This window comes from Streptomyces sp. NPDC047108 (assembly GCF_040643575.1).
GTDB lineage: Bacteria > Actinomycetota > Actinomycetes > Streptomycetales > Streptomycetaceae > Streptomyces.
The window spans coordinates 1-56438 of the sequence record NZ_JBEYUP010000008.1 but is presented as its reverse complement, the minus strand read 5'-3'; the positions used below and the strand labels follow the sequence as shown (position 1 = coordinate 56438).

50 protein-coding genes, 1 pseudogene and 1 riboswitch (1 of these 52 running past the window's edge) are annotated in these 56438 nt (G+C 72.2%); of the genes and pseudogenes, 15 read left to right on the top strand and 36 right to left on the bottom strand.

Going from position 1 to position 56438, the window contains the following annotated elements:
- A protein-coding gene (locus tag ABZ822_RS18135) for a biotin/lipoyl-containing protein (protein WP_360854393.1) crosses the window boundary here: on the top strand, positions 1 to 210 show its 3' portion. The gene continues 429 nt to the left of window position 1, outside the view; the window shows 210 of its 639 coding nt (coding positions 430-639); the start codon falls outside the window, past its left edge; the stop codon is at positions 208 to 210.
- A 4-nt stretch (positions 211 to 214) separates the two neighbouring features.
- A complete protein-coding gene (accC, locus tag ABZ822_RS18130; protein ID WP_360854390.1) occupies positions 215 to 1618 on the top strand; it encodes an acetyl-CoA carboxylase biotin carboxylase subunit in 1404 nt (467 codons plus the stop codon).
- A gap of 83 nt (positions 1619 to 1701) precedes the next feature.
- Here the strand turns inward: accC and ABZ822_RS18125 are convergent, their stop codons facing one another.
- From ABZ822_RS18125 to ABZ822_RS18110, 4 genes are all read right to left on the bottom strand, one after another.
- A complete protein-coding gene (locus tag ABZ822_RS18125; RefSeq protein WP_360854386.1) occupies positions 1702 to 2733 on the bottom strand; it encodes a methyltransferase in 1032 nt (343 codons plus the stop codon).
- 42 nt (positions 2734 to 2775) lie between these two features.
- A complete protein-coding gene (locus ABZ822_RS18120) occupies positions 2776 to 3828 on the bottom strand; it encodes a right-handed parallel beta-helix repeat-containing protein (protein WP_360854383.1) in 1053 nt (350 codons plus the stop codon).
- A gap of 547 nt (positions 3829 to 4375) precedes the next feature.
- Positions 4376 to 5191, bottom strand: a complete 816-nt coding sequence (locus ABZ822_RS18115; protein ID WP_360854380.1) for an SAM-dependent methyltransferase — start codon at positions 5189 to 5191, stop codon at positions 4376 to 4378.
- Positions 5192 to 5299: 108 nt separating this feature from the next.
- On the bottom strand, positions 5300 to 7444 hold the full coding sequence (locus tag ABZ822_RS18110; protein ID WP_360854377.1) for a SpoIIE family protein phosphatase: 2145 nt from the start codon (positions 7442 to 7444) through the stop codon (positions 5300 to 5302).
- A gap of 488 nt (positions 7445 to 7932) precedes the next feature.
- Between ABZ822_RS18110 and ABZ822_RS18105 the strand changes: the two genes are divergently transcribed.
- Entirely contained in the window at positions 7933 to 8784 is an 852-nt protein-coding gene (locus tag ABZ822_RS18105) for a serine hydrolase (protein WP_360854374.1), read from the top strand.
- A gap of 145 nt (positions 8785 to 8929) precedes the next feature.
- On the opposite strand, the gene ABZ822_RS18100 is transcribed toward ABZ822_RS18105, so the two are convergent.
- The gene (locus ABZ822_RS18100) at positions 8930 to 10819 is read right to left on the bottom strand and encodes a penicillin-binding transpeptidase domain-containing protein (RefSeq protein WP_360854371.1); all 1890 of its coding nucleotides are present in this window, start codon (positions 10817 to 10819) and stop codon (positions 8930 to 8932) included.
- 291 nt (positions 10820 to 11110) lie between these two features.
- On the opposite strand from ABZ822_RS18100, the gene ABZ822_RS18095 reads away from it, so the two are divergent.
- The gene (locus ABZ822_RS18095) at positions 11111 to 11890 is read left to right on the top strand and encodes a DUF2071 domain-containing protein (RefSeq protein ID WP_360854368.1); all 780 of its coding nucleotides are present in this window, start codon (positions 11111 to 11113) and stop codon (positions 11888 to 11890) included.
- Between the two features lie 105 nt (positions 11891 to 11995).
- The gene (locus tag ABZ822_RS18090) at positions 11996 to 12820 is read left to right on the top strand and encodes an SAM-dependent methyltransferase (RefSeq protein WP_360854365.1); all 825 of its coding nucleotides are present in this window, start codon (positions 11996 to 11998) and stop codon (positions 12818 to 12820) included.
- 78 nt (positions 12821 to 12898) lie between these two features.
- Here the strand turns inward: ABZ822_RS18090 and ABZ822_RS18085 are convergent, their stop codons facing one another.
- Positions 12899 to 13765, bottom strand: a complete 867-nt coding sequence (locus ABZ822_RS18085) for an SAM-dependent methyltransferase (protein ID WP_360854362.1) — start codon at positions 13763 to 13765, stop codon at positions 12899 to 12901.
- 239 nt (positions 13766 to 14004) lie between these two features.
- Here ABZ822_RS18085 and ABZ822_RS18080 point away from each other — a divergent pair, with 239 nt between their 5' ends.
- The 3 genes from ABZ822_RS18080 (at position 14005) to ABZ822_RS18070 (ending at position 16812) form a co-directional block, all read left to right on the top strand.
- The gene (locus ABZ822_RS18080) at positions 14005 to 14760 is read left to right on the top strand and encodes an SRPBCC domain-containing protein (protein WP_360854359.1); all 756 of its coding nucleotides are present in this window, start codon (positions 14005 to 14007) and stop codon (positions 14758 to 14760) included.
- 172 nt (positions 14761 to 14932) lie between these two features.
- Positions 14933 to 16054 carry a sulfite oxidase gene (locus tag ABZ822_RS18075; RefSeq protein ID WP_360854356.1) on the top strand — a complete coding sequence of 374 codons (1122 nt, stop codon included), beginning with the start codon at positions 14933 to 14935 and terminating at the stop codon, positions 16052 to 16054.
- 407 nt (positions 16055 to 16461) lie between these two features.
- A complete protein-coding gene (locus ABZ822_RS18070) occupies positions 16462 to 16812 on the top strand; it encodes a PRC-barrel domain containing protein (protein ID WP_360854353.1) in 351 nt (116 codons plus the stop codon).
- 96 nt (positions 16813 to 16908) lie between these two features.
- Here ABZ822_RS18070 and gdhA read toward each other — a convergent pair whose 3' ends face one another.
- Together gdhA and ABZ822_RS18060 are read right to left on the bottom strand one after the other, a co-directional pair.
- Positions 16909 to 18252 carry an NADP-specific glutamate dehydrogenase gene (gene gdhA / locus ABZ822_RS18065; RefSeq protein ID WP_360854350.1) on the bottom strand — a complete coding sequence of 448 codons (1344 nt, stop codon included), beginning with the start codon at positions 18250 to 18252 and terminating at the stop codon, positions 16909 to 16911.
- A 401-nt stretch (positions 18253 to 18653) separates the two neighbouring features.
- The gene (locus tag ABZ822_RS18060) at positions 18654 to 19076 is read right to left on the bottom strand and encodes a TOBE domain-containing protein (protein ID WP_360854347.1); all 423 of its coding nucleotides are present in this window, start codon (positions 19074 to 19076) and stop codon (positions 18654 to 18656) included.
- A gap of 216 nt (positions 19077 to 19292) precedes the next feature.
- Here ABZ822_RS18060 and ABZ822_RS18055 point away from each other — a divergent pair, with 216 nt between their 5' ends.
- The 3 genes from ABZ822_RS18055 to ABZ822_RS18045 all read left to right on the top strand — a co-directional run bounded on the left by ABZ822_RS18055 (position 19293) and on the right by ABZ822_RS18045 (position 22760).
- Positions 19293 to 19688 carry a helix-turn-helix transcriptional regulator gene (locus tag ABZ822_RS18055; RefSeq protein WP_360854344.1) on the top strand — a complete coding sequence of 132 codons (396 nt, stop codon included), beginning with the start codon at positions 19293 to 19295 and terminating at the stop codon, positions 19686 to 19688.
- Between the two features lie 148 nt (positions 19689 to 19836).
- Positions 19837 to 20640, top strand: a complete 804-nt coding sequence (modA, locus tag ABZ822_RS18050) for a molybdate ABC transporter substrate-binding protein (protein WP_360854341.1) — start codon at positions 19837 to 19839, stop codon at positions 20638 to 20640.
- 92 nt (positions 20641 to 20732) lie between these two features.
- Entirely contained in the window at positions 20733 to 22760 is a 2028-nt protein-coding gene (locus tag ABZ822_RS18045; protein WP_360854338.1) for an ABC transporter permease, read from the top strand.
- A 57-nt stretch (positions 22761 to 22817) separates the two neighbouring features.
- Here the strand turns inward: ABZ822_RS18045 and ABZ822_RS18040 are convergent, their stop codons facing one another.
- The 5 genes from ABZ822_RS18040 to ABZ822_RS18020 form a co-directional block, all read right to left on the bottom strand.
- A complete protein-coding gene (locus ABZ822_RS18040; protein ID WP_360854335.1) occupies positions 22818 to 23576 on the bottom strand; it encodes an SDR family NAD(P)-dependent oxidoreductase in 759 nt (252 codons plus the stop codon).
- Entirely contained in the window at positions 23576 to 24757 is a 1182-nt protein-coding gene (locus tag ABZ822_RS18035) for an acyl-CoA dehydrogenase family protein (RefSeq protein ID WP_360854332.1), read from the bottom strand. The genes ABZ822_RS18040 and ABZ822_RS18035 overlap by 1 nt, the downstream gene beginning before the upstream one ends.
- A 295-nt stretch (positions 24758 to 25052) precedes the next feature.
- Positions 25053 to 25625, bottom strand: a complete 573-nt coding sequence (locus ABZ822_RS18030) for a TetR/AcrR family transcriptional regulator (RefSeq protein ID WP_360854329.1) — start codon at positions 25623 to 25625, stop codon at positions 25053 to 25055.
- 77 nt (positions 25626 to 25702) lie between these two features.
- Entirely contained in the window at positions 25703 to 26533 is an 831-nt protein-coding gene (locus ABZ822_RS18025; protein WP_360854326.1) for a SigB/SigF/SigG family RNA polymerase sigma factor, read from the bottom strand.
- A gap of 393 nt (positions 26534 to 26926) precedes the next feature.
- On the bottom strand, positions 26927 to 28339 hold the full coding sequence (locus ABZ822_RS18020) for a peptidase C39 family protein (RefSeq protein WP_360854323.1): 1413 nt from the start codon (positions 28337 to 28339) through the stop codon (positions 26927 to 26929).
- 185 nt (positions 28340 to 28524) lie between these two features.
- On the opposite strand from ABZ822_RS18020, the gene ABZ822_RS18015 reads away from it, so the two are divergent.
- Both ABZ822_RS18015 and ABZ822_RS18010 read left to right on the top strand, forming a co-directional pair.
- A complete protein-coding gene (locus ABZ822_RS18015; RefSeq protein ID WP_360854320.1) occupies positions 28525 to 29154 on the top strand; it encodes a hypothetical protein in 630 nt (209 codons plus the stop codon).
- 492 nt (positions 29155 to 29646) lie between these two features.
- Positions 29647 to 31551, top strand: a complete 1905-nt coding sequence (locus ABZ822_RS18010) for an AAA family ATPase (RefSeq protein WP_360854317.1) — start codon at positions 29647 to 29649, stop codon at positions 31549 to 31551.
- Positions 31552 to 31705: 154 nt separating this feature from the next.
- Here the strand turns inward: ABZ822_RS18010 and ABZ822_RS18005 are convergent, their stop codons facing one another.
- The 11 genes from ABZ822_RS18005 to ABZ822_RS17955 form a co-directional block, all read right to left on the bottom strand.
- The gene (locus ABZ822_RS18005) at positions 31706 to 32830 is read right to left on the bottom strand and encodes a hemolysin family protein (RefSeq protein WP_360854314.1); all 1125 of its coding nucleotides are present in this window, start codon (positions 32828 to 32830) and stop codon (positions 31706 to 31708) included.
- A complete protein-coding gene (locus tag ABZ822_RS18000; RefSeq protein ID WP_360854311.1) occupies positions 32827 to 34290 on the bottom strand; it encodes a hemolysin family protein in 1464 nt (487 codons plus the stop codon). The genes ABZ822_RS18005 and ABZ822_RS18000 overlap by 4 nt, the downstream gene beginning before the upstream one ends.
- A gap of 234 nt (positions 34291 to 34524) precedes the next feature.
- Positions 34525 to 34998, bottom strand: a complete 474-nt coding sequence (locus tag ABZ822_RS17995) for a PH domain-containing protein (RefSeq protein ID WP_360854308.1) — start codon at positions 34996 to 34998, stop codon at positions 34525 to 34527.
- A gap of 43 nt (positions 34999 to 35041) precedes the next feature.
- Entirely contained in the window at positions 35042 to 35890 is an 849-nt protein-coding gene (hisG, locus tag ABZ822_RS17990; RefSeq protein WP_360854305.1) for an ATP phosphoribosyltransferase, read from the bottom strand.
- 77 nt (positions 35891 to 35967) lie between these two features.
- Positions 35968 to 36240 carry a phosphoribosyl-ATP diphosphatase gene (locus tag ABZ822_RS17985; RefSeq protein WP_360854301.1) on the bottom strand — a complete coding sequence of 91 codons (273 nt, stop codon included), beginning with the start codon at positions 36238 to 36240 and terminating at the stop codon, positions 35968 to 35970.
- A 107-nt stretch (positions 36241 to 36347) separates the two neighbouring features.
- Positions 36348 to 36833, bottom strand: coding sequence for a 6,7-dimethyl-8-ribityllumazine synthase (gene ribH / locus ABZ822_RS17980; RefSeq protein WP_360854298.1), 486 nt, complete (start codon positions 36831 to 36833; stop codon positions 36348 to 36350).
- 116 nt (positions 36834 to 36949) lie between these two features.
- Entirely contained in the window at positions 36950 to 38332 is a 1383-nt protein-coding gene (gene ribA / locus ABZ822_RS17975) for a GTP cyclohydrolase II (protein WP_360854295.1), read from the bottom strand.
- Entirely contained in the window at positions 38329 to 38976 is a 648-nt protein-coding gene (locus tag ABZ822_RS17970; RefSeq protein WP_360854292.1) for a nicotinamide mononucleotide transporter family protein, read from the bottom strand. The genes ribA and ABZ822_RS17970 overlap by 4 nt, the downstream gene beginning before the upstream one ends.
- A complete protein-coding gene (locus ABZ822_RS17965; protein ID WP_360854289.1) occupies positions 38973 to 39653 on the bottom strand; it encodes a riboflavin synthase in 681 nt (226 codons plus the stop codon). The genes ABZ822_RS17970 and ABZ822_RS17965 overlap by 4 nt, the downstream gene beginning before the upstream one ends.
- A 1-nt stretch (position 39654) precedes the next feature.
- Positions 39655 to 40794, bottom strand: coding sequence for a bifunctional diaminohydroxyphosphoribosylaminopyrimidine deaminase/5-amino-6-(5-phosphoribosylamino)uracil reductase RibD (gene ribD / locus ABZ822_RS17960; RefSeq protein WP_360854286.1), 1140 nt, complete (start codon positions 40792 to 40794; stop codon positions 39655 to 39657).
- 150 nt (positions 40795 to 40944) lie between these two features.
- A riboswitch (FMN riboswitch) is annotated at positions 40945 to 41075 on the bottom strand.
- A gap of 329 nt (positions 41076 to 41404) precedes the next feature.
- Positions 41405 to 42703: an ROK family transcriptional regulator gene (locus ABZ822_RS17955; protein ID WP_360854283.1), complete on the bottom strand. Its 1299-nt coding sequence runs from the start codon at positions 42701 to 42703 to the stop codon at positions 41405 to 41407.
- Between the two features lie 98 nt (positions 42704 to 42801).
- On the opposite strand from ABZ822_RS17955, the gene ABZ822_RS17950 reads away from it, so the two are divergent.
- Entirely contained in the window at positions 42802 to 44073 is a 1272-nt protein-coding gene (locus ABZ822_RS17950) for an MFS transporter (RefSeq protein WP_360854280.1), read from the top strand.
- Between the two features lie 26 nt (positions 44074 to 44099).
- On the opposite strand, the gene ABZ822_RS17945 is transcribed toward ABZ822_RS17950, so the two are convergent.
- A complete protein-coding gene (locus ABZ822_RS17945) occupies positions 44100 to 44399 on the bottom strand; it encodes a hypothetical protein (protein WP_360854277.1) in 300 nt (99 codons plus the stop codon).
- A 147-nt stretch (positions 44400 to 44546) separates the two neighbouring features.
- Here ABZ822_RS17945 and ABZ822_RS17940 point away from each other — a divergent pair, with 147 nt between their 5' ends.
- Positions 44547 to 45239 carry a DUF5995 family protein gene (locus ABZ822_RS17940; RefSeq protein ID WP_360854275.1) on the top strand — a complete coding sequence of 231 codons (693 nt, stop codon included), beginning with the start codon at positions 44547 to 44549 and terminating at the stop codon, positions 45237 to 45239.
- Here ABZ822_RS17940 and ABZ822_RS17935 read toward each other — a convergent pair whose 3' ends face one another.
- The 11 genes and pseudogenes from ABZ822_RS17935 to ABZ822_RS17885 all read right to left on the bottom strand — a co-directional run.
- A complete protein-coding gene (locus ABZ822_RS17935; RefSeq protein ID WP_360854272.1) occupies positions 45240 to 45725 on the bottom strand; it encodes a phospholipase in 486 nt (161 codons plus the stop codon).
- Positions 45726 to 45957: 232 nt separating this feature from the next.
- On the bottom strand, positions 45958 to 47661 hold the full coding sequence (locus tag ABZ822_RS17930) for an NAD(P)/FAD-dependent oxidoreductase (protein ID WP_360854269.1): 1704 nt from the start codon (positions 47659 to 47661) through the stop codon (positions 45958 to 45960).
- A gap of 97 nt (positions 47662 to 47758) precedes the next feature.
- A complete protein-coding gene (locus ABZ822_RS17925; RefSeq protein WP_360854266.1) occupies positions 47759 to 48565 on the bottom strand; it encodes a carbon-nitrogen hydrolase family protein in 807 nt (268 codons plus the stop codon).
- 303 nt (positions 48566 to 48868) lie between these two features.
- On the bottom strand, positions 48869 to 49267 hold the full coding sequence (locus ABZ822_RS17920) for a DUF742 domain-containing protein (protein WP_360854263.1): 399 nt from the start codon (positions 49265 to 49267) through the stop codon (positions 48869 to 48871).
- Complete coding sequence (locus tag ABZ822_RS17915) at positions 49264 to 49695, bottom strand: roadblock/LC7 domain-containing protein (protein ID WP_360854260.1); 432 nt, start codon at positions 49693 to 49695, stop codon at positions 49264 to 49266. The genes ABZ822_RS17920 and ABZ822_RS17915 overlap by 4 nt, the downstream gene beginning before the upstream one ends.
- Complete coding sequence (locus ABZ822_RS17910) at positions 49670 to 52243, bottom strand: ATP-binding protein (RefSeq protein ID WP_360854257.1); 2574 nt, start codon at positions 52241 to 52243, stop codon at positions 49670 to 49672. The genes ABZ822_RS17915 and ABZ822_RS17910 overlap by 26 nt, the downstream gene beginning before the upstream one ends.
- A gap of 39 nt (positions 52244 to 52282) precedes the next feature.
- Positions 52283 to 52966 carry a VTT domain-containing protein gene (locus ABZ822_RS17905; RefSeq protein WP_360854254.1) on the bottom strand — a complete coding sequence of 228 codons (684 nt, stop codon included), beginning with the start codon at positions 52964 to 52966 and terminating at the stop codon, positions 52283 to 52285.
- A 221-nt stretch (positions 52967 to 53187) separates the two neighbouring features.
- Complete coding sequence (locus tag ABZ822_RS17900) at positions 53188 to 53643, bottom strand: Lrp/AsnC family transcriptional regulator (protein WP_360854252.1); 456 nt, start codon at positions 53641 to 53643, stop codon at positions 53188 to 53190.
- A 10-nt stretch (positions 53644 to 53653) separates the two neighbouring features.
- On the bottom strand, positions 53654 to 55150 hold the full coding sequence (locus ABZ822_RS17895; RefSeq protein ID WP_360854250.1) for an amino acid permease: 1497 nt from the start codon (positions 55148 to 55150) through the stop codon (positions 53654 to 53656).
- A 380-nt stretch (positions 55151 to 55530) separates the two neighbouring features.
- The gene (locus ABZ822_RS17890) at positions 55531 to 56076 is read right to left on the bottom strand and encodes a hypothetical protein (RefSeq protein ID WP_360854247.1); all 546 of its coding nucleotides are present in this window, start codon (positions 56074 to 56076) and stop codon (positions 55531 to 55533) included.
- A 100-nt stretch (positions 56077 to 56176) separates the two neighbouring features.
- A pseudogene (locus ABZ822_RS17885) lies at positions 56177 to 56438 on the bottom strand (cyclase); the annotation flags it as partial.

The following is a 56438-nucleotide window of genomic DNA, read 5'->3' as shown; positions in this document are numbered from 1 at the left end:
CCCGAGCCCGGCGCCCCGCCGTTCGTCGCGGTCGGCGACATGGTCAGGCCCGGCCAGCCGATCGGGATCCTCGAGGTCATGAAGATGATGAGCACCATCGAGGCCGAAGCGGCAGGACGGGTCAAGGAGCTGTTGGTGCAGGACGGTTGCCCGGTGGAGTTCCAGCAGCGGCTGGTCTCCCTGGAACCGCTCTCCGACGCGGAGGCCTGATCCCATGTTCAGTACCGTACTCGTCGCCAACCGGGGCGAGATCGCTCTGCGGATCGCCCGCGCCTGCCGTGAACTCGGGATCAGAACGGTGGCTGTGTACTCCACCGCGGACCTCGACTCGTCCGTGGTGCGCTTCGCGGACGAGGCGGTGCACATCGGCCACTCGCCCTCGAAGGCCAGCTATCTCAACGCGCCCGCGATCATCGAGGCGGCCAAGCTGTCCGGCGCCCAGGCCATCCACCCCGGCTACGGATTCCTGTCCGAGGACCCCGACTTCGCCGAGATCTGCGAGGCCAACGGCATCACCTTCATCGGACCGTCCCCGGAAGTCATCCAGCGGCTGGGCGACAAGGCCGAGGCCCGCGCCGCGATGGCGGAGGCGGGCCTGCCGGTCCTGCCGGGCAGCACCGGTGCCGTGGCCACGGCCGCGGACGCCAAGGAGATCGCCCAGCAGACCGGATATCCCGTGATCATCAAGGCCGTTGCGGGCGGCGGGGGCCGGGGCATGGCGGTCGTGCGCGACCCCGACGACCTGCTCGCCGCATACCGGGAGACCCGCGCGCACGCACGGGCGGTCTTCGGTGACGACCGGGTCTACCTGGAGCGCTACATCGAGGACGCGCGCCATGTCGAGGTGCAGATCCTCTGCGACCGGCACGGCGCCGCCGTCCACCTGGGCGAGCGGGACTGCTCGGTCCAGCGCCGGCACCAGAAGCTCGTCGAGGAGGCACCGGCGCCGAACCTGCCGGAGGAACTGCGGGCGGCGATGTGCGAGTCGGCCGTACGGGGCGCCGTCGCCGCCGGATATGTGGGCGCCGGCACGTTCGAGTTCGTCGTGACGCCGTCCCGCGAGTTCTATCTCATGGAGATCAACTGCCGTCTGCAGGTGGAGCATCCGGTCACCGAGATGCTCACCGGGATCGACATCGTCCGGGAACAGATCCTCATCGCCGCCGGCCTGCCGCTCGGTATGAGCCAGGAGGACGTCGTACGGCGCGGGGTGGCGATGGAGTGCCGCGTCAACGCGGAGGACCCGGCCCGCGGCTTCGCGCCCACGCCCGGCCGCCTGACCGAATTCGTCCCGCCGGGCGGGCCGTTCGTACGGGTGGACACCCACAGCTACCCGGACTGGCTGATCGGCCCGGACTACGACTCGCTGCTGGCGAAGACCGTCGTCTGGGCGCCGGACCGCGAACAGGCCATCGCCCGCATGGACCGTGCCCTGGAGGAGTTCCGCGTGGACGGCCACGGCGTACGGACCACGATCGGCTTCCTGCGGCGCACGCTGGCGCGCGCCGAGTTCCGTGCCGCGCAGCACACGACGGGACTGGTGGGGAAGATGCTCGACTCCGAGGAGGACGAGAGCGGGAACGCGCGCTGCACGGCGGAGGAGCCGACCGCCGTGTAACGGCTGCACGGAACACATAGGCCGGGTGCCGGAGAGAACTCTCCGGCACCCGGCCTCTTCGCTGCGTCCTCCGCCGCCCGGCTTCAGCCGCCGGGCACGGTGCTCTCGAGCGCGTGCAGATACGCGTTGACCGGGTGGACCGCGCCGACCTGCAGGCCGGCGTCCGTCATCCGGCTGACCAGGCTTTCCCGGGTGTGCTTCGCACCGCCCACGTTGAGCAGCAGAAGCAGGTCCATGGCAGTCGTGAACCGCATCGACGGGGTGTCGTCGACGAGGTTCTCGATGACCACGACGCGGGCCCCGGGGGGCGCGGCCTCGACGACGTTGCGCAGGGTCCTGCACGTGCTGTCGTCGTCCCACTCGAGGATGTTCTTGATGATGTACATGTCCGCCTGGACCGGGACCTCCCGGCGGCAGTCGCCGGGAACGATCCGGGCGCGGGAAGCGAGAGGGCCACCGTCCTTGAGCCGGGGGTCCGCGTTCTCCACCACTCCGGGCAGATCGAGCAGCGTCCCGCGCAGCTGCGGATGCTTCTCCAGCAGACTGGCGAGGACGTGTCCCTGGCCGCCGCCGATGTCGACGACCGAGGACACCCCGGTGAGATCGAGGAGTTCGGCGACGTCCTCCGCGGACTGCCTGCTGGAGGTCGTCATGGCCCGGTTGAACACCTGGGCCGACTCCGGCGCGTCCTGGTGGAGGTAGGTGAAGAACTCCTTGCCGTACAGGTCCGAGAAGACACTCTTCCCGGACCGCACCGCCTCGTCCAGCCGCGGCCAGGCGTCCCAGGTCCACGGCTCCGTGCACCACAGGGCGATGTAGCGGAGGCTGTTCGGCGCATCGTCCCGCAGCATCCTGGACATCTCCGTGTGGACGAACCGCCCGTCCCCGGTCTCCTCGAAGATCCCGTAGCAGGACAGCGTGCGCAGGAGCCGTCGCAGCGGCTGCGGTTCGGCCTTGATCGCCGCCGCCAGCTCCTCGGCCTCCGCGGGCGTCTCGTCCAGGGCATCAGCGACGCCCAGTCGCGCCGCGGCGCGTACGGCCGCGGCACACGCCGCCCCGAACACCAGCTCGCGCAGGCGCATCGCCGGTACGGGGGTGGGACTTACGGTGGTCATTCCGCTTCCATTCTTCCGGTGAAGCCCGCTACGGGAGACCCGTTACGGGAGTCGGCACAGGCCGGAGGGCTTGGAGACCTGGCAGACGTTGTTGATGAACCGGTTGTCGTTCCCGGGCTGCTGGTCGACCAGGTCCGCGGGACGGTTGCCCAACGCCACGTTGTCGCTGATGACATTGCGCTCGTTCGTGGCACCCACGAAGCTCTTGAACAGGACGATGCCGCCGGACAGCGGAGATTCGCCGCGGTTGTTGCGGACGACGTTCCGCGTCACCAGGGTCTGCTCGGTGCCGGTGAGCACGATGCCGGAGCCCTGGATGTAGGGGAGGCGGCTGTTGCCGGGGCAGTACCGGTTGTTCCGCTCGACGACGTTGTGGCGGATGGTCATGTCACCGGCCGGCGGGTTGCCCTCGTCGCCGACGACGAACACGCCGCCGCAGTTCCCGCTGATGCTGTTGGCCTGCACGGTGAGGTTCCTGACGCGGCGCAGGGTCACGCCGATCCGGTTGCCCACCAGGCGGTTCGCGGTCACCGAAGCGCCCCGGGTGTCGAGGCCCCCGCCTTCACGGTCGACGGTGTTGGCGATGAAGATGCCCGACTCCTTGTTGTCCCGGGCGACGTTGGCCCGGAACCGGCCGCGGGTCGACCACTGCTGGGCCATGCCCCACTGGCCGTTGGTCCGGGCGTTGACCCGGTGCACACTCAGCCGGTCGGTCCAGGAGGCCCACAGACCGTTCTTCCGGAAGTCGGTGACGGTCAGATCGCCGATGCTGACGCCCTCGACCGGACGGTTGGACCTGCCGATGACGCAGATGCCGTTGCCGTCCGTGGCGCAGGTGTGGGCGGACCGGGTGGACGTGCTGCGGGGCGCGCCCGTGAGCACCGTGTCCCGGCCCGAACCGCGGATCGTCAGATGCGACGTCGTGATGAGCACGCTCTCGCGGAACGTGCCGGGCCTGATGAGGATCGTGTCCCCGGGCCGGGCGCGGTCGACGGCGCGCTGGATCGATTCGCCGGGGCGCACGATGTGCGTGTCGTGGCGTGTCTTGGGCGCCGGGCTCGCGTCCGCGGGCGCTGCTGCGCCCAGACCCGTCACTATGACGGCAGTGGTCCAACCGAGGCACTTAATGCGGCGTTTAGTCATGCAAGCGAAGCTATGACCGATTTGAACCGCTCGCCACATTTCGTGATCGAACGGGTGCGCACCGTACGCGCCCCGCGACCGTTCCGCATCCACGGCGAGAGCCCGGTCCACCACCAGGCGGAATTCGCGGCGAGGGAGCCGTCTACGACGCGGGCGGCCTGCCCGGCTCGTCTCCGCCGGGCTCGTCGGCCGCTCGCGGAGCGACGGGCCGCGGGTCGCGGACCGGATCCGCGTACGGCTCGGGAGCGGTCGGCCCGCCCGGCATCTCTGCCGTGAGCCACGCCGCGAGACTGGGCGGCAGGAACCAGGGTCGAACACCGGGGACGGTCACATGAGGCCAACGGTGTGACACTCCTTCGCGACACCCGTCGGCGGCCACGAGACGCCCAATGCCACCCGAACGGCTCTTCAGGGTGCGGCGCCTGCCGGCCGGTCAGGGGCCGGGCTCGGCGCGGGATCAGGCTCGGCGTGGAGCCGGGGCGGGCGCCGTACCGGGGTGTCAGGGCTTGCGGCCCACGACCCCGTACTGGGCCACCTCGCCTGTCCCCTCGGCCGCATCCGGGTCCGGCCGCCAGCGGGCGCAGGAGACGATCCCCGGATCCAGGATCTCCAGTTGCCGGAAGAAGCGCGCCAGGTCCTCCCTGCCGCGGGCGACGATCGGCGGCGTGGCGTTGTCGTTCCAGAACCGCATGGCCTCGGCGTTCCCCTCGCCTCCGAGCTCCAGCGTCGGGTGGGTGACCACGAGGTGGCTGCCCGGAGGTACGGCGTCGAGCAGCCGGTCGACGACGGCCTGCGCCTCGGCGGTGTCGAGGACGAAGTTGAGGATGCCCAGCATCATCACGGCCACCGGCCGGCCGAAGTCGAGGGTCCGTGCGGCGGCGCGGAGGATCGAGTCCGGGTCGTGGGCGTCCGCGTCGACGTAGTCCGTGGCGCCGTCGGCGGAGCCGGTGAGCAGGCGGCGGGCGTGGGCGAGGACGATCGGGTCGTTGTCGACGTAGACGATCCGGGACTCGGGGGCGATCCGCTGGGCGACCTCATGGGTGTTGTCGGCGGTGGGCAGGCCGGTGCCGATGTCGAGGAACTGCCGGATCCCGGCCTCACCCGCCAGATGGCGCACGGCCCGGCGGAGGAACGCCCGGTCGGCCCGCGCGACCTCGCCGATGCTGGGGTACAGGGACGTCACCCGGTCACCGACCTCGCGGTCCACGAGGTGGTAGTCCGTGCCGCCGAGCCAGTAGTTCCACACCCGGGCGTTGTGCGCGAGACCGCCCGCGCCCCTGGCCGGCTCCCCCGGTCCCCCGCCGCTCTCCGTCACGTTCCGCCTCCCCGCGTCGTCGGCTGCCATCATGCCGTTCCGGGCAACGGCCTTTCCATGAGGCGCAGTTGTATCGGCGCGCCGCCGCCGATCGCCCAGGCGGCGCGGTCAGTCGCTGACCTCGAACCACACCGACTTCCCTCGCCCACTGGGTGACTTGCCCCAGGCGGAGGCCATGGTCTCGACGATGACGAGGCCGCGGCCGTGCTCGGAGTCGGTGTCCGCCTCGTCCGTGAGCGTGATGGGCGCGGGCATGGGGGGCCGGGGGTCGGAATCGCGTACCTCCACCCGTATCCGGTCGGGGTACTCGCGGAGCCGTACGTCCACGTCACTGTCGGCGTGTATCAGGGCGTTGGTCACCAACTCCGTGGTCAGCAGCTCGGTTTCCCCGCAGAGATCGTCCCGCCCCCAGTGCATCAGCGCCCTGTTGACGAAGCGCCGGACCTCCTTGACGGCCTTCAGGTCGTGGCGCTGGACGGACATCCGGGTCACGCGCCGCTGCGTGCCCGGCAGCGCGCCGTCGTAGCGCGCCAGCAGCAGCGCGACGTCGTCGTCCCGCCGCCTGGCCTCGCCACCGGTGATGGCGGTGAGGCGGTCGGCCAGATCCTCCAGGCGCCGGCCGCCGTCGTCGTGCAGGACGTCCCCGACGCGCCGCATGCCGGACGCGAGGTCCAGCGTGTGGGAGTGCACCAGGCCGTCGGTGTAGAGCGCCATGACGGTGCCGGGCGGGAGCACCAACTCGCCCGAGCGGTACGGGATGTCCGGTGTGACACCGAGGGGGACGCCCGTCGGGACGTCCGGTGTCACGGCCTGTCCGCCGGGGCTGCAGATCACCGGGGCGGGGTGCCCCGCACAGGACACCTCGGCGGTGCCCGCGGCGGTGTCGATCCACACGCAGCAGCAGGTGGCGAACAGGTCGGTACCCAGCTCCGCGAGCAGCCGACTGGTCCGCCCCAGGACGTCGGCGGGGCCGTGGCCCTCGGCGGCGTAGGCCCGTACGCCGCTGCGGATCTGGCCCATGACGGCGGCGCCGGTGGGGCTGTGGCCCTCGACGTCGCCGACGACGAGCCCGACCTTGCGGTCCGGCAGGGTCAGGACGTCGTACCAGTCGCCGCCGACCGATCCCCCGGCCGCGGCGGGGAAATAGCGGGCGGCGGTGTCCAGTTCGGCGATGTGCGGGAGCTTGTGCGGGAGCAGACCCTGCTGGAGGCCCTGGGCCAGGGCGTGTTCGGCCTCGAAGAGGCGGGCGCGCTCCAGCGACTGGGCCAGCAGCCCGGCCATGGTGACGAGCGCCGACCGTTCCTCCGCGCCGAAGCGTCGGGGGTAGGCGAAGCCCAGGACGAGTGTCCCGATCCGCTGGCCCCCGCTGACCAGCGGCAGCAGCGCGCTCGCCTCCATGTCCTGCGCGAACGGGCCGAGCCGGTCGCGGGCCGGTGCGCTCTCGTCCTCGAGGAAGAGCGGCTCCTCGGGCGCCAGCACGTGCTGGTCGAGTTCGTCACCGCCGGGGGACACACGGGCCAGGGGGCGGATGGTGTCGGGCGGATACCCGGCGTACCCGACCACATGAGGGCGGCCCGCGTCGAAGGTGAGGACGGCCGTGCACTGGGCGCCGACGGGCTCCATGATGCGGTTGACCACGGCCTCGATCACATCGGTCAGCCGGGACGCCTCGGCGAGCGCGGACGCCAGCTTGTACACGTGGTAGAGGAGCGAGACCCCCGACGCCTCCGCATCCGCGTACTCCCCCCGGTCGGAGGTCTGCCGGTTCTCCGGCAGGAGGAAAACGGGGGCCGAGGACCCGCGCACCGCGACGTAGTGTTCCCCGATCCTCTCCAATTCGCGTGCGAGATCCGCCGCCACCCCCAAGCAATAGGACAATTCCTCGTATGGAATGTCGCGCGGTCCCCGCGGCGGCACCCAGAGCATGGTGAGCACCGCGGAAATACGGCCGAATACCCGGACCGGCGTGGAGACCACGGTGTAGGAGAAAGGCATGGTCACGTCGAGCCGGGAAGGGAAATTCAGCGATTCCGGGTGGGAGAGAACGGCCTGTTTTCCGGTGCGTTTCGCCTGCGCCGCCGTGTACCTCTCGTCCTCGACGGACATCCGCTCCACGGTCGTGAAGATGGACAGCGGGCCGCCGACGACGACGGCCGCGGAGAGCGCCCTGCCGCTGTCGACAGGGACGTAGGTGATGGCGCTGCTCGCCCGGAGACGGTCAACGGCCGGGCGCAGAACCGCGGCCAGAGCCACGTCCGGGCGCTGCGCAACGGTCTGCGGCCCGGGCGATCGCTGTCTGCGGCCGGCGTGCACTGACCGCCGGTGACCGTGATCCATCATGAAGATGCTCCGCACACACATTGGCGGACGGCCTCGCGTACATCGTCTCACAGGGCCACTCACCGCACCTTTGATCCATTTCACAGGGCTTTGCCCCTGTGAGGCGTGCCACATCAAGCCCCGGACCGCGTCGTGAAGCGGTGATGGGGCAGCAGGCTGAGGCAGTCACCGGAATCCGCCGGTCCGCTCCAGGGAGCACCGCGCACCGCACACCGTGCACGTCCAGCCGTCGTACGTCGCAGCCCTGCGGCGGCCACGGGGCGCCGCGGTCCGAGGTCGGGGCGTGCGGAGGTCGGGGGCCGGGCAAGGAGCCCGGGCACCAGCACCCAGCCCTGGCACCGTGCCGGATTCCGCCGCGGATCGCTCCCGGCGGACCGCAAGGCAGAAAGGCGCGACAGACCATGGGCCCCTTCGGACGAGCCGCGGCATTCTCCGCCCTGTGCGCCGCCCTTCTCCCGCTGACGATGTCCGGGCCGGGAACTCCGTCCGCGATGGCCGGTGGCCGCAATGCGGCGGAGCGCCCCGACGCGGGGATGTCCCCGGCGATGTCCACGGCGCTGCAGAAGGCGGGAGCATTGTCGTCAGGACATCTCTCGGTCGCCGTTCTGGATCTGGACAGCGGGGCGTCGGACCAGTACGCGCCGTCGGACCGTGTTTTCGCCACCGCCAGCATTGTCAAAGCCGATATTCTCTCCGCCCTTCTGCTCAAAGCCCAGGACGAAGGCCGTACGCTCACCGCCCCCGAGCGCGCCGACGCCGATCGCATGATCCGCGTCAGCGACAACGACGCGGCCAACCGCCTCTGGAACCGGATCGGCGGAGGCGACGGTCTGACGCGGGCCAACCAGCGGCTCGGGCTCCTCGCCACCACCCCCGGCCCGACCTGGGGCGTGACGACCACGACCGCATCCGACCAGCTCGAACTGCTGCGGGCCATCACCACGGACGACTCCCCGCTCACCCCCGAGAACCGCGCCCGTCTCCACGACCTGATGACCCGCGTGCAGACCGACCAGGCGTGGGGCGTCTCGGCCGCCGCCGACCCCGGTTCCGTCACGGCGCTCAAGAACGGCTGGCTGCCGCGGACCGCGACAGGGCTGTGGGTGGTGAACAGCATCGGCGAGGTGCGCCACGACGGCCACCGGCTGCTGGTCGCCGTCGTCTCCGACGGGCACCGCACGATGGACGTCGGTGTGCAGCAGGTGGAGGCCGCCGCCCGGGCGGCCACCGACGTGGTGACCGACTCGGCCTGACCGCCCGCCCGTTGGGCCGGCCCCGCGGCCGGACGGCTCGCCACCCTGCCGCGGGGTGAGAACCCTCAGCCCGCGCCTGCGCGACTGAGCCCCGCCCGGGTCCGGCCCGCGCCTCAGCGGTACGGAGCCGCACCCGCCGTAACCGTCAGTCCAGAGCCCGCAGGAACGCCGCCGCCACCGGCCCCGCGTCCTTGCCGCCCGAGCCGCCGTCCTCCACCAGGACGGCGAAGGCCAGATCGCCCCGGTAGCCGATCATCCAGGCATGGGTCCGCGGCGGGTTCCTGGTGCCGAACTCCGCGGTCCCGGTCTTCGCGGCCGGACGGCCGGAGATCCCGCGGAGCGCCGAGCCCGAGCCCTCGGTCACCACGGCACCCATCAGCGACCTCAACTGCCGTACGACGGCCGGGTCCAGGGCCTTCGTGGTCCGGTGCCGGGTCTTCACCGCATCGGGCACCAGCACCGGCTGCGCGAACGAGCCCGACCGTACGGTGGCCGCGACGGACGCCATGACGAGGGGACTCGCCTCCACCCTCCCCTGGCCGATCATGCTCGCGGCCTTCTCCTCGTCGGTCGTGGCCTCGGGCACGCTGCCGTCGAACGTCGCCGCCCCGACGTCCCAGGTGCCGCCGATGCCGAACTGCCCGGCGGTCTCGGCCAGTCCACCGTCCCCGAGCCGGTCCGCCAGTCCGATGAACGCCGTGTTGCAGGACTGCGCGAAGTCCTTGCGGAAGGTGGTGCCCGAGGGCAGGCCGAACTCGTCCTGGTTCTGGAACGCCCGGCCGCCCGCCGTGACCGTACGCGGGCAGGGCACCGTACTGGTCGGCTTCACCCCGGACCGCAGCAGCGCCGCCGTCGTGACGACCTTGAACGTGGAGCCCGGGGCGTAGCGGCCGCCGAAGGCCCGGTTCTCCGCGGAGTCGGGGGTGTTGGCGACGGCCAGGATCTCGCCGTTCGCCGGGCGCAGCGCCACCAGGGCCGCCTTCTTCCTCACCTTGGCGAGGGCCTTCTCGGCAGCCGCCTGGGTGTCCGGGTCGATCGTGGTCCGGACGGGCTTCCCGGGTTTCGCGGGGCTGCGGTAGAGCGGGCGCCCGGCTTCCTCCACCTCGTTGACGGCGCGGACGACGACGGACGGGCGGCCGGCGAGCTGCCTCTGGTAGCGGTACTGGAGTCCTGACGTGCCCACCTCGTCGGTGCCTTCGGCGTACGGTCCCGCGTGGGTGAGCGTACGGTCGGTGGCGGGCTGGACCGTGCCGATCAGCGGCCGGGCCGTGGTGGCGACGGCGCGCGGGTGCTCGTAGAACTGGAACCCGGGGATGGGCAGCAGGTCCTCTCTCACCTTGCGGTACACGTCGTCCCGGAGAGTGATCACCGGAACCGCCTGGTCCGGCTTCGCCGCTTTCACTCGCGACTTCAGGGCGCCGGTGTCGATCTCGGTGCCGAGGTCGGGGTTCTTCAGTGCCCGGTAGGCACGGTCGGGATCGCTGAGCTTGGCCGGCCAGATGCGGATGTTCCACACGCTGCCCTCTGGCGCCAGGTTCTTCCCGTCGGCGGCCAGGATCCCGGCGCGGCGCGGCAGCTCGCGCTCGCGCACCAGCCGCATGAAGGGCTCGTCGAGCGCCGGGTGCAGGACCGAGGGGGCGAAGTGCACCTTCCACTCGTCGCCGGACTTCCGTACCTCGGCACCGGACCCGTACGCCCAGGTGCCCGCTCCGCCGAGGGTGAGCCGGACGCGGAAGGGCACGCGCGCGGTCCCCTCCTTGCTCCCGTCCTTCTTCTGCCCGGGCGTGAACTGCGCCTTCTTCAGCCCGAGTTCGCGCCACAGCCGGGTCAGTTCGGCTTCGGCCGTGCTCGGGTCGTCGGTGTACGAGGCCGCCTTCTTCGTGTCGCCGTCGGCCCAGGCGGCGAGGAAGGACGCCGCAGCCTTCGTGGCCGGATCCTGGTCGGCGTCGCAGCCGGCTGCCAGGCTCGCGATCGCGGCCACCGCGAGGGCCGCCGCTCCGGCGCGTACGGCGGGAGCGGTGCGGGGGTGTCGCATGAGCGCTCTTCTCCTGGGTCGGGCCGGCGGGAGACCGGGACTGGGCGGAGGACGGGGACGGCCTACGAGGACAGGTGCCCCGCGCGCCGCCGTATGCCGCCGCTCTCCCCCGGATTTCACCCGACGCCGGGAGACCGGCGGAAGGGGTCGGAGGGATGCGGGGCGGCAGCCGGAAGGGCCCCCGCCGGGACAGAACGGAGGAACGGACCGGGGCTCGGGGAGCGACCACCCCCCGGGATACGGTGGGGCCGCCGGACAACATCCCACAGCTGAACCGGAGTCCGTCTCACCATGGATGAACCCGTGACCGCGACGGCCCCGCACACCGTCCGGCGTCCGATCACCTCGCAGTGGTGGACCGATGTGACCTTTCTGCACTGGCCCGCCGACCCCGCCGCCGTGGCCCCGCTGCTCCCCCGCGGCACCCGCCCCGACCTCTTCGAGGGCAGGACGTATGTGGGGCTCGTGCCCTTCCGCATGGAGCGCGTCGCGATCGGCCGCCGCCCGGCGCTCCCCTATCTGGGCACGTTCGCGGAGACGAACGTCCGGCTCTACAGCGTCGACGCGCACGGACGGCGAGGCGTGGTCTTCCTGAGCCTGGACGCGGCCCGGCTGCTGCCGGCCCTCGCGGGGCGGGCCGGATTCCGGCTGCCGTACCGCTGGTCGTCGATGCGGATATCCCGGGACGGGAACCGCATCACGTACACCGGGACACGGCGTCGGATCCCCGGGGCGCGGCCGGGGACTCAGGATCGGCGGACCGGCGGCGAGAGGGCCGCGTCGTACCACGTGCAGGTCGAGGTGGGCGCACCGCTCGACGAACCGACCGATCTGGAGACGTTCCTCACCGCTCGCTGGGCCCTCCACGTCGACTGGTACGGCCGTACCCTCCGCCTGCCGAACGCGCACCCCGCATGGCCGCTGCACCGGGCCACCGTCCTCCGCCTCGACGAGGATCTGATCGTCTCGGGCGGTCTTCCGGCGCCGGTCGGCCCGCCGTGCAGTGTGCTCCACGCCCCGGGCGTGCCCACGCTGTTCGGCACACCGGCTGCCGTGGAGCCCGCGGGCTAGCAGCCGCGCACCCTCAGACACGGCATCCCCAACACGCCGAGGCACGGGGGGAATTCGTCAGCGTTCCGGTGACCGCCGGGGACGGGATCCGGCAGATTGGGCGCCATGACGAATGATCAGGTTCCCCCGCCGAGCATCGACACCAGCCTGCCCCACTCCGCCCGCATGTACGACTACTGGCTCGGCGGGAGCAGCAACTTCGCCGCCGACCGGGCGCTCGGCCAGGCCTTCGAGCAGGCGATCCCCAGCATCAGGACCATGGCGCGGGAGAACCGCCGGTTCCTCGGACGGGCCGTGCGCCACATGGTCGAAGAGGCCGGGACAACCCAGTTCCTCGACATCGGCACCGGCATCCCCGCGCCGGGCGACACCCACTCGGTCACCGAGATCGTCGCGCCGGACAGCCGTGTCGTCTGCGTGGACAACGACCCGATCGTCAACGCTCACGCCCAGGCTCACGCCCGTAGGACGGCGGCCGAGGGCACACCCTCCCGGACGGTCTACGTGCAGGCCGACCTGCGGCGGCCCGAGGAACTCCTCCGGGCCCCGGAGCTCACCGCCGCGCTCGATCTCGACCGGCCCGTGGGGCTGTTGCTCATCGCGGTGCTGATGCTCCTCGACGACCGGGACGACCCCTGGGCGAGCACGGCCACACTGCTCGACGCCCTCCCGCCCGGCAGTCAGGTCGCCATCACGCACCCGACCCAGGACTTCGACCCGGCGGCGATGGGCGAGGTCGTCAAGGCCGCGGAGCAAGGCCACATGACGCTGGTGCCCCGTGAACGGAGCCAGGTCGAGCGGTTCTTCGGCGACTGGGAACTCGTCGAGCCGGGTGTGGTGCCGGTGATGGGCTGGCGGCCGGACGGCGACCTCCCGGACGACCCCAACGCGGCGTACTACTGGGCGGGCGTGGCACGCAAGCCGTCCTGACCCGCGCGGGGCGGGGCGTCACGGCGTGACGTGCGCGCGGCGGCGCGGCGTCCGAGGGCCTGGTACGCGCGTCGCGCCTCAGGGCTTGATGCCCACGCCCGCCCACAGGCTGACCTCGGCGTCCGTCAGGTCGCTCGTCGCCACCGCGTCGGCACCGCCCTCCGCCGGATGCCAGCGGTGCGGCACCTCGACGCCGGGGTCGAGCAGGTCCAGCCCCGTGAAGAAGGTCTCCACCTCCGCCTTGTTGCGCACCTGCGCCGGGGTGCCGCCGCTGCGGTAGATCTCCGTGACCTTCGCCCAGGTGGGCGGGTCGAAGTCCGGGGTGCAGTGGGTCAGGGCGAGCGCGGAGCCGGACGGCAGCGCGGACATGAGCCGCTCGACGATCCCGTAGGCGTTCTGCTCGTCGGGGATGAAGTGCAGCAGGGCGTTGAGGCTGAGCGCGACCGGCTCGGTCAGGTCCAGGGTCCGGGCGAGCTGAGGGGAGGAGAGGATCGCCTCGGGGTCCCGGGCGTCGGCCTCGATGTACTCCGTGCGGCCGTCGGGCGCGCTGACCAGCAGGGCTTCGGCGTGGGCGAGGACGATCGGGTCGTTGTCGACGTAGACGACGCGGGCGTCCGGTACGACGGACTGGGCGACCTCGTGCAGGTTCGGGCTCGTGGGGATGCCCGTACCGATGTCGAGCCACTGGCGGATGCCGCGCCCAGCGAGGAGGCGGGTCGCCCGGTGCATGAACTCCCGGTTGGTGCGGGCGCACGCCATGATGCCCGGATACACCGTGACGACCTTGGCGGCGGCCGCGCGGTCGGCCGCGTAGTTGTCCTTGCCGCCGAGGTAGAAGTCGTACATCCGGGCGCTGTGCGGCCGGTCCACGCGCAGGTCACGCTGGGGACGCGGGCCCGGGGCTCCGCTCTCCGTCTCCGGGCCGCCGGATCCGTGCGCTGCCATGCACTCTCCTCGGAAGTGGGGGGCGATCATCAGATCGTAGGCCGGTTCCGGGCTGCCGTCCGCGGGTTTCCTCGGAGTGCCCGCCCCCAACACGGCCTGGGCGAAGGGGTGTTGAGCTTCCCGGTGGGTTCCGGGCGGGTTCCGGTCGGGTCGCGCGCGGGTTCCGGGCGAGCCCCCGCGCCTGCCGGGCGGCGCGAGACCCTTGATAGGTGACCAAATGGTCACCTATCATCGGCGGCATGGACGACGTGTTCCGGGCACTCGCCGATCCGACCCGCCGGAACCTGCTCGACGAGCTGTTCCGCGAGGACGGACAGACCCTCAACGCGCTCGCGGAACGCTTCGGGTCGATGACGCGCTTCGGCGTGATGAAGCACCTGAAGCAGCTCGAAGAAGCGGGACTCGTGGTCACCCGGCGCCGCGGCCGCGAAAAGCTCCACTTCCTCAATCCGGTCCCGATACGGCTCGTCCACGACCGGTGGGTGAGCAAATACGCCGAGCCCTGGGCGGCGGCGCTCAGCGGTCTCAAGAGCAGACTGGAGAGACCCATGGAGAAGGTTTTCGAGATCTACATCCGCACGACTCCGGAGCGCCTCTGGGAGGCGATCACCGACCCGGCGATCCGGAGCACGTACCAGTTCGGCGTCCGGGTCTCCTCGGACTGGACGCCGGGGTCCCGGTTCGAGATGGCCCACCCGGGCTCCGAGGGCCTGCTGGGCGAGGGCGAGAACCTCGAGGTCGATCCGCCGCGGCGGCTGGTCCAGAGCATGGTCGCGCTCTGGAGCGACGACGTGAAGAGCGAGGGCACCTCGAGAGTCACCTGGGAGATCGAGCCGGTCGGCGACTCCTGCCGGCTGACCGTGACCCACGACCAGCTCCGCGAGGGCGCGAACGACGAGCTGTACGGCGGCTGGCCGATGATCCTCTCCGGCCTCAAGACCTGGCTGGAGACGGGCGAACGGCTCACGACGCCCGGATCGCTGATGTACGGCTGAGCACCGCGGCGCAGGCAGCGAGGCGGTCGCGAGAGACCGAAGGAGATCGGGGGAGATCAGGGGAGATCAGGGAGATCGAAGGTGCCCGGCACCCACGACCGGCCTCCCGCCTCTCCCCCGTCCCGACCCCCGCCCCGCTGCCCCTGCGGCGCCGCGGACGGACAATGGCCGTATGACGCCGCCCCTCGATGACGTCAGTGCATCGGCGCGGATCGCCGGGCCCGGAGAAGGGATCGGCCCGGAGGAACTCGCGCTGGCCGCCCGCAACCACGGGCTGCCGCTGGAGGCCCTGCGCTACGACGTGACCCCGCCCGGCCTGCACTACGTGCTGACCCACTACGACATCCCGGTCGCCGACGCCTCGTCCTGGCAGCTCACGGTGCGCGGGGACGTGCGCCGCCCGCTGACGGTCACGATGGACGACCTCCGGTCACTGCCCTCGGCGACGGTGCGCGTCACGATGGAGTGCGCCGGGAACGGCAGGGCCGGGCTGGCGCCGCGGCCGGTGAGCCAGCCCTGGCTGGTCGAGGCCGTGGGCACCGCGGAGTGGACCGGGGTGCCGCTGCGCACGCTCCTCGCCGACGCCGTACCCGGCCCCGGCGCGGTCGAGGCGGTCTTCACCGGCGCCGATCACGGCGTCGAGCGCGGCGTCGAGCAGGACTACGCGCGCAGCCTCCCGCTCTCCGTGGCGGCCGGGAAGGAGTCGGAGGTGCTGCTGGCGTACGCCATGAACGGCGAGCCACTGCCGCCGCAGCACGGCCACCCCCTGCGGCTGGTGGTCCCCGGCTGGTACGGCATGGCGCATGTGAAGTGGCTGCGCGACATCGCCGTCACGGATACGCCTTTCACCGGCTTCCAGCAGTCCGAGGCGTACCGGTTGCGGCAGGAGGCGGGCGAGGAGGGCGAGCCGGTGACACGGATCGCGCCCCGCTCGCTTCTGGTCCCGCCCGGGTTCCCCGACTTCATGTCGCGGACGCGTGTGGTGCGGCCCGGCACCGTACGGGTGGAGGGACGCGCCTGGTCGGGCCGCGCACCCGTGACGGCGGTGGAGGTCAGTACGGACGGCTGCCGCACCTGGGACACCGCCGGCCTCACGCCCGTCCACGACGCTCCCTGGGCCTGGCGGCGGTGGGAGTACGCCTGGACGGCCGTCCCGGGTCGCCATGTGCTGAGCACGCGCGCCCACGACGCCGAGGGGAACGTTCAGCCCGTCGACCCGCCCTGGAACCGCGGAGGGTTCGCCAACAACGCCGTGCAGCGGGTCGACGTCCTCTGCCTGCGCGATACGGAGTGAAAGCCACACGCTCCCGGGAGCATTCGCCCGGCGAGCACGAGAACGGCCTACCGAAAGGCCCTCGGATACCCCGTACGCGATGCAACAAACAGCAATTCAGGGCGGTTTGAACAGCGCTGCCCGGGCACCCGCATGAATGGAGGCCAGGAGGTGTTCGAAAGCCCATTACGGTGGGCGACCACAGGGGGAACCGCTATCTGCTGGTGAGTGCATCACCAGTGCAGAACGAAGGGTGGTCCGGCCGGTGTCGTCACCGGCCGCACCACCTTTCCCCAATTCCGGCCGGATGAACGGGGAATTGCGCGGCGCGGTCCGGGTAGCCGACGTCACGGAAAAAGATGACGGCGACAAGGAGCCGGCGGTTCGGTGACTTCTCGCCGCACCGTGGAAACCCGGGGAGGAATACCATGGCCGATAATCTGTGGAACTACACGACGGCGTCGAATCACCGTTCCGGGACGGATCTGATCGGATACCGGGTCGAGGCGACCGACGGAGGCATCGGCAAGGTCGACCGGCATTCCGACGACGTCGGGTCCTCGTATCTGGTCGTGGACACCGGGCCCTGGATCTTCGGCAAGCGCGTCCTGCTGCCCGCCGGGCTGGTCACGACCGTCGACATCCCGTCCGAGATGATCTTCGTGGCCTGCACCAGGGACGAGATCAAGAACGCCCCCGAGTTCGAGCAGGACCGGCACGCCGAGGACACCGGCTACCGCGATCAACTCGGCCTGTACTACGGGCCGTTCCTGGGCTGAGCGGCCACCGGCAAACGGCCGGGCCCGGCGGTGTCAACCGCCGGGCCCGGCCGTCTCGCGCTCCTCGGACACCTCGGAGCCGGCCCGAGCGACGCCTCAGACCAGCCCGAGCGTGGTCATGGCGTCGGCGACGGTCAGGAAGCCCGTGATGTTGGCCCCGCTGATGTAGTCACCCGGCTGCTCGTACGCCTCCGCCGTGGCCAGGCACGTGTCGTGAATGGCGCGCATCGTCTCGCCCAGGCGCTTGTCGGTCTCGGCGAACGACCAGCGGTCCCGGGAGGCGTTCTGCTGCATCTCCAGTGCGGAGGTGGCGACTCCGCCCGCGTTGGCGGCCTTGCCCGGCGCGAACGCGACATCGGCTTCCTGGAAGATGCGGATGGCCTCCGGGGTGCAGGGCATGTTGGCCCCTTCGGCCACGGCCAGCAGCCCGTTCTTGGTGAGCGAGATCGCGTCGGACTCCCCCAGTTCGTTCTGGGTGGCGGCGGGGAGGGCGATGTCGCAGGGAACGTCCCACGGAACCCTGCCGCGCACGAACGTCGCCGACGGCACCTGCTCCGCGTACGCGTCGAGCTTGCGGCGCTGCACGGTCTTCACCTCGTGCAGCACGTCGAGGCGGAGTCCCTCGGGGTCGTGGACGTAACCGCTGGAGTCGGAGCAGGCGACGGCCGTGGCGCCCAACTCATGCAGTTTGGCGATGGCGTGGTAAGCGACATTGCCGGAGCCGGACAGGACGGCGGTCCTGCCCTCCAGCGAGTGGCCGCGGGCGGCGAGCATCGCGTCGAGGAAGTAGACGGTGCCGAAACCGGTGGCCTCGGGGCGGACGAGGCTGCCGCCGATGAGCAGGTCCTTGCCGGTGAGCGTGCCGGCGTCGAAACGGTTGGTGAGGCGCTTGTACTGGCCGAACAGATAGCCGATCTCACGCGAGCCGACGCCGATGTCCCCGGCGGGCACATCGGTCTGCGGGCCGATGTGCCGGTGCAGTTCGGTCATGTACGCCTGGCAGAAGCGCATGACTTCGCCGTCCGAGCGCCCGGCGGGGTTGAAGTCCGATCCGCCCTTTCCCGCCCCGATACCGAGCCCCGTGAGCGCATTCTTGAAAATCTGCTCGAATGCCAGGAATTTGACGACTCCGAGGTTGACGCTCGGGTGGAAGCGCAGCCCTCCCTTGTACGGCCCGAGAGCGGAGCTGAATCCCACCCGGAAACCGCGGTTGACGTGCGCCCTGCCGCTGTCGTCGGTCCACACGACCCGGAACATGACCTGGCGCTCGGGTTCGCAGAGCCGCTCGAGGAGTGCCGCCTCGCGGAGTTCGGGACGCCTGTCGAGGGCGGGCTGAATGCTCTGCAGCACCTCGGCAACGGCCTGGTGGAACTCCGCTTCCGCGGGGTTGCGCCCCACGACGCTCTCGTAGAGCGCTTCGGTGGCAGGGTTGAGCCTCATCACCGTGACGGTCCTTTCTCGTGGTTGTGCTGAGCGCGATACTGCCGCATGCGCGACCGCGATGTTCCCGCCTCGCCGAAAGGCCCGTCGTATCAGCCGGTTCGGGAAATCGGTCCGGTCACCGCGTGAGACGGGTTCCCGGCGCAGACACAGGGCGAACCCGCGGAGAATCCCCCCTGGTTCGGGCCGGTCACGAAGCCTCCTCACGGCGGGTTCCGACCGGCCGGCGCGGACCGTGCGCGCCGGCGGGGCCCGGATCGATCTCGACGATAGCCAGGGGCAGGCTAGGTGAACGCTCAGTCTCGGGCACCGTCCTCGCCTCCACCGACGGGCAGCAGCGGGTGCCCGGATCGCGTGTGGGCACAGGGCAGCGCATGGACCGACTCGGCCCGCGGGCCCGATCAGGCCGTGGCGAGGGAGACTTCGGTCGACTTGATGAGCGCGGCAACGGAACTGCCCACCGTCAGGCCGAGATCGGCGACCGCGTCATGCGTGATGGCGGCGGTCAGCGTCGCACCGCCCTCCACGTCCACTTTCACCGCCGCCATGGCGCCGCCCGCGGTGACACCGGTGACCGTGCCGGGGAGCTGGTTGCGGATGCTGATGCCGGGGACGGGCCCGGTGGCGAGGGCGACTTCGGTCGACTTCACGAGCGCCTGCACGGAGGAGCCGTCCGCGATGCCCAGGTCCCGTACCGCCTCGACGGTGATCGCCGCCGTGATGTCCCGCCCTCCTGCGAGGCGGACCTTGACGACGGCCATGGCCTCCCCCGAGGTCACGGAGACGACGGTGCCGGCCATCTGATTGCGGATGCTCAAACCCATCGTGGAACGCCCCATCTTCTCAGTGCATGTCACATTTCACCCGAGATCTTCGCATTCCCGTCACGGATCGGACGCCACCACGGCCCGCGGGCGGCCCGACCCCCGCACCGGCCGACCGCGCCCCGCTCGGCCGTTCCTCCAAGCGGGCTCGCAATTGCTACAAGAATCGCCGTGACTCATTGCAGATGCGAGTCTCCCCGCTCTACGGTGGCGCATATGCAGTCCTACACCATCGGCCAGGCGGCCCGTCTCCTCGGTGTCAGCCCCGACACCGCGCGCCGCTGGGCCGACGCAGGCCGCGTCGCCACCCATCGCGACGACAGCGGGCGCCGCCTCATCGACGGCCGCGATCTGGCCGCGTTCTCGATCGAACTCGCGCAGGGCGGCACCGGCGAGGAGGAGTTCTCGTACACCTCGGTCCGCAACGCGTTCCCCGGCATCGTCACCGCGGTCAAACTCGGCGACGTCGCGGCCCAGGTCGAGATCCAGGCAGGACCGCACCGGCTGGTCTCGCTGCTGACCCGGGAGGCCGTCGAGGAGCTGGGGCTGGAGGTCGGCATGCAGGCCACCGCCCGTGTGAAGTCCACCAGCGTGCACATCGACCGCGCCTGAGCCCGGGTCACGTCCGGGCGTCCCGGGCAGCGGCGACGACGCCGCACGCACCCGGCCCGTCCTGCGTCCCTGTCCCACCCCGTCCCCGGCTTCGTCCCTCGCCCCGGCTGCCGCCGGCCCGCGACACCTCACCCAGGAGGCACGTCCCATGCCCCTCGTCGTCACCCGGCACCGCGCCGCCGCCACCGTCCTCGCCGCCGCGCTCGCCCTGCCGCTCACCGCCTGCGGCAGCGGCGACGCACAGAAGGACACCGGTTCCGGGGCCGGCGACGGCACGTCCCCGCCCGCGGCCGACCTGACGGTGCTGGCCGCGTCGTCGCTCACCGACGTGTTCGAGAAGGCCGCGGACACCTACGAGAAGCGGCACCCGGGCACCAAGATCACGTTCTCGTTCGCGGGCTCGCAGGAGCTGGCCGCCCAGGTGAAGCAGGGCGCCCCCGCCGACGCCCTGGTCACGGCCGACACCAAGACCATGGACGGGCTGAAGGGCGAGACCGGGAAGCCCACGGTCATCGCCAGGAACCGCCTGGTGATCGCCACCGGCGAGGGCAACCCCGAGAAGATCGACGACCTGAAGGACCTCGCCGACCCGAAGCTCAAGGTCGTCCTCGCCGCGCCCGAGGTCCCCGTCGGGCGCTACAGCCGGCAGATCCTGGACGCGCAGAAGATCACGGTGAAGCCGGTCTCGCAGGAGCCGAACGTCCGTGCCGTCCTCAGCAAGGTCGAACTCGGCGAGGCCGACGCGGGGCTCGTCTACAGGACCGACGCGGCCACCGCGACCGGCAAGGTCGACGCGGTGACGATCCCGGACGACCAGAACGCCGTGGCCGCGTACCCGGCGGCCACGCTGAAGCAGTCGGAGCACACGAAAGCCGCGGACGCCTTCGTGGCCTGGCTGTCCACGCCCGGGGCCCAGAAGATCCTCCGGGACGCCGGCTTCCAGAAGCCCTGACCCGGCCCCGCGCCCGGGGGTTGCTCGCCTGTGGGGGGCGCGCAGCCTCCGGGCATCACCACTCCCCCCGTACACCGCCCCCGGGAACCACGATGAGATCCAGCCACGGCGTACGCCCGCAGGTGCGCCGACCGCGCGCGCCCCTGCCCCTGGCGATCCCCGGCCTGCTCGCGATCGCCTTCCTGCTGCTGCCGCTCATCGGCATCCTGGCGCGGACGTCCTGGGGCGAGCTGGGCGACCACCTCGGCAGCCCGCAGTCCGTCCAGGCGCTCCGGCTCTCCCTGCTCGTGTCGGTGTGGGCCCTGGCGCTCTCCCTCGTCCTCGGCGTTCCGCTGGCCTGGCTCCTGGCGCGCGTCCACTTCCCCGGCAAGGCTGTGGTGAGGTCGCTCGTCCTGCTGCCGATGGTGCTGCCGCCCACGGTCGGCGGTGTCGCGCTCCTGCTCGGGTTCGGGCGGCGCGGGCTGCTCGGGCCGTGGCTGGAGGACTGGTTCGGCGTCACCCTGCCGTTCCACACCTCGGGCGCGGTCGTGGCCGCGACCTTCGTGGCGATGCCGTTCCTGGTCATCAGCCTGGAGGGCACGCTCGCGGGGCTGAGCCGCCGGTACGAGGAGACGGCCGCCTCGCTCGGCGCCTCACCGATACGGGTCTTCGTCACCGTCACTCTGCCGATGGTCGCCCCGGGGCTGGCCGCGGGGGCCGCGCTGACCTGGGCGCGGGCGCTCGGCGAGTTCGGGGCGACGATCACGTTCGCCGGCAATCTCCCCGGCACGACGCAGACCCTCCCACTCCAGGTCTATCTGCTGCTCCAGGACCGGCCGGAGGCGGCCACGTCCGTCTCGCTGCTGCTGCTCGTGGTCGCCATGGCCGTCCTGGTCGCGCTGCGCGGGCGCTGGACCGGCGCGACGGCCCTCCCCGCGCCCGCGGCTGCGCACGAGCGCCCGGACGGGGACGACGACGCGTACGGGCACGATGCGTACGGGCGGCCAGGCGACGACGTGTACGGGCGCTCCGGGCCGGCGGACGAGGCGTCGGCTCCGGACGGGGCCGGCGCGCACCTCGTACCGGAGCCGGAGAAGGGCACACCCCCCACGTCCCTGTGCACGGAGGTCACCGGCTTCAACCGGCTGACCCTGGAGGCCGCTCCGGGGACGACCATCGCGGTCGTGGGCCCCAACGGCGCGGGGAAGACGACCCTGTTGCGGGCCCTGCTCGGCCTCACGGACCGTTCGCACGCCACGCTGCGCCTCGGCGACGCCGACGTCGGCGCGCTTCCTCCGCACCGCAGGGGTGTGGCGTGGGTGCCGCAGGACGGGGCGCTGTTCCCGCATCTGTCGGCCCTCGCCAACACCGCGTACGGGCTGCGCACCCGTGGCGTGCCGCGCGCCGAGGCCCGCCGCACCGCGCAGCAGTGGCTCGACCGGCTCGGCGTCGGCCCGCTCGCCCACCGCCGTCCCGCGCAGCTCTCCGGCGGCCAGGCCCAGCGCGTCGCGCTCGCCCGCGCGCTGGCCGCCCGCCCGCGGCTGCTGCTCCTGGACGAGCCGCTGGCCGCTCTCGACCAGTCGACGCGCGCCCGCGTACGGCATCTGCTCCGCCGTCACCTCGAAGCGTTCGGCGGCGTCTGCCTGATCGTCACCCACGATCCGGTCGAGGCGGTGTCGCTCGCGCAACGCGTGCTCGTCCTCCAGGACGGCCGTGCCCTGCAGGACGCTCCCCCGCTGGAGGTCACCCGCCATCCCCGATCCCCGTGGGTGGCGCGGATGCTGGGCCGCAACGCCTGGCCGGGGACGTCCACGGCCGACGGGCTGCGGCTCGCCGGCGGCGCGGGCATCGTGGCGGCCGAGCCGGTGGCCCCGGGGGCGGAAGCGCTCGCGGTCATCGCCCCGGAGGCGGTCGCGCTGCACCGTGAGCGGCCCAGCGGCAGCCCGCGGAACGTCTGGCCCGGCACGGTGCGCGAGATCACCGCCGTCGGCAGCCGTCTGCGCGTGCTGGTGACCTCCGACGAGGCACCCGACCTCGTCGCCGAGATCACTCCGGCGGCGGCCGCCGAGCTCCGACTGGCCGACGGCGCACCGGTGTTCACGAGCGTCAAAGCGACGGAGGTCGCGCTCGTGCCGCTGTGAGCGGGCGAACGCGACCTCCGCGGAGGATGCCGCGGCGCGGCCAGGCCGTGTTACGACCTAGCGGGGCGCCATGCGCAGGGCGCCGTCCATGCGGATCGTCTCGCCGTTGAGATAGTCGTGGGCGATGATCGACAGGGCGAGCTGGGCGTACTCCTCGGGGCGGCCGAGGCGCTGCGGGAACGGGATGCCGGCGGCGAGCCCGGCCCGGAACTCGTCCGAGACGGTCGCGAGCATCGGGGTCTCGACGATGCCGGGGGCGATGGTGCACACGCGGATGCCGTACTGCGCGAGGTCACGTGCGGCGGGCAGCGTCAGGCCGACGATGCCGCCCTTGGAGGAGGCGTACGCGGCCTGGCCCACCTGGCCGTCGAAGGCGGCGATGGACGCGGTGTTGATGATGACGCCGCGCTGCCCGTGCTCGTCGGCCTCGGTCTGCGCGATGGCCTCGGAGGCGACCGCCAGGACGTTGAACGAGCCGATCAGGTTGACCTGGACGACCTTGGCGTAGAAGTCGAGGTCGTGCACGCCCTTCTTGCCGAGGATGCGCATGGAGGGGCCGATCCCGGCGCAGTTGACCACCGTGCGCAGCGGGGCGCCGCTCGACGCCGCGGTCTCCACGGCGGCCCGGACCTGCTCGCCGTCGGTGACATCGGTCCCGATGTACGTCACGTTGTCGACGTCCGGGGCCTTCTCGATGCTCGCCGGGAGGTCGAGGACGAAGACCGCCGCTCCCTGCTTCGCCAGGGCCTGCGCGGTCGCGCCGCCGAGCCCGGAGGCCCCGCCTGTGACGATCGCGGCGGTGTTGTCGAGCTGCATCAGTACTCCTTGCCCTGTACGGCGATGACGCCCTGAGTGTCCTTGGTCAGCGCGCGGCTGATCACCATGCGCTGGATCTGGTTCGTACCCTCGAAGATCTGCATGACCTTGGCCTCGCGCATGTAGCGCTCCACCGGGAAGTCACGGGTGTATCCATACCCTCCGAGCACCTGAACGGCATCCGTGGTGACCCGCATGGCGTTGTCGGTGGCCACCAGTTTCGCCATGGACGCCTCGCGTCCGAAAGGCAGCTTCCGGTCCTTCAGGCGGGCGGCGGCGAGGGTGGTGGCCCGCGCCGACTCGACCGCGGCGGCCATGTCGGCCAGGACGAAGCCGAGCCCCTGGTGCTCGATGATCGGCTTGCCGAAGGTCTCGCGCTCGCGGGCGTAGCGGACGGCGTGGTCCAGGGCGCCCTGGGCGAGGCCCGTGGCGACCGACGCGATGCCGAGACGGCCCGCGTCCAGCCCCGCGAGCGCGATCTGCAGGCCCTGCCCCTCCTCGCCGAGGAGGCGATCGGCCGGGACCCGTACGTCGTCGAGCCGGACGGTGGCGGTCGCGGATCCGGTGAGGCCCATCTTGCGCTCGGGCGGGTCGGCGCTGAGGCCGGGGGTGTCCGCGGGGACGAGGAAGCAGGAGATGCCGTGGTTGCGGTCGTCGGAGGTGCGGGCCATGACCTTGTAGAAGTCGGCGTGCCCGCCGTGGGTGGTCCAGGCCTTGGCGCCGTTGAGGACATAGGCGTCGCCGTCCCGGACGGCGCGGGTCCGCATGGCGGTCGCGTCGGACCCGGCGTGCGGCTCGGACAGGCAGTAGGCGCCCAGGAGTTCGCCGCCGAGCATGTCGGGCAGCCATGCGGCCTTCTGCTCCTCGGTGCCGAAGGTGGCGAGGCCGAAGCAGGAGAGGGCGTGGACGGAGATGCCGACGGCGACGCTGGCCCAGACGGACGCGATCTCCTCGAGCACCTGCAGATAGACCTCGTACGGCTGCTCGCCGCCGCCGTGGCTCTCCGGATACGGGAGCCCGAGCAGCCCGGCACGGCCGAGCGTGCGGAAGACGTCGCGCGGGAACTCCTCGTCGGCCTCGGCCCGGGCGACGCGGGGCAGCAGCTCCTTCTCCGCGAGTTCGCGGGTGAGGGAGATGAGATCAGCGGCTTCCTGAGTGGGCACCGTGCGGCTGGCAGGCATCCGGACCCTCCACGAAAATGATACTGGGGTGCGTACGACAGTATCAGTCCTGGTACGCCGACGGCGCTGCCGACACCCGGTGACATCGGCCACGACAGCTTGATGCGTACGGCTGTGACCTGCAGGAACAGCACTGATCGGACAGATGGGGCGGGATCGGCCGCGCACCGGTACGCGGAGGAGGTGCCGGCAGGTCAGGAGGCGACGGCGTGGGCCGATCGGGTGGTCGGCGGAAAAGAGCGTGGACGGTCGGCCGCTCGCCGCTCAGGAGGAGACGACGGCGACGGCTCGCCGCTCAGGAGGAGACGGCATGGACGATGAGCGAGGCCAGCTCCGCGTAGGCGGCCGAGTCGCTCAGCCCCGTACGGGCCGCCACCTCGCCCCGCTGGATCTCCTGCATCGTGGCGGCCACGACCTCGCCCACGAACGCGGCGTGCACGTCGCGGAAGGCCCCGACGGCGACGCCCTCGGTGATCAACTGCCGGACCCGCTCGGCCGCCAGGCGCGTGTTGGCCTCGTACACCTCACGCGCGGGCTCGAAGGCGGCCATGTCGTCCAGGAACTGCCGCGACAGCGGGCGGAGCCGCTCGGCCACCGCGTTCAGATAGGTGACCACCCGCTCCGAGGGCTCCGAGGTGTCGGCCACCCGCTTCTCGACGGCCTCTGCGGCCGTGCGGAAATAGTGCTTCACCGCTTCCTGGACGAGTGACTGCTTGCTCCCGGCGAGCTGGTAGAGCGTGGTCTTGGAGCAGCGCAGCCGCTCGGCCAGGTCGTCGAGCGTGAACGAGGCGAACCCCTCCGCCGCCAGCAGCGCGACCAGCCGCTCCAGGAGGTCGGTCTGGCGGGCTGTACGGCGTCCGGGCGGCATGGGCTCAGAGTAACCGGCGCCCCCGGCCGCAACCACGGTGTGTGGTTCCGGCCGGGAGCCCGGGTGGTCCGGCCCCGTCAGTTGGCGTCCGCCATCACCTGACGGCAGAGCGCGTCACAGGTGCGGCTGATGATGCGGGAGACGTGCATCTGCGAGATGCCGAGCTCGTCGGCGATCCGGCTCTGCGTCATGTCGTGGAAGAACCGCATGTAGAGGATCTGCCGTTCCCGCTCGGGCAGCAGCGCGAGCTGCGGCTTGAGCGATTCACGGTCCACGATCCGGTCGTAGCCGGACTCCTCGTCGCTGAGGACGTCCACCAGCGCGAAGCCGTCGTCGGCGGAGGCGGACGCCTGCGCGTCGAGCGAGAGCGTGGCGTAGCTGTCGAGCGCCTCCAGCCCCGTTCGGACCTCGTCCTCGGTCAGTCCCGTGTGCTCGGCCAGTTCCCCGACGCTGGGTCCGCGTTCGTCGAGGGAGTGGGACAGCTCGCGGTGGGCGGTCCGTACGCGGTTGCGCAGCTCCTGGACCCGGCGCGGCACGTGCAGGCCCCACATGTGGTCGCGGAAGTGCCGCTTCACCTCGCCCACCACGGTCGGGACGGCGAAGCTCTCGAACGCCGAGCCACGCTCCGGGTCGTAGCGGATCACGGCCTTCACCAGACCGAGAGCGGCGACCTGCTGAAGATCCTCCAGGGATTCGCCGCGATTGCGGAACTGCCGGGCCAGACGCTCGGCCATGGGTATCCACGCCTGCACGACCTGCTGTCGCAACGCTTCCTTCTGCGGGCCGTCCGGGAGATGCGAGATCTCCTCGAACTCGGCGGTGGTGTCGGGGGCGTCGTCATGCGGGTGCTTCGCAGTACGGCGCCGGGCGTTGGGGGGTGCGGCGGACTGTGCACGTACGGTCGTCATCAGGGAACTCCATTGCGGCGTCCGGATCACCGCAGGAGCTCGAAGGACCGCACAGGGGACGCCCCAGCAGACACACCGCTCCCACGGGAGTGCCTGCGGTCCGAAGCACGATGGGGCGCCTGCCCCTGACGGACACGACCAAACAGACGAACGGCAAGAGTTCTGAACCGATTCCGGGACCGCGCGGAAACGGCCGCCGAGGACGCCGCGGACACGTCTGCGCACGACCGCGCTCCGGGCCGGTCCGGGCTCAAGTCGCCTGATCCGCCGAGCAGTCGACCCCGCACGGGCATCCGGCCGCCCATCGGGCCCCGGGCACGGCGGAGCCCCGGCCGCCGAAGCGGTCCGGGGCCCTGTCGCCGCGCCGTCACACGGGGTGCGGAGGCGGTCGGATCAGTGAATGCCGAGCGCGGCCAGCGCCCGCTTCTGGACCGCGGTGGAACGGGCCGGCCAGTACAGGTACGCGACGCCTCCCGTGCCGCTCTTGACCTTGCCCTCGGCGTCCTTCCGCTTCGTCCTCAGCCAGATGTTCTCGAACTGCCGCCGCTTGTAGACGTTGCGGACCTCGGCGTTGCTGTCGCTCGCCGGGTCGTTGGCCACGACGTCACCGCTCTTCGTGAAGCCGACGACGCACATCAGATGGCCCGCCGTGCCGTAGCCCGCCCCGTCGAGTTCGGACTCGATGAAGGACTGGGACGTTATGACCGGAATTCCCGCGGCGATCAGCCGCTCGAGGTCGTTCAGGGACCCGAGCCGGGTGACGACGCCCTGCATGTCCTTGTACGTGGAGGCGTAGGCGGCGTTGAACGGCCAGTTCCCGCAGCCCTCGTACTGGTAGTCGTACGTGTAGCGAGCCGCGTGGCACACCTGAGGGTCGGCGTAGTCCTTGTTGACCCACGCCAGGTCCGCCTTCGTGGGCTTGCGGCCCCAGTACTCGACGATCATCTGGGAGGACGTGGGACTGCACCACGCCTCGCCGCCGTTGTCGTACTCCGGGTACTGGCCCTTGTGGATGTTCTGCGAGTAGCGCGGCACCTTCAGCTCGCGCCCCGCCGCCTCCCCCGGCTTCGACGCGGGCACCTCGAAGCGGTCCGGGACGTCGGAGGCCATGGCGCCCACGCGCCACACCATCGGCGTCAGGTCGGTGCCCGGCTTGCGGTACAGGGTCAGCCGCAGCCGGTACGAGGCCAGGCGCAGCGGTTTGGACGTGTCGTCCATCGAGAACGTGTCGGTCCACACCGTGCTCTTGCCGTCGGTCTGGTCGTCGACGGAGGTGCGCTTGATCTCGCGGTCACCGGCAGCCCAGCGGCCGAGCACATAGACCGGTGTCTTCTTGCCGTCGGTGTAGGTGCCGAGCAGTTCGACCTGCAGCCAGGTGCCGCTCGGGGTGCGGGCGTTCCAGGAGGCGACGAGTTCGCTCGCGGGCACCTGGGGCTCGTGGACCGGGGAGGTCCAGGTCGCGTACTCCCAGGTGCTCTTCTTCTCCGTGTGCGGGTCGGTGTAGTCGGTGCGCCCGGCCGGCTTCGCGATGATCAGGCCGGGACGGGGGCCGTCCTCGGCGCGGGTGCCGCGGTCGGTGCCGCAGCGCCAGTCGGCATACGTGGTCCAGCCTCGGTAGTCCACGCGAGCGACGCCCTTTCCCGGTCGAGGACTTCGGGCTGCTCCGGAGGCCCCGGTGGAGGCGTCCGCCGCGGAGCCGGACGCGGCCGCGGGGGCGGCGTGCGCCGACGACGCGGACAGGGTGCCCGCCGCTGCCGCCGCCAGGGCGGCGGACAACAGGGTGCGCCGTGGGGTGGGTCTGGTCATGACGGAAGGTCCCCCAGTCGTCTTCAAGTGGGACAGGTGCACGACAGATGCTCAACTATCTCCGGTCCTCCGGTGCTTCTGCCAGAGACTCTCCGGGTGTCACGGCACCAATATTGGTCGAGACCACTGGCGTGACCAGGGGCTCGCACCGCCGCGGCGGGCGCCGGAATCGTAGGGTGAAGCGCGTGGACCAGCCGCAACCCGCATCCGACCGGCGCCCTCTCCCGGCCCGCCCCGCCGGGCTCGGCGCGCTCGCCGACGCCCTGCGCGCACTGGAGCCGTCGTGCGGTCCGGTGCGGCTCGTGGCGGTCGACGGACATGCGGGCTCCGGCAAGAGCACCCTCGCCGGGCATCTGTCCGCGGCCACCGGCGGCGCACCCGTGCTGCACCTGGACGACCTGGCCACGCACGACGAGATGTTCGACTGGACCGACCGGTTCAACGACCAGGTCCTCACCCCGCTCGCCCACGGCCGCACCGCCCGCTACGGCGTCTACGACTGGGTCCGGCGCGGCTTCACCCGGCGCGAGGAGTTGCCGCCCGCGCCGCTCGTCATCGTCGAGGGCGTGGGCAGCGGCCGGTGCGCCCTGCGACCCCACCTCGCCCGCCTGCTGTGGCTGGAGGTGCCGGAGCACCTGGCGTGGAAGCGGGGACGGCGTCGCGACGGCCCGGGCCTCTCCGGATTCTGGGACGCCTGGACCGATGCCGAACGGAAGCATTTCGCCGCGGATCCCTCGCGCCCGTACGCCGATGTCCTGGTACGGCAGGGGTTCGAGGGGTACGTGGTGCTCCCGGGTCCTGCTGCGACCGCATGAACAACCCAACCCTTCACGGACAGTGAACAACTCCCGTACACAGCCTTCCGGACAGGTGTCCGGGACACCCCGCGAGCGACTCAACTCGGCTTGACCTGGCGGCCGTACAGGTCTTACGTTCTCAATGAGCGGTCTGCGACGACCGCCCGCAGATGCGAAGCCCCCGGTTGTTCCCCCGTGATCGGGGGCTTCGTTCTGCCTTGGTGCGGTGTGCGCGATCCACACAGGATCGCCCAATTCCGGCGCACCGCGCGGCGGGTCACTCACGCTCGGTCACCAGCGGTATCGACAGGGCCGTATCGCCTTCCCGCCCGACCGGATAGAGTCCGGTTCGACGATCGTCGCGCGGCGCACCTCGGCGACCGGCGATGGCGCAGGTACGATGCGTTCCGGGAGTACAACTCCCGTCCACAGCGCGGCGGTTCGGCAGCAGACCGCCGCCCGGCAGAGGCCCGGCGGCACACCACGGGGGCACGGTTTGTGGGGGACGTGATGGACATCGGCTCGCAGGGCTCGGACGCCCCCGCCGATCTCGCCTGGGTTCGGGCCGTCGACGCCTACACCATGGGCGCCTATGCGCAGGCCGAGGAAGAGTTCAGAACCGCGGTCCGGATCGACCCGGGCATGGCGGACGGCTGGCTCGGCCTGCATGCGCTGCGCGTCGACACCACGACCGCGCTGCTGCGGATGAACCGCCACCGCGACCGTTTCGGCGAGCAGCGCGCCCGCCACCGCAGGGCGCTCAACTCCTGGTACTGGCTGGGCTGGTGGGTCCAGCCCGTCCTGGAGAGCCCGCGCGACCTGCTCCTGGCGCACGCCTCGCACTGGCTGGACGGGCGGCACGTGCCCGAACTGGACCGCGCCCTCGCCGGATGCCCGCCCGTGGACACCGATCCGCAGGTGCGCTTCCTGCACGCCTGCCGCGCGTATCTCGTCAAGGACTGGGAGCAGCTCGTACGCCACACCGAGCCGCTGATCGACGACCCGATGCTGGGCATCGAGGCCGGGCTGTTCGGCGGCATGGCGCGGGTGCGGCTGGAGATGTACGGGCAGGCCGAGCCGCTGCTCTCCGCCGCCCTGATGCGCTGCCGCAGCGAGCAGCCCCAGCGCAAGGAGCTGCGCTACTGGCTCGCCCGCGCGCACGAGGGCACCGGCCGCAGCGCCGCGGCACTTCCGCTCTACCGCGCCGTGCACCGCGTGGATCCGGCCTTCATGGACACGGCGGCACGACTGGCGGCGATCTCCGAGGGCGACGGCCTGGACGAGGCGGGCGGCCTGGCCTCCGTCACCCTCGCCGGGATCGGGCAGGACGCCCTCGACGCCACGGCCGACCCCGACCTCCTCTCCCCCGACGGCCCGGGCGACGGCCGGGATCTGCCCACCGTTCCCGCGGATCCTGACGAGCCGGTGCCGGGCACGGCCCCGGTCGACGCGGACGGCTCCGTACGGGAGAAGGCCGTCTTCCCCGTGCAGCCCCCGCAGTCGTCGCTGCCCTCGGGACCGGCCGATGCCGTCCTGCTCCACCAGGCGCTCGCCGAGCTGGAGCGGATGGTGGGTCTGGAGCCGGTGAAGCGGCAGGTGCGGGCGCTGTCGGCACAGCTGCGGATGGCGCGGCTCCGGGCGGCGCAGGGTCTGCCCGTGCAGCCGCCGAAGCGCCACTTCGTCTTCTCGGGCCCTTCCGGCACGGGCAAGACGACCGTGGCCCGGATCCTCGGCCGGGTGTTCTACGCGCTCGGGCTGCTGGGCGGCGACCATCTGGTCGAGGCCCAGCGCGCCGATCTGGTCGGCGAGTTCCTGGGGCAGACCGCGGTGAAGGCCAATGAGCTGATCGACTCTGCGCTGGGCGGCGTCCTCTTCGTGGACGAGGCGTACAGCCTGTCCAACACCGGCTACAGCAAGGGCGACGCGTACGGCGACGAGGCCCTGCAGGTGCTGCTGAAGCGGGCCGAGGACAACCGCGACCGGCTCGTGGTGATCCTGGCCGGCTATCCCGAGGGGATGGACCGGCTGCTGGCCACCAACCCGGGCCTCAGCTCCCGTTTCACCACCCGGGTCGACTTCCCCAGCTACCGCCCGCTGGAGCTGACGAAGATCGGTGAGGTGCTGGCGGCGGAGAACGGCGACTGCTGGGACGAGGAGGCGGTCGAGGAGCTGCGCAGCATCAGCGGGCACGTCGTCGACCAGGGCTGGATCGACGAGCTGGGCAACGGCCGCTTCCTGCGGACCCTGTACGAGAAGAGCTGCGCCTACCGCGACCTGCGGCTCTCCGGCTACAACGGGGCACCGAGCCGGGACGACCTGGCGACGCTGCGGCTGCCGGACCTGATGCAGGCGTACGGCGAGGTGCTGTCGGGCCGTGGTCCGCGCGGGCGGGGCCCCCAGGACCCGATGATGTGAGCAGCAGGCACCCACCGGAGCAGTCCGGCGTGAGCGTCCGGCGCAGGCCTGGGAGGTGAGCGTCCGGCGCAGGCGTGGGAGGTGAGCGTCCGGCGGACGCCTGCAACGTGCCCCGGCCGGGCCGCCCCGGTGGGCGGCCCGGACCAGGCGTCTCCTACTTCGCGGCGGCCACCGGCGACCGGTCGGTGGGCGGCTCGGTCGGCTCGGTCCGCGCGCGGGCCGGGCTCGAGGGCTGCCGCTGGCGTACGGCCACCCCGCGGTGCGCCGGGTCGCGCACCTCGCCGACCAGCATTTCCAGCACGTCCTCCAGCGCGACGAGCCCCAGCACCCGGCCGGAGGAGTCCGCCACCTGCGCGAGGTGGCTGGCCGCGCGGCGCATCACCGTGAGGGCGTCGTCGAGCGGGAGTTCCGCCCGCAGCGTGGTCATCGGCCGCCACACCTGCTGCGGCACCGCCCGGTCCGTGTCCTCCAGGTCCAGGACGTCCTTCACGTGGAGATAGCCCATGAAGGCGCCCGAGGCGACCACGGGGAAGCGGGAGTAGCCGGTGCGTACCGTCAGCTCCTCGACCTCCTGCGGCGTCACGGTCGGATCGACGGTGACCAGTCCGGCACGGTCGAGGAGGACCTCCGTGACGGGGCGGCTGCCCAGTTCCAGGGCGTCGGCGAGGCGCTCCTGCTCACCCGGTTCGAGCAGGCCCGCCTGGCGGGAGTCCTCCAGCAGGTGGGCGAGCTGCTCGCTGGTGAAGGCGGCCTCCAGCTCGTCCTTGGGCTCGACCCGGAACAGCCTCAGGACGAGCGTGGCGCACGCGCCGAAGAAGGCGGTCACGGGCCGGCAGAGCCGCGCGAAGCCGACCAGCGCGGGCCCGAGCCACATCGCGGTCTTCTCCGGGGCCGCCATGGCGAGGTTCTTCGGGACCATCTCGCCGACGACGAGGTGGAGGAAGACCACGACGGCGAGCGCTATCGCGTAACCGAGCGGGTGGATGAACCCGTCGGGCACGTGGGCGGCGTGGAAGACCGGCTCCAGCAGGTGCGCGACGGTGGGCTCGGCGACCGCGCCGAGCGTCAGCGAGCAGACGGTGATGCCGAACTGCGCGGCGGCCATCATCTGCGGCAGGTTCTCCAGCCCTTGCAGCACGGTACGGGCGCGGGCGGAGCCCTCGGCGGCCAGCGGCTCGATCTGGCTGCGGCGGACGGAGACGAGAGCGAACTCGGCGCCGACGAAGAAGCCGTTGCCCAGGACCAGGAGGACGGCGAAGAGGAGTTGGAGTGCGCTCATCGGGCCGCCGCCTTCGTACGGTCCTTGCGGGCCTGCCGGTCCGCGGTGCCCTCCAGGAGGAGGCTCTTCGCGCCGTCGAGCGGGCTCTTCGCCCCGTCGGACGTGCCCTTCACGCCGTCGGGCGTGCCCGCGGCGCCGTCCTGCCGGGCCTTCGTGCCGTCGAGCCGGGCGATCCGGACCCGCGCGGCGCGGTGGTGGTCGACCATCCGCACCCGCAGCCGCCAGCCGGGCAGTTCGGCGGTGTCGCCCGGGGCCGGGATGCGGCCGAGCAGGTCGGCGACGAGGCCGGCCACCGTCTCGTAGGGCCCCTCGGGGGCCTCCAGGCCGATCCGGCGCAGGGTGTCGACCCGGCAGCCGCCGTCGGCCTCCCAGGCCGGGCGGCCGTCCTCGGGGAGGGCAGCGGCCAGCTCCGGCAGATCGTCGCCGTCGTGCTCGTCGCGCACCTCGCCGACGAGCTCCTCGACGATGTCCTCCAGGGTCACGACCCCGGCCGTGCCGCCGTACTCGTCGACGACCACGGCTATCGGCTGCTCGCTGCGCAGCTGCTCCAGCAGCGGCTGGACGGGCACGGTCTCCGGGACCAGCAGCGGCGGTACGGCGACCCGGCCCACGGGCGTACGGAGCCGCTCCTGCGCCGGGACAGCGAGCGCGTCCTTGAGGTGGACCATACCCACGACCTCGTCCAGCCGGTCCCGGTACACGGGGAAGCGGGACAGGCCGGTGGCGCGCGTGAGGTTCAGCACGTCCTCGGCGGTCGCGGTGGACTGCAGGGCGCTGACCCGCACCCGCGGCGTCATCACGTGCTGGGCGGTCAGTTCGCCCAGGGAGAGGGTGCGCACGAACAGGTCGGCGGTGTCCTCCTCCAGGGCGCCGGCCCGCGCGGAGTGGCGGGCGAGGGAGACCAGCTCGTCGGGCGTACGGGCCGAGGCGAGCTCCTCGGTGGGCTCCACGCCCAGCGCGCGCACCATGCGGTTCGCGACGGCGTTGAGGAGCGCGATCACCGGGCGGAAGAAGCGGGAGAAGGCGTGCTGGGGGCCGGCGACGAACCGGGCGACCTGGAACGGCCGCGAGACCGCCCAGTTCTTGGGCACCAGTTCGCCGATCACCATCTGCACCGCGGACGCGGCGAGCATGCCGACGACCACGGCCACACCAGGGACGGCGCCCTCGGGAAGCCCGGTGGCCGCGAACGGGCCGGCCAGCAGATGCGCCAGCGCGGGCTCGGCGAGCATGCCGACCACCAGCGAGGTGATGGTGATACCGAGCTGGGTGCCGGAGAGCTGGAAGGACAGCTCGCGCAGCGCGGTGACCACGGTGCGGGCGCGGCGGTCGCCGTCGGCGGCCGCCCGCTCGGCCTCGGGCCGCTCGACCGTGACCAGTCCGAACTCGGCGGCCACGAAGAACCCGTTGGCGAGGATCAGCAGCAGGGCCGCGCCGAGCAGGAGCAGGGAGGTGGTCATGATGCCGCCGCCTCGGGGGAGGGGGCGGCGCAGGTACTACAGGACGATCCGTCCATTGCCGGAGGGTGTCACTCCTCGAAGAGCAGGTGCCCCAGCGGGCACGGGCTGTGCGCGGGCTCCGCGGGTGTACGGGGCGACGGCGCACAGCGCGCCGCCGCGACAAGAGTAATCAAGGAGAAAAAGTCTGCGAAGACACCCTGCCGACGCCGGTGCGGGTCGGCGGGTGTTCCTGTCCTACACGGCGGACTCCCCCGTACCGTACGCCTCCGCCAGGTCACGCAGCGTACGGGCGTCCCGGACCGCCTGGTCCCTGTTGATGCCCGGCTGGATGCCCATCGCGGCCAGGCTGGTGCCGTCGGCCAGGTCGAGGAGCACCCAGGGGTCGCCGGGGCGGAGGTTCACCCGCAGCACCTCGGCCCACGCCAGGCGGCGCTTGGTCGTGAGATTGACGACGGTGACGCCGCCGGAGTCGGCCACCACCTTGGGACGGCTGAGCAGCAGCAGGACCAGGAAGAACAGCAGTCCCGTGAGGACGAAGCTCATCCGCTCCCCCGGGCTGAGCGACGGCAGGAGCACGGCGATCACCGTGAGCACGGCGAAGAGCGCGCTGCCGACGGTCAGCAGGACGACCCGGGTGCGCGTCGGCCGGAAGGTGACGGGCAGTTCGGGGAGAGCGGGAGACTCGGACTGGGGCACGGGTGTGGTCACGTTTCGGCCGTTCGCGGACGGGTGGCGGTGCGGGGCGGCCGGCTCAGAGACGGCAGGCGTGGATGCCGGTGGTGAGGATGGCGCGGGCGCCGAGTTCGTAGAGCTCGTCCATGATCCGCTGGGCGTCCTTGGACGGGACCATCGAGCGGACGGCGACCCAGCCCTCGTGGTGCAGCGGGGAGACGGTCGGCGACTCCAGCCCGGGGGTGAGCGCGACGGCCCGCTCGACGTGCTCGACGCGGATGTCGTAATCCATCATCACGTAGCGCCGGGCCACCAGGACGCCCTGCATACGGCGGAGGAACTGCTGGATCTTGGGGTCCTCGGTGCCCTCGCCGGTACGCCGGACGACGACCGCCTCGGACTTCAGGATCGGCTCGCCGATGATCTCCAGACCGGCGTTGCGCAGCGTCGTGCCGGTCTCGACGACATCGGCGATGATCTCGGCCACACCCAGCTGGATGGCGGTCTCCACCGCGCCGTCCAGGCGGACGACCGAGGCGTCGACGCCGTTGTCGGCGAGGTGGCGGGTGACCAGGCCGGAGAAGGAGGTCGCGACGGTCATGCCGCCGAAGTCCTTCACGTCCTTCGCGGTGCCGGGCCGGGTCGCGTAACGGAAGGTGGAGCCGGCGAAGCCGAGCTGCATGATCTCCTCGGCCTCCGCGCCGGAGTCCAGCAGCAGATCGCGGCCGGTGATGCCGATGTCGAGCCGGCCGGAGCCGACGTAGACGGCGATGTCGCGGGGGCGGAGGAAGAAGAACTCCACCTCGTTCTCGGCGTCGATGAGGACCAGTTCGCGCCGGTCCTTGCGCTGCTTGTATCCCGCCTCATGCAGCATCGCCGACGCAGGGTCGGACAATGAACCCTTGTTGGGGACGGCGATGCGCAGCATGGGGTTGATCTTCCTTACGTGGTGAAGGTGAGTGGGACGCGGACGCCGGCCGCTACGGGCCGGGGCGCGGGAAAGCCTCAGAGATGAGCGTATACGTCGTCCAGGGAGATGCCCCGGGCCACCATCATCACCTGAAGGTGGTACAGGAGCTGGGAGATCTCCTCGGCGGTACGGTCGGCCCCTTCGTACTCGGCGGCCATCCACACCTCGGCGGCCTCCTCGACGACCTTCTTCCCGATGGTGTGCACGCCCTTCCCGACCAGCTCGGCGGTGCGGGACGTGCTGGGGTCGCCGGTGGCGGCCTTGTGCTGGAGCTCGGCGAAGAGCTCCTCGAAAGTCTTGTTCGCCATGGTGGCCCTAGCCTACGGGGTCCTGCGGGGCGCTCTTCGCCCGGGCGCTCGCCCCGGCGACGCGGTGCCCCGGCGGCGGTCGCGCCGGCCGGGGCCCGGAAGCCGGTTCACCGCCAGGGCTCGGACACCGAGCGGAGCAGCGCGGCGGTGGCCACGGCGGCGGTCACGGCCTCGTCGCCCTTGTCCTCCGTCGAGCCCTCCAGGCCCGCCCGGTCGATCGCCTGCTCCTCGGTGTCGCAGGTCAGCACGCCGAACCCGACGGGGACGCCGGTGTCGACCGTCACCTGCGTCAGCCCCTGGGTGACGCCCTGGCAGACGTACTCGAAGTGCGGGGTGCCGCCGCGGATGACGACGCCGAGCGCCACGATCGCGTCGTAGCCGCGGCCGGCCAGGACCTTGGCGACGACCGGCAGTTCGAAGCTGCCGGGGACGCGCAGCAGGGTCGGCTCGTCGATGCCGAGCTCGTGCAACTTGCGCAGGGCGCCGTCGACGAGGCCGTCCATCACCTTCTCGTGCCACTGTGCCGCGACGACGGCGACCCGCAGGTCCCGGCAGTTCTTCACGGTCAGTTCGGGTGCGCCCTTGCCGCTCACGTCTCTCCTCGGTGGATCCGGTGCTGTCGTTGCTGTCGGTGCTGTTGTCGCTGTCGGTGCTGTGACCCGCTGTCGGTGCCGGCGTCCGGCGACGGTGGGCCCGCTCGCCCCGCGGTCTACTGGTTGCCGCAGGCCGAGAGGTGTTCGGTCTCCAGCCACGGCAGTTCGTGTCCCATCCGGTCCCGTTTGGTGCGCAGATAGCGGAGGTTGTGCTCCCCCGCCTGGACGGGCATGGGCTCCCGCCCGGTGACGCGCAGGCCGTGGCGCAGCAGGGCCTCGCTCTTCTCCGGGTTGTTGGTCATCAGGCGCACGCTGTGCACGCCGAGGTCGCTCAGCATCCGGGCGCCCGCGGCGTAGTCGCGCGCGTCGGCGGGCAGCCCGAGTTCGAGGTTGGCGTCGAGGGTGTCCCGGCCGCGCTCCTGCAGTTCGTAGGCGCGCAGCTTGGACAGCAGCCCGATGCCGCGGCCCTCGTGACCGCGGAGATAGATCACCACGCCCCGGCCCTCCTCGGTGACCCGGGCCAGGGACGCCTGGAGCTGGGGGCCGCAGTCGCAGCGCTGGGAGCTGAAGATGTCCCCGGTCAGGCACTCGGAGTGGACGCGGACGAGAACGTCCTCGCCGTCGCCGATCTCGCCCTGGACGAGGGCGATGTGCTCGACGCCGTCGGCCGTGGAGCGGTAGCCGTACGCCGTGAAGTCGCCGAAAGCGGTGGGCAGCCGGGTCTCGGCCTCACGCCGGACGACGGGTTCGGCCGGGGGCGGGACGACGGGCTCGGCCCCGGACCGGGCGCCCGCTTCGGGCAGGACCGCCGGCCCGGCGTCGGGGCGGGCCGTGCGCTCGGCGTCCCTGCGGTACGCGACCAGGTCCTCGATGGAGACGATCGCCAGCCCGTGCTTGCGGGCGAACGGGATCAGTTCGGGGAGCCGCATCATCGTGCCGTCCTCGGCCGCGATCTCGACGATCGCGGCGGCCGGACGCAGACCCGCCAGGCGCGCGAGGTCGACACCGGCCTCGGTGTGGCCGTTGCGTTCGAGCACACCACCGGGCCGGGCGCGCAGCGGGAAGACATGGCCGGGGCGCACGAAGTCGCCCGCCGTGCTGGAACCTCCGGCCAGCAGACGCAGGGTGGTGGCCCGGTCGGCGGCGGAGATGCCGGTGCTGACGCCGTGCGCGGCGGTCGCGTCGACGGAGACGGTGAAGGCCGTCCCCATGGACTCGGTGTTGTCCGCGACCATCTGCGGCAGCTCGAGGCGGTCGAGTTCGCTGCCCTGCATGGGTGCGCAGATCAGGCCGCGGCACTCGCTCATCATGAAGGCGACGATCTCGGGGGTGGCCTTCTCGGCCGCGACGACGAGGTCGCCCTCGTTCTCGCGGTTCTCGTCGTCCACGACGACGACGGGCCGCCCGGCGGCGATCTCGGAGATCGCGAGGCCGATGGGGTCGAGCCGCAGCTCGTCCTCCGAGCCCTCGACGCCGTACCAACTCATCTGTGCGGTCATGCCGCTGCTCCTTCCAAGGCGGGCCCGGCACTTCGCGTGCGCAGCCACCAGTCGCGCATCCCCCACAGGACGAGGACGAGGTACACGACGTAGACGAGACCGGAGAAGACGAGGCCGCTGCTGAACGCGAGCGGGACGCCGACGAGGTCGACCAGGATCCAGGCGAACCAGAACTCCACGAGCCCGCGCGCCTGGGCGACCATCGCGGCGAGGGTGCCGACGAAGATGTAGGCGTCGGGCCAGGGGTTCCAGGACAGTTCGGGTACGGCGGTGAACAGTCCGCCGACGGCCAGCGTGCCCGCCGCCGTGGCACCGGCGAGGATGCCGCGCTCCCGCCACGTGGCGAACCGTACGGACAGTTCCCCGTCCTGGTCCCGGCGGCCGCGCCGCCACTGCGCCCAGCCCCAGGCCGCGACACCGATGACCAGGAGCTGTTTGCCGACGCCTCCGCCGAGCTGCGCGGACGCGTAGGCGGCGACGAGGACGACTCCGGCGAGGAGCTGGGCGGGCCAGGTCCAGATGGACCGGCGCCAGCCGAGGGCGAGGGCGATCAGGCCGATGGTGTTCCCGATCATGTCGGACCAGATCAGCTGCTGGCCGAAGATCTCGAAGGCCCGGCCGTTCAGCCAGTCGAAGGCGCTCACTCGGCGGCCTCCGGCTCCGTACGGCCGTCCGCGCGCAGTTCCGTACGGCCCGGCTCCCCGGCGCCCGCGGCACCGGCAGCGCCGACGGCTCCCGCGGCCAGCATCCGTTCGACGTACTTGGCGATGACGTCGACCTCGAGGTTGACCGGGTCGCCGGGCTGCTTGATGCCGAGGGTGGTGAGCGCGAGCGTCGTCGGGATCAGGCTGACGGTGAAGAAGTCGGGGCCGGCGTCGACGACCGTCAGGCTGATGCCGTCGACCGTGATGGAGCCCTTCTCCACCACGTACCGGGTCAGATGCTCCGGCAGCGAGATCTTCACGATCTCCCAGTGCTCGGCGCTCTTGCGGTCGACGACCGTGCCCGTGCCGTCCACGTGCCCCTGGACGAGATGGCCGCCGAGGCGCCCGCCGAGCGCCATGGGGCGTTCGAGGTTGACGCGGGAGCCGGGGGCGAGGGCGCCGAGGCTGGACCTGCTGAGGGTCTCCGCCATGACGTCGGCGGTGAACTCGCCCTGCCCGGTCTCGACGACGGTGAGGCAGACGCCGTTGACGGCGATCGAGTCGCCGTGCTTGGCGTCGTCGGTGACGACGGGGCCGCGGAGCCGGAAGCGGCTCGCGTCCCCGAGGTCCTCCACGGCGACGACCTCACCCAGTTCTTCGACGATTCCGGTGAACACGTCAGTTCTCCTCGGGAGACGGGGCGGTGATGGGGGTGGGTACGGCGGTGATGCGCAGGTCGGGTCCGAGGCGGACGGTCTCGGCCACATCGAGCCGCAACGCCTCTCCGATCGTGGTGATTCCGGCGTCCGCGAGGGCGGCGGGACCGGCGCCGAGCAGGGCCGGTGCGAGATAGGCGACGACCCGGTCGACCGCGCCCGCGGCGACGAACGCTCCGGCCAGCGTGGGCCCGCCCTCCAGCAGCACGGAGCGGACGTCCCGTTCGTGCAGGGCGGCGAGGAGGGCGGGGATGCTCAGGCCGCGGCGGCCGAGCGGGGCGCGCGGCAGCCGTACGACGGGGGCGAGGCCCTCCAGGTGCGTTGCGTCGGCGTCCTCGGCGACGGCAACGAGCGTCGGGGCCGTGCCGTCCAGGACGCGGGCGCCCGGCTTGACCACCCCGGCGTTGCTGTCGACGACGACGCGCAGCGGCTGGGTGACCTCGGAGTCCAGCAGGCCCGACTCCCGGACGCGGGCGCCGAGTTGGGGGTCGTCGGTACGGGCCGTGCCCGAGCCGACGACGACCGCGTCGGCCTGCGCGCGCAGCCGGTGGACGTCGGCGCGGGACTCGGGCGAGGTGATCCAGCGGCTCGTGCCGTCGGCCGCCGCGATGCGGCCGTCGAGGGTGGCGGCGTACTTCCACAGCACGTACGGCCGGCCGCGCCGTACGGAGGTGAGCCAGGCGATGTTGCCCGCCTCGGCCTCCTCCGCGAGCAGCCCGGACTCGACGTCGATCCCGGCCGCGGCGAGCGTGGCGGCGCCGCCGGTGGCGGCCGGGTTGGGGTCGGGGACGGCGTGGACGACGCGGGCGATCCCGGCGTCGACGAGCGCCTGGGCGCAGGGACCCGTACGGCCGGTGTGGTTGCAGGGCTCCAGGGTGACGACCGCGGTCCCGCCGCGGGCCCGCTCCCCCGCCTCGCGCAGCGCCTCGATCTCGGCGTGCGGTCCGCCGGCCCGGTGGTGCCAGCCGGCACCGGCCGTCTCCCCGGAGGCGTCGAGAATCACGCACCCGACGACGGGGTTGGGGCTGGTGGATCCGAGACCGCGCGCGGCGAGCGCGATGGCTCGGCGCATCGCGTCGGCTTCGGCCGCTGAGGTGGCCACCGGGTCCTCCTGCCTCTTCGGGCAAGGACTCCGGGGCTGTCGAGATGACAGAAGCGGAACAAGACAACGGGGACGCCGAGGCCGATACGGTCGGACCGTCCGCTGAGAGACGGACGATCGCCGGGACGGCGGCGCACCGGTGCTGGCCCGCCGCGCACTGCCTCCCATCCGGACTTTAACCGTCGGTCCAGGAGTTTCACCTGGTCAACCGGCCGCTGGATGCGGACGGGTCGCGGACTGTAACCGCCGGTTCGGACTTTCACCGACCCCGGAGTGCGCTTGCGTCACTGGTACGGGTCCAGTCTGCCACGCCCGCGATACGACCATGCGGCCGATCTCTGTGGCTTGCCTCACAGCGCGCAGTTCCGGCGTCACTGGCGGCGAGGCCGGACGGACCGGTCCCGGCGCGCCCGCGCGGACGCCCGGCCCTCCGGGTCTCAACTGCCGGATCCCGCAGGCCTCGACGGGTTCGTCCACGCCGAATCCGTCCGTGCGGTCACAGGGCACCGACGCGTCCTGTCCTACGCGGTCGGCTGAGAGCCCGACGTCGGTGCGGGCCGCCGCCCCGGCCCGCACCCACGCGCGTATGACGCGTCCGGGCCCGCCGCGATCAGCTGCCCGCCGGGCTGAACAGCGCGTCCTGGGCCGCGTCCATCGCGGTGAGCACGGCTCCGCGGAGGACCGCCGTGCCGCCCGCCGCGGCCGGGCGGATCTCCGTCGGCAGCGGGGACAGCCGCGCGAGGCGTGCGGACACCCGATCCGCCAGGGCGTCGCCGCCCGCGTGCCCCGTCTCGCCCCCGAGCACGATGCAGCCCGGGTCCAGGACCGCCGTCACGGCCGCCGCGCCGAGCGCGACGCGGTCCGCGACCGCGTCGAGGAACGCCTCGCCCCGCTCCCCCGCGTCGAGCGCGTGCCGGACCGCCGCCTCCGCCGCCGACGCGTCGTCCACCGCGGCCGTTCCGTCCGGCTCACCGCCTCGTGCCGTCCCCGGTTCCTCCGGCACGTCCTCGTCGTCCGCGGCGGCCGACGGCGTCCGGGCGTCGAGTCCGTGCTCACGCGCCAGGGCGCAGACCGCCTGGCTCGACGCGAGCGCGTGGAAGCCGCCGTCGCAGCCCGTCGCCGACGGAGGTCCCGACGTGCCGGGCACGGGCAGGAAGCCGAGTTCGCCCGTACCGCCCGAGGCGCCGCGCCGCAGACGGCCGTCGAGTACCACGGCCGCGCCGACGCCGTGGCCCAGCCACAGCAGGACGAAGGTGTCGCGGTCGCGAGCGGCGCCGGCGCGCTGCTCGGCGAGGGCGGCGAGGTTGACCTCGTTCTCCAGCAGGACGGGGACCCCGAGTCTCCGGCGCAGTTCGGCGACGAAGTGGCCGTGCCAGGCGGGCAGTTCGCCGGTGGGTCTGAGGGCGCCGGTGGCGGGGTCGACGAGGCCGGGGGCGCCGACGCCGATGGTGTGGAGGGCGGCGGTTCCGGCCCTGGCAGCCGTGCGTTCCAGCAGCGCCACCGCGCGTCCGACGGCGCGCGAGCCGTCGGACGCACCGTCGGGCTCGACGGGCAGGGACGCCTCGGCCAGCGGCCGGCCGAGCAGGTCCGCGACCGAGACGGTCACTCCGTGCCGGCGGACGTCGACGCCCGCCAGATGGGCCCGGTCGGCGACGATCCCGTACAACCGCGCGTTGGGGCCACGGCGTTGGGCGCCTGCCTCCCCCACGACCGCGATCAGTCCGGCGCCCTGGAGGCGTTCGACGAGGTCGGCGACGGTCGGCCGGGACAGCCCCGTGAGCGTCTTGAGCTGGCCGGCGGTCAGCGGGCCTTCCGTCTGGAGCAGGCGCAGGGCCAGCCGGTCGTTGATGGCCCGGGCGGTACTGGGCGATGCGGTACGGCCCGCCGGGTGCACGCGTGTCGGTGTCACGCCCCGGATCCTCTCAGATGCACGCCTATCTATCAGGCAGGGTTCCTGATAATTTACGGGATTGACGTGGCCGGGGCTATTCGGGGAGGACTGGCTGTATGGACAGCAGCGGCGCCATGGGCGTACCGGCTCGCGGGGACGCGGTGCCCGCACAGCGGCTGCGCCGGGCCCGTATCGCCGTCGCGACGGTCTTCGCCGTGCACGGCGCCGTCACCGGCAGCTTCGCCACCCGCATCCCCTGGATCCAGGACCATGCCGGGATCAGCGCGGGTCAACTCGGCCTCGCCCTCGCCTTCCCCGCCATCGGCGCGTCCGTCGCCATGCCGCTGGCCGGCCGGATCAGCCACCGCTTCGGGGCGCGCGCCGCCCTCCGCGGGCTGATCGCGCTGTGGACCGCCGCCCTCGCACTGCCCGCCCTCGCCCCCAACTTTCCTTCCCTGTGCGCGGCTCTCTTCGTGTTCGGCGTGACGTCGGGGATGTCGGACGTGGCGATGAACGCGCTCGGGGTGGAGATCGAGGAGCGGCTCGGCCGCTCGATCATGTCCGGGCTGCACGGGCTCTGGAGCACGGGTGCGCTCATCGGCTCCGCCGCGGGAACCGTGGCCGCCCACGCGAACGTCGATGCCCGTACGCATCTGGCGCTCGCGGCGGCCGTCCTGACCGTCATCGGCGTGGCCGCCTGCCAGGGCGTACTGGACCTGCGCAGCGATCCGGACGAGCACCCGCCGCCGCACTTCGCCCTGCCGCCCAGGTCCGCCCTGATCATCGGCGCGGTCGGCTTCTGCGCGGTCTTCGCCGAGGGCGCGAGCCTGGACTGGTCGGCGGTCTATCTGCGGGACGCGCTCGGTACGTCGGCCGGTCTGGCCGCGGCCTCCACCACCGCCTTCGCCTGCACGATGGCGGCGGCCCGGCTGGCGGGCGACGCCGTGGTGGAACGGTTCGGGCCGGTACGGACGGTGCGCGCCGGCGGGGTGTTCGCGACGGCGGGCGGTGCGCTGGTCGTCGCGGCGGTCCATCCCGCGATGGCGCTGGCCGGATTCGCGCTCATCGGTCTGGGCGTGGCCGTCGTGGTGCCGCTGGCGTTCGCCGCCGCGGGGCGCAGCGGTCCGGCGCCGAGCCAGTCGATCGCGGGCGTCGCCACCATCACGTACACCTCGGGGCTCATCGCGCCGTCCGCCATCGGGTCGATCGCCGACGCCACGTCGCTGACGGTGTCGTTCGGCCTGGTCACGGTGCTGGCGTTCGGGCTCGTGGTGGGCGCCGGCGTGCTCGCGTCCGCGGGGCGCGGTGCGCATGCCGTGGCTCGGCAGGAGGCGGACCGTGCGGGCGCGGGGAGCGTGCGGGAGAGCGGCGGCGCGCGGGAGTCCTGAGCGGGACCGCCCGGGAACGCCCCGCGTTACCCCGGACTCCCCACTGGGCCCTGTCCAGGCTCGGTCTCCTTCGGCCCGTCGGCCGGACCGTCCTCCGTACGGCCCGCGGGCTCGGCGCCGGCGGCCTCCGCCTCGTCGGGCGACTGCGGGGGCGGGCCCGCGTGCCGCGAGCACTCCGGGTTCTCGCACGGCCCCGGCTCCCAGACCGGGACGTACGTGCCGAACACCTTGCGGCGCTTCCTCGCCACCGCCTGGACCGGGCGCTTGCACGCGCGGCAGGAGAACGTGGCGGAACTCCAGCCCTGGTGGTCCTCGACGCTTCCCATGGATCCACGGTAGGCGCGGCGGGGGCGCTGTGCCAGGGACGTGCACGCCCCTGCGGCACGAAGCCGCGGGCCGCGCCCGTTACGCCGTTCCGGTCATCCGTGCCGGTGCGGCGGTTCCCCGGCCAAGTGCCCTGCCACTCTGGGCACATGACGACGACTCGGCAGCCCTGTGCGGTGGCGGCGGACCTGCACCGCGCGGCGGAGCGCATGCGTGCGATCGACGCGGAGCTGCCCGCCCACGACGGGGTCGCGATCTTCAACCGGGTCTATCTGTCGGTCACCGAGGAGATCACCCGGCGGGGTGCCGCGGGGTACTTCCGGGACCCCTCGTCCGCCTCGGCTCTCGCGGCAGGCTTCGCCGACCGCTATCTGCGGGCCGTGGAGGCCGCCGCGGCCGGTGAGCGGGCGCCCGCCTGCTGGCGTCCGCTGTTCCAGCAGCGCCGTCATCCCGGGGTGAGCCCGGTGCAGTTCGCGCTGGCAGGGATCAACGCGCACGTCGGGCACGATCTGGCGCTCGCCGTGGTGGACACCTGCACGGGCCTGGCCTGCCGTCCGGCCGCACTGGAGACGGACTTCGAGCGTGTGGGCGATGTCCTGGCCGTGCTGGAGGAGCGCATCCGGGAGGACCTGATGCCGGGCCCGGACCTCCTCGATGTGGCCGATCCACTCACCCATCTCGCGGGATCGTGGAGCCTGGACAGGGCGCGGGACGCCGCGTGGGCGGCGTCCCGCGTGCTGTGGGGCCTCCGGCATACGGAGGGTCTGTACGGCGAGTTCGCGGAGCGGCTCGACGAGGGGGTCGGTCTCGTCGGGCGCTTTCTGCTCACGCCGCTGGGCTGATCACCCCACCGGGGCCGCGCTCTCACGTCCGAAGATCTTCACCGCCTGGTAGTAGGTCCACGCCGTGCTGTTGCAGGCGGTCTTCGTCGCCCCGCTGTAGCGGGTGCAGACGCGCTTGAGGTCCTCGTAGAAGGCGCTGTCGATGCGGTCCTTGTTGGCCTCGAAGGCGCCCATCGCCTTGTAGTTGCGATAGCCGAAGTCGTGCCGGGCGCAGGACATCTGGAACGGGAAGCCGAACGGGTTGTCGGGGGACGAGGAGCAGTAGTCGGTGGACCAGTCGAAGCCGTACGCGGCCCAGTCCGACTGGTGGGCGCGCGCCGTGGCCCAGGTGTTGTAGCTGGCGGCGCTGGTCTGGGTCCAGTTCGCCAGCACTTGGGGCTTGTCCGCCGGTGCGGCAGGGGCGGCCGCGGCGGACGAAGCGGTGGCGGCGACGGAGAGCAGGGCGAGGACAGATGCGGCAAAGCCGGTGGAGAGTCTGCGGTGCATCCCACACCTCCAGGTGTCTGCGGCCCGCCCGTCGGGCCGCAGGTTCATGACAAGATGATTGACAACTCAACGGCCCTTTCACACCTCTGGCACCCCAATGCCCCATGAATTCGTGGATGGTGCGGGAGATCAGGACATGAACGAGGCCGTCGCCGTGCTCCTCGCACGACGACGGCCCGCCCCTTCCGTACACCTGAACACGCGACGCGTCACGACCGGCGGTGACGCCTCGTCAGTCCTCGGGCAGCTCCACCGGCGCAATGGACTCGTACACGTCGCCCGGACCGGGGTTGGACGCGTCGGTTCCGCCGCCGAAGTGGTGCATCACGCCCCACACCGCGTTCAGCGCGGTCGCCACCGCGCCCTCGGCCCATCCCGCGGTCCACGAGATGTCGTCGCCCGCCAGGAAGATGCCGCGCTTGTCCTCGGGCAGCCGGTCCTGCATGAAGTGCGTGAACAGGCGGCGCTGGTAGCGGTAGTGGCCGGGCAGGTTTGCCTTGAACGCGCCCATGAAGTACGGCTCGTTCTCCCAGGACACCGTCACCGGGTTGCCGATGATGTGCTTGCGGATGTCGACCTTCGGATAGATCTCCGACAGCGACTTCAGCATGACCTCCATCCGCTCGTTCGGGTTCAGCGGCAGCCACTTGAGGCTGTCGTCGCACCACGTGTACGAGAGGCAGATGACGGCGGGCTTGTCCGGCCCGTTGTCCAGGAGGTACGTGCCGCGGGTCATCCGGTCCGTGAGCGTCATGCTCATCACGTCCCGGCCGGTGTCCTCGTCCTGGTCCAGCCAGAAGGGCCGGTCCACGGGGACGAACAGCTTGGACGACTCCATGTAGTGGGTGCGCTCCATCGCCGTCCAGTGGTCGATGGGGAACAGCGAGTCGTCGCAGTCGATCTTGCTGAGCAGCATCCAGCTCTGCGCGGTGAAGACCGCCGCCTCGTACGTCCTGATGTCCCCGCCCGCGTCCGTGACCGTGATGCGGTTGCCCGCGGTGCGGCGCAGCCGGGTCACGGCCGGACGCGGGTCGCCCCCGTGCAGGGAGGACAGCGAGGTGCCGTACGGCCAGTGCACGATCTTCCGCGGCTCGCGCGCCCAGAGACGGAGCGGGAGTTGCTGGCTGCCGCCGACGATGCCGCGGTGGTCGTCGTCCGCGCCGGTGTAGACGACGCGGAGGATCTCCAGGATCGAGTTGGGGAAGTCGGTGTCCCAGCCGCCGGTGCCGAAGCCGACCTGCCCGAAGATCTCCCGGTGACGGAAGGAGGCGAAGGCCGAGGAGTCGCAGAGGAAGCCGTAGAACGTCTGGTTGTCCAGCTTCTCCACCAGGCGGGACCAGATCTCGCGGATCCTTGGCACATCGCGCTCGCGCAGGGCGCGCTGCATGGCGGAGAAGTCGGCGCCCTCCTCCAGGCAGGCGTTCCAGGCGTTCATGACCTGGGTGTAGACCTCGGGAAGGTCCTCGACCGTACGGGCGTAGTGGGACTCGCCCTTGAGGTCGACGACCGTGGACGGGGTGTCCGGGGCGAGGGGGTTGGGGAACGGCCGCGTCTCCAGGCCCACCATGTCCACGTAGTGCTGGAAGGCCGTGGAGGACGGCGGAAAGCGCATCGCGCCCATTTCCGCGGTCAGTTCGGCGTCGCAGCCCTCGAAGCCGACCGTCCGCAGCCGGCCGCCGATCCGGTCGGCCTCGTAGACGACGGGCTTGAGACCCATCTTCATCAGCTCGTACGCGGCGATGATGCCGGACAGGCCGCCGCCGATGACCGCGACCTCGGTGCCGTGCCGCGTGGCCGGGACGGACCCGAGACCGGCCGGGTGGGCGAGGTAGTCGTCGTAGGCGTAGGGGAAGTCCGGACCGAACATGGTGATCGCCGGCTGCGCTTGCGCCTCGGCGTGCTGGTCGTCGTGGATTGCGGTGGGCACGGACGTCATGGGCTCGGGCTTTCCTGGCGGGGGTTCGGGCAGTGCGGGGGCGGTACGGCAGTGGCGGTGCGGGGGCGGTACGGGGTGGCGGCGCGCGGGGGCGGGCTCAGTCGTGGACGAGTGAGCCGTAGAGCCCGGGCCTGCGGTCACCGAGGTAGGTGTTCTCGGCGCGGGACGCCTTGAGGAATCCCGGATCGACATCGGCGTGGACCAGGTCGTCGCCCGATCCGGCGCGGGCCCGCGCGGTCCCGTCCGGCGCGGCCAGACAGCTCAGCCCGGCGAAGTCGAAATCGCCTTCCGGGCCGCAGCGGTTGGCGTACGCGATGTAGAGCTGGCTCTCCCAGGCGCGGGCAGGGAGCAGGGTGTGCGCCACGATCTCGTACGGGCGCATGAGCGCGGTGGGGACGAGCAGCAGTTCGGTGCCGGCCAGGGCGTGCGCCCGTACGGTCTCCGGGAACTCCACGTCGTAGCAGATCAGCAGGCCGAGGCGGACGCCGTCGAACTCCGCCTGGACGACGGGCTCGTCGCCGGGCGTGAACCACGCCGTCTCGAAGGCCCCGAAGAGGTGCGTCTTGCGGTAGTTGGCGAGGCGGTCGCCGCCGGGACCGACGAGCTGGACGGCGTTGTGGAGGGCCTCGCCGGCCCGCTCGGGGTAGCCGTACGCGATGGCCAGGCCGTGCGCTGCGGCGATCTCCGCGACGCTCTGGGCGCCCGGACCGTCAGCGGGCTCGGCAAGACCGGGCAGCGCGTCGCCGACGGCGTAGCCGGTGAGATACAGCTCGGAGGTGAGCAGCAGCCGGGCGCCGGCGAGTGCGGCGCGGCGGGCGGCGGCGTCGAGCGCGGCGAGGCTGTCCCCGGTGGAGCACGGGACGCCGCCGGGGCCCTGGAACAGCGCGGTGCGCAGCGGCGTCATGGGACCTCTTCGCGGTGTGAGCGGGGTGGGGCGGGCGGGCAGGGGTGAGCGGCCTGGCGCAGGGGTGAGCTGCGGGCGTGCTCGGGGAGACATGACGACGGTACGTTCCGCGCGCACGGGCGGACAAGGCGCGTCCATTGCGCACCGGTGAGCGATCTGTTGCGTGCTCGGCGGGCGTCGCGGCGAATCGTTGTCCCCCGGCGTACGGCGCGGGGCGGGCGAGCTCGTACGGGGTGGGCTCGCGCTCGTACCGGTATGGGGTCCGCCACCCCCGTGGGATGCCCCGGAGCGCAGGAGGGAAGGTCAGAGGTCCCGGAGGCGCTGCAGGACCTCGCGCAGCAGCGCGGGGTCGGGGCGCCGGGCGTCCTGCGGCGGGTCGCCGACGCGGACGAGCCCGGCGTCGACCAGATCACCCAGGACGACCCGCACGACCGTAAGCGGCAGGTCCGCGTCGGCGGCGAGTTCGGCGAGCGCCCGGGGGCCGCGGCGGATCCGGGCGAGCAGGGAGGCTCGCGCATGGTCGAGCCGGGCGCCGGTCTTCTCCCCCTCCCCTGCGTCGTCCACGGCCGACACCCAGGCCGTGAGGTCGTAGGCGTGCTCGGCGGCGGGACGGGTGCGGCCGCGGGTCACGGTGTACGGACGCACCATCGGCCCGGCCTCGCCCTCGTACCAGACCTCCCCCTCGCCGTCCGGACGCGTCATCCGTCAGCGGCCCCGGCTTCCGCGCGCGGCGGTGCGGACAGGTGCCGTCCCACGCGCTTGACGAGCAGCGACATCTCGTAGCCGAGCTGGCCCGTGTCCGTCTCGGCGCCGGCCAGGACGGCCAGGCGGCTGCCCTCGCCCGCCGGGGTGACGAAGAGGTACGCCTCATCGAGCATGATCATCGTCTGGCGGACCCCGCCGGCGCCGAAACGATCCGCCAGTCCCTTGGCGAGGCTGTGGAACCCTGAACTGACCGCGGCGAGGTGGTCGATGTCGTCATCGCGCATGCCCTCCGAGGCGCTCGTTGCAAGACCGTCGGCGGAGAGCAGCACGGCCTGGCGTACGTGCTCGGTACGGGCGACCAGGTCGTCCAGCAGCCAGTCGAGTCCGCCGTCCCGCCGGTCAGTGCCCCGGTCGTCGCGTGTCATCGTCCGCCCCCTCGGTCGTGTTCGGTCGGGTTCCCTGGCTGCCGGGCCGCTCCTCGGGCTCGCTCTCACGCCCGCGTTCCACGCCTCTCTGGAACGCCCCGAAGATCACGCTCATGCGCTCGGGTGTCACCTCACGACCCGCGCCGTCCGGCTCGCGGCCTTCCGCCGCGAGCGAGGATCTTCTTCTCCCGGACGACGAGCCCGTGGGCCGGGGCGACGAGCCCGTGGTCCGGGACTGGCCCTGCGTGCCCGGACCGGACGAGCCGACCGCGCGGAGCTGCGGCGCGAGATGGGTCTGCCGCACGCGTCGCGGCAGTTCGGCGGGATCGTCACCGCCACCGGGTCCGTCGGGATCGCCCGCACGGTCGAAACCGGGCGGGCCGTTGAAGCCCCCCGGACCGTCGAAGCCGGACGCGTCGTCGAAGCGGGACCCGTCGTCGAAACCGGACGGGCCTCCGTAGCCGGAGGGACCCTCGTAGCCCCCCGGACCGTCGAGCCCGGACGCGGGCCGTACCGATGCCACCGGCCCCGCGGCCACGGAGGCCGGGACGGCGAAGGTCGGGCTCTCCGGGTCCAGGGTGGCCGCGGCCTCCGCGGTCTCCTCCACGTTCATGACCGCGATCTCCGGCAGGTCCTCCAGGACCGCGGCGGGCAGCACGACGACGGCCGTGGTCCCGCCGTACGGGGACCGGGTCAGCGAGACGTCGATCCGGTGCCGCCCCGCGAGGCGCCCCACGACGTACAGGCCGAGGCGCTCGGTGAGCGCCGGGTCGAAGTCGCCCTCCCGCGCGAGCGTCCGGTTGGCCTCGTCGAGCGCGACGTCGTCCATGCCGAGGCCGCGGTCGTCGATCTGCAGCACGCAGCCGCGCCGGGTCCTCTCCAGGCGCATCGTGACCGGGGTGTGGGGCGGCGAGAACACCGTGGCGTTCTCGACGAGTTCGGCGATCAGATGCACGACGTCGGCGACGGCCTCGCCCTTGACGCCCACAGCGGGCATCGGGGGGATGTCGACCCGCGCGTACTCCTCGATCTCCCCCACCGCGGAGCCCACGACGTCCACCACGGGCACGGGCTTGCGCCAGCGACGGCCGGGGGCGGAGCCGGAGAGGATGATCAGCCCTTCGGCGTGGCGCCGCATCCGTGTCGTCAGATGGTCGATGCGGAACAGGTCCTCGAGCACGTCGGGGTCGGCGGTACGGCGCTCCAGGGTGTCCACGAGCTTCAACTGCCGGTGCACCAGCGCCTGGTTGCGGCGGGCGATGTTGAGCAGTACGGCGGAGACGCCCCGGCGCAGACCGGCCTGTTCGACGGCGGCCTCGACCGCCGCGCGGTGCGCGGTGCCGAGCGCGCGGGAGACCTGGCCTATCTCGTCCTGCACCTCCGTGTCGCCGTCACCGTCACCGTCGCCGGGGAGGGGCGGGGCGACCGTGGCCGGGTCCACCCCGTCCCCGTGGCTCAACTTCTGTATGAGGTCAGGAAGCTGACGCGTGGCCAGGTCGGCCGAGTCGCGCAGATCCTCGAGCCTCGCCGAGATCCGGCGACCGGCGCGCACCGAGAGCACGACGGACCCGGCGACGGCCAGGAGCCCGAGGCCACCCGCGACGGCGGTGCGGATCAACTCGTCGGTGGCGAAGGCGCGTCCGCGCTCGGCCGAGTTCTTCGCCGCCTCGGTGCAGAGCGCCATGTAGCGCTTCACCGCGGAGTCCATGACGGTCCGCCAGGAGTCCGCGGCGACGGCTTTCCCCGCGCCGCCCGCGCCCGCAGCCAGCAGCGCGTCCTCACCCGTGGTCAGTTCCTGGTAGCGGCGGCCGCGCTGGAAGTCCTCGAACAGCGTGCGCGAGTCGTCGGGCAGGTCGGGCACGTACGTGCGCTGGAAGACGCGCCGGTCCTCGATCGTGGCCACCAGCGTCCGGTACTGCGCCGCGTCGAACGATCCGGCGGCGCGCGCCCCCGCGACGAGCGCGTCCTCGCGCGAGACGAACTCCCGCACCCGTACGAGCTCGACGACGGTCTGCGCCTCACGCGCCAGGTGCCCGGCCTGGAGGGCGGTCAGCGCCGACTGGACGGTGAACGTCGGTTCCACGACGCCCGTGTAGCCGTCGACGGCCCGGTCCCAGGAGATCCGGCGGGACATCACCTGATCGCGCAGGGCGGGCAGCCGGGCGGTGGCGTCCGCCATCGACCGCAGCGCGGTGCGCTGACGTCCGGTCAGCTCGTCCTGCCGCTCCTCACCGGACACGGCGTCCCGCATGGCTCCCACGGCCCGGTCCGTCGCGCGGTGCTGGCGGACGAGGGCGGTGCGTGCCTCGCTGCCGGGCGAGGCCACGTACGCGGCGGCCAGCCGCCGTTCGGTCTGGATCTGGCCGACGGCGGTGTCGACGGGTGTGCCGAAGTGCTCGTACACCCCCTGCAGGCGCATGAGCGCCCTCAGGTCCCCGGTCATCGAGACCATCGCCGACGCCCAGAGGGCGAGCAGCGCGGCGATCGGGATCAGGGTCAGAGTGACGATCCGCGTACGGATGGTGGGTCGGCCAGGACGCCTGCGCATGGTCTCCCCGGGCGCAGAGGGACAGGATGTCCCTGCACGCTAGCCGCCCGGACGCCCTGTGCTACTTGAAAGTAGAAAGGGATGACGCAGATCACTCCCCTGGTCGCCCATCGCGTCGCGGGCAGGGGGGAGTTGGGGTGATTCGTCCCTTGGAGGCGAGCCCGCCGTGAACAACTCACGGCGGCCGGAGGTGCGTTGCACCGCGGCGGTCACGGCGGCGACGGCCACGGAGACGGCGGGGCCGATGACGAGCGCGGACCCACCGGTGGCGGCGACGGTGCCGCCGGCGTAGCCGAGCCCGACCGTGCAGGCGACGAAGATCAGCTCGGCGATGCCCGCGCCGAGCAGATAGCGGCGGGCGCCGAACGCGACGAGGCCCGTGGTCAGACCGCCCATGAACCGCCCGCACGGCACGAAGCGCATCGCGATCACGGCCGGGACCCCGTGCCGCCCCACCCGGGTCGCGGCCCACTCCATCACCGCACGGCGACGGTGCCGGCGGGCCACCCAGGCGAGGACACGGCCCCGCGCGCGGCTCCCGGCCCCGTAGACGGCCAGATCACCCGCGACCGCGCCGGCGAGCGGGGCGAGAAGCACCACGGAGAGGTCGAGCCTGCCGACGGCGGAGAACGCCCCGGCCGTGGCCAGGACCGCGGAGTTGGGGACCAGCGGCAGAGCGGTGACGAGAACCAGCGACGCGTACATCCACAGTGCGGCGTCCACACCGCCCCCTGTTCCGTCGTCCGTTCACATCGCCGGGCCTCCACGCTCCCAGATGCGGGGCGGACGGGACAACGACCTGCGGGTGAGGTCCCGGGAAACTCACCGGCCCCGGGTGTTCATCCACGGCCGCCCCGGCTCCCGAACCGGGCCGTGAGCCCGGCCCCGAGCCGTCAGCCCCGGTCCCCTTCACCGGCCCGGCCCCGAGCCGTCAGCCCGAGCCGTCAGCCCGGGGCTCCCGAGCTGTAGCGGCGCAGCAGCGGCGAGAGGACCAGCACCGACTTGGTCCGCTCGACGAACGGCTCCCCGGCGATCCGCTCCAGCACCTGCTCGAAGTGGCGCATGTCGGCGGCGAAGACCTGGACGATGGCGTCCGCGTCGCCGGTCACGGTCGACGCGGACGCCACCTCCGGATACCGGGACAGGCCGCGGTGGATCGCCTCGGGCACGGTGTTGCGGCTGCAGTAGAGCTCGATGAAACCTTCCGTCTCCCAGCCCAGCGCGGCCGGGTCGACCCGTACGGTGAAGCCGGTGATGGCCCCTTCCGCCCGCAGCCGGTCCACCCGCCGCTTCACGGCGGGCGCGGACAGGCCGACTTCGGCGCCGATGTCCGCATACGAGCGGCGGGCGTCCGCGGCGAGGGCGTGGACGATGCGTTCGTCGAGATCGTTCAGTCGCACTGCGGGTGGTTCACTTCTCTGCGGGTGCCTGGGCCGGTGCCGCTTCCAGACGCGAGCGGCGCATGCCGTATCCGAAGTAGACCACAAGGCCGACGGCCATCCAGATCCCGAAGACCGACCAGGTGACGGCGTCGAGGCTGCCCATCATCCAGACGCAGAATCCGAAGCCGACGGCCGGCAGGAGCGGTGACAGCGGTACGCGGAAGGTGCGCGGCATCTCCGGCCGCGTCCGGCGCAGCACCACCACCGCGACATTGACCAGGGCGAAGGCGAAGAGCGTCCCGATGCTGGTGGCGTCGGCGAGGGCGCCGAGGGGGATCGCGGCCGCGAGGCCACCGCAGAAGAGCGAGACGATCAGGGTGTTGGCGCGCGGGGTGCCGGTCCGCGGGTGGACCCGGGAGAAGACCTTCGGGACCAGCCCGTCGCGGGACATCGCGAACAGGATGCGGGTCTGGCCGTAGAGCACGGTGAGGATCACGCTCGCGATGGCCACGACGGCGCCCGCGGCGAGGAGGACGCCCCAGAAGCTCTGTCCCGTGACGTCGTTCATGATCCCGGCGAGGGCGGCCTCGGAACCCTCGAAGCCCCTCCAGGGCTGCGCGCCGACGGCGACGGCCGCCACCAGCACGTACAGCGCGGTCACGATGATCAGGGAGAGCATGATCGCGCGGGGCAGGTCGCGCTTGGGGTCCTTGGCCTCCTCGCCCGCGGTGGAGGCGGCGTCGAAGCCGATGTACGAGAAGAAGAGCGTGGCTCCGGCGGCGCTCACACCCGCCATGCCGAGCGGCATGAACGGCGTGAAGTTCCCGGCCCGTATGCCGGTGAAGGCCACCGCGCAGAACAGCAGCAGCGCGCCGATCTTCACCGCGACCATGATCGTGTTGGCGCGGGCGCTCTCCCGGGCTCCTCCCAGCAGGAAGGCCATGGCGAGCAGGACGACCAGCAGCGCGGGCAGGTTGAACAGGCCGCCCTCGCCCGGCGGCGCGGCCAGCGCGTCCGGAATGGTGACGCCGATGGTGCCGTCGAGCAGTTCGTTCAGATACTCGCCCCAGCCGACCGCGACGGCCGCGACCGAGACGCCGTACTCGAGGATCAGGCACCAGCCGCAGACCCAGGCGACGATCTCGCCCAGCGTGGCGTAGGCGTACGAGTACGAGGAGCCGGAGACGGGGATGGTGCCGGCCAGCTCGGCGTAGGAGAGGGCGGAGAACAGTGCCGTCAGCCCGGCGAGCACGAACGACAGGGTGACCGCGGGTCCGGCGTCCGGGACCGCCTCGCCCAGCACGACGAAGATGCCGGTGCCCAGGGTGGCGCCGATGCTGATCATCGTGAGCTGCCACATGCCCAGGGAGCGCCGCAGTGTGCCGTTCTCACCGTGGCCGCCCTCGGCCACCAGCCGCTCCACCGGCTTGCGCCGCACCAGGCGGGCGCCGAGGCCGCCCGCCGGCGGCCGGGGGGACCGCGTCTCACCGTCTGCGGCCGCGGGGGCTGCGCCGTGCTCCACCACTGGGGCTCCTCCATTGCTGCCGGTATCGCTACCGGTGTCGCTGCCGGTCCTGCTGCCGTCGGGGCGGACACGACCGGCGGCGGAACCCGGTGGGCATGGCAGAAGAGCCCGGGACAGGGACCGCCGAGCAGGCGGTCGCCGCCACTCCACGTACAGCGCACGACCCTACGAGCCGGGCGTGTGAGCCCGTAATGCACGAACCTTGCGCATCGGCGCGTGATCGTTGCGCGTAGGCCGCGCGCGCGGGAGATCGTTGCAGGTCACCGCGGGGGTTGCCAAATTCGCTACGGGTTGCGCGGGAGCGGGCCACGGGCCGCCCGGACGGTGGGCGGGCCGGTGAGCGGGCCGGATGGGGGCGAGCGTCCGGGTGGCGAGCGGATCTAGTGCGGCACGGGCAGGCCCGGCGCGAAGGCGACGGACGCCGCCTGGAGGCGCAGGGACTCCACGAGCGCGATCTGGCCGCGGGCGCGGTCCTTCAGCTCGTGCAGCTCGTCCCGGTCGACGGGCGAGTCCGGCTCGGCGACGGCCTCCAGGGCACGCCACAGCAGGTACTTGCCTTCGACGCCCAGCCGCAGGGTCTCCAGCTCGATGACCACGCCGAGGCCCGACCGGCGCACCACCCGTCCGTTGGGCTTGAGCCGCGCGAACTTCTCGCCGATCCAGCCCCCGGCGATCTTGTAACGGCGCACGGGGACCCCGAGCGCGTCCATGATCCGGATCAGCGCGGCGCGGTCCCACGCGATCTCCTGCGCCAGCCGTTCCAGCTCACCGCTCCCGAAGCCGCCGTGGTGCCGCTGGGCGATACGGCGGGAGAGCTCGACGCCCGCCGTGGAACCGGCCAGATGGTCGTTGAGGTAGATCCCGAGCGAATCCGGTGCCGTGCCCCGGGCCGCCTGGGTGGTCACGGAATGCCGCGCTCTGCTCATGGCTCCAGCCTGCACCGGCCCGAGGAGGACCGCATGCCGTACTGCTGGGGGCGGTACGCCGGGCAGCACCAGCCAAGTGGAGCGGCGAGGACGGCGGGCTTCACCGGCGCGCGGTCCGGGACCGGCGGCGCGGAGGCTCGGGCTCCTCCTCGGGCTCTTCGTCCTCTTCCTCCTCGTACGCGTCCTCGGGTTCTTCCTCGCCCTCGTCTTCTTCCTCTTCCTCCTCGTACGCGTCCTCGGGCTCCTCTTCTTCCTCGTCCTCGTACGCGTCCTCCGGCTCTTCCTCCTCGCCGGTGCTGACGACTTCGCCCTCGTGGATCTCGCCCCGCCACCCCTCGATCTCCTCGGGGTTGAGGAAGGCG

Excerpts from the sequence above, each read along its gene's own strand:
- accC (WP_360854390.1), top strand. The coding sequence starts at position 215 with ATGTTCAGTACCGTACTCGTCGCCAACCGGGGCGAGATCGCTCTGCGG.
- ABZ822_RS18125 (WP_360854386.1), bottom strand. The coding sequence starts at position 2,733 with ATGACCACCGTAAGTCCCACCCCCGTACCGGCGATGCGCCTGCGCGAG.
- ABZ822_RS18105 (WP_360854374.1), top strand. The coding sequence starts at position 7,933 with ATGGGCCCCTTCGGACGAGCCGCGGCATTCTCCGCCCTGTGCGCCGCC.
- ABZ822_RS18100 (WP_360854371.1), bottom strand. The coding sequence starts at position 10,819 with ATGCGACACCCCCGCACCGCTCCCGCCGTACGCGCCGGAGCGGCGGCC.
- ABZ822_RS18095 (WP_360854368.1), top strand. The coding sequence starts at position 11,111 with ATGGATGAACCCGTGACCGCGACGGCCCCGCACACCGTCCGGCGTCCG.
- ABZ822_RS18090 (WP_360854365.1), top strand. The coding sequence starts at position 11,996 with ATGACGAATGATCAGGTTCCCCCGCCGAGCATCGACACCAGCCTGCCC.
- ABZ822_RS18085 (WP_360854362.1), bottom strand. The coding sequence starts at position 13,765 with ATGGCAGCGCACGGATCCGGCGGCCCGGAGACGGAGAGCGGAGCCCCG.
- ABZ822_RS18080 (WP_360854359.1), top strand. The coding sequence starts at position 14,005 with ATGGACGACGTGTTCCGGGCACTCGCCGATCCGACCCGCCGGAACCTG.
- ABZ822_RS18075 (WP_360854356.1), top strand. The coding sequence starts at position 14,933 with ATGACGCCGCCCCTCGATGACGTCAGTGCATCGGCGCGGATCGCCGGG.
- ABZ822_RS18070 (WP_360854353.1), top strand. The coding sequence starts at position 16,462 with ATGGCCGATAATCTGTGGAACTACACGACGGCGTCGAATCACCGTTCC.
- gdhA (WP_360854350.1), bottom strand. The coding sequence starts at position 18,252 with ATGAGGCTCAACCCTGCCACCGAAGCGCTCTACGAGAGCGTCGTGGGG.
- ABZ822_RS18060 (WP_360854347.1), bottom strand. The coding sequence starts at position 19,076 with ATGGGTTTGAGCATCCGCAATCAGATGGCCGGCACCGTCGTCTCCGTG.
- ABZ822_RS18055 (WP_360854344.1), top strand. The coding sequence starts at position 19,293 with ATGCAGTCCTACACCATCGGCCAGGCGGCCCGTCTCCTCGGTGTCAGC.
- modA (WP_360854341.1), top strand. The coding sequence starts at position 19,837 with ATGCCCCTCGTCGTCACCCGGCACCGCGCCGCCGCCACCGTCCTCGCC.
- ABZ822_RS18045 (WP_360854338.1), top strand. The coding sequence starts at position 20,733 with ATGAGATCCAGCCACGGCGTACGCCCGCAGGTGCGCCGACCGCGCGCG.
- ABZ822_RS18040 (WP_360854335.1), bottom strand. The coding sequence starts at position 23,576 with ATGCAGCTCGACAACACCGCCGCGATCGTCACAGGCGGGGCCTCCGGG.
- ABZ822_RS18035 (WP_360854332.1), bottom strand. The coding sequence starts at position 24,757 with ATGCCTGCCAGCCGCACGGTGCCCACTCAGGAAGCCGCTGATCTCATC.
- ABZ822_RS18030 (WP_360854329.1), bottom strand. The coding sequence starts at position 25,625 with ATGCCGCCCGGACGCCGTACAGCCCGCCAGACCGACCTCCTGGAGCGG.
- ABZ822_RS18025 (WP_360854326.1), bottom strand. The coding sequence starts at position 26,533 with ATGACGACCGTACGTGCACAGTCCGCCGCACCCCCCAACGCCCGGCGC.
- ABZ822_RS18020 (WP_360854323.1), bottom strand. The coding sequence starts at position 28,339 with ATGACCAGACCCACCCCACGGCGCACCCTGTTGTCCGCCGCCCTGGCG.
- ABZ822_RS18010 (WP_360854317.1), top strand. The coding sequence starts at position 29,647 with ATGGACATCGGCTCGCAGGGCTCGGACGCCCCCGCCGATCTCGCCTGG.
- ABZ822_RS18005 (WP_360854314.1), bottom strand. The coding sequence starts at position 32,830 with ATGAGCGCACTCCAACTCCTCTTCGCCGTCCTCCTGGTCCTGGGCAAC.
- ABZ822_RS18000 (WP_360854311.1), bottom strand. The coding sequence starts at position 34,290 with ATGACCACCTCCCTGCTCCTGCTCGGCGCGGCCCTGCTGCTGATCCTC.
- hisG (WP_360854305.1), bottom strand. The coding sequence starts at position 35,890 with ATGCTGCGCATCGCCGTCCCCAACAAGGGTTCATTGTCCGACCCTGCG.
- ABZ822_RS17985 (WP_360854301.1), bottom strand. The coding sequence starts at position 36,240 with ATGGCGAACAAGACTTTCGAGGAGCTCTTCGCCGAGCTCCAGCACAAG.
- ribA (WP_360854295.1), bottom strand. The coding sequence starts at position 38,332 with ATGACCGCACAGATGAGTTGGTACGGCGTCGAGGGCTCGGAGGACGAG.
- ABZ822_RS17950 (WP_360854280.1), top strand. The coding sequence starts at position 42,802 with ATGGACAGCAGCGGCGCCATGGGCGTACCGGCTCGCGGGGACGCGGTG.
- ABZ822_RS17945 (WP_360854277.1), bottom strand. The coding sequence starts at position 44,399 with ATGGGAAGCGTCGAGGACCACCAGGGCTGGAGTTCCGCCACGTTCTCC.
- ABZ822_RS17940 (WP_360854275.1), top strand. The coding sequence starts at position 44,547 with ATGACGACGACTCGGCAGCCCTGTGCGGTGGCGGCGGACCTGCACCGC.
- ABZ822_RS17935 (WP_360854272.1), bottom strand. The coding sequence starts at position 45,725 with ATGCACCGCAGACTCTCCACCGGCTTTGCCGCATCTGTCCTCGCCCTG.
- ABZ822_RS17930 (WP_360854269.1), bottom strand. The coding sequence starts at position 47,661 with ATGACGTCCGTGCCCACCGCAATCCACGACGACCAGCACGCCGAGGCG.
- ABZ822_RS17925 (WP_360854266.1), bottom strand. The coding sequence starts at position 48,565 with ATGACGCCGCTGCGCACCGCGCTGTTCCAGGGCCCCGGCGGCGTCCCG.
- ABZ822_RS17920 (WP_360854263.1), bottom strand. The coding sequence starts at position 49,267 with ATGACGCGTCCGGACGGCGAGGGGGAGGTCTGGTACGAGGGCGAGGCC.
- ABZ822_RS17915 (WP_360854260.1), bottom strand. The coding sequence starts at position 49,695 with ATGACACGCGACGACCGGGGCACTGACCGGCGGGACGGCGGACTCGAC.
- ABZ822_RS17910 (WP_360854257.1), bottom strand. The coding sequence starts at position 52,243 with ATGCGCAGGCGTCCTGGCCGACCCACCATCCGTACGCGGATCGTCACT.
- ABZ822_RS17890 (WP_360854247.1), bottom strand. The coding sequence starts at position 56,076 with ATGAGCAGAGCGCGGCATTCCGTGACCACCCAGGCGGCCCGGGGCACG.